Source organism: Halorubrum sp. F4, assembly GCF_027257195.1.
GTDB lineage: Archaea > Halobacteriota > Halobacteria > Halobacteriales > Haloferacaceae > Halorubrum.
This window is the reverse complement of sequence record NZ_JAPDFS010000001.1, coordinates 441,945-495,109: the sequence shown is the minus strand read 5'-3', so window position 1 is coordinate 495,109 and position 53,165 is coordinate 441,945. Positions and strand designations below refer to the sequence as shown.

Sequence of the window (53,165 nt, the reverse complement as noted above, 5' to 3'; positions counted from 1 at the left end):
TGTTCGCCCCCTTCCAGCGGACCGGAGTCGTCGTCGTTCCGCCGATCGACTTCCGTCCGAACGGGATCGCCCGCCTGACGATCATCGGAACCGGCGATCCGCTGCGCGCCGCGCTCGCGGAGCTTCCGGATCGGATCGAGACGACGGTGCTCCGGATCGGCGAGTACGACTGGCGGCAGGACCTCTTCGACCCGGACCTGACCGATCGACAGTTCGACGCGCTCTCGGCCGCCGTCGAGAGCGGATACTACGAGTCCCCGCGGGAGACGACCGTCGAGGCGGTCGCCGACCGGATCGACGCCGCTCCGAGCACCGCCTCGGAACACCTCAGAAAGGCCGAGTCGGCAGTGATGACCGCGTTCATCCGGTTGCGTGAGGTGTCGTGAGCGGTCGGGTGTCGTGAGGACCGAAACGGGAGGGACCCGACGAGTCCGCCGTCGTCAGTGGACCGTGCGGTCGTCGCTCGTGTCGATGTCCTCGATCGGGTCGGCGTTGCCGAAGTCCGGGGCGGGTCCGTCGCCCGGCGCTGCCCACCCGACGGCGTTCCGGAGCACCCGCCGGACGTCGTCGTCGTAGTAGATCGGGTAGGTCTCGTGCCCCGGCCGGAAGTAGAACACCCGACCGTTCCCCCGCCGGTAACAGCACCCGGAGCGGAAGACCTCGCCGCCCGCGAACCAGGAGGTGAACACGAGCGAATCCGGTTGGGGGATATCGAACCGCTCGCCGTACATCTCCGTCTCCTCGAGCTCGACGTACTCGCCGATCCCGTCCGCGATCGGGTGGCCGGGCTCGACCGTCCACAGCCGCTCGCGCTCCGCAGCCTCGCGCCACTTGAGCGAACAACTGGTTCCCATCAGCCGTTTGAACACCTTCGAGTAGTGCGCCGAGTGGAGGACGAGAAGCCCCATGCCGTCGAGGACACGCTCGCGGACACGCTCTACGACGTCGTCTCGGACCTCGTCGTGGGCGGCGTGGCCCCACCACGTGAGCACGTCGGTGTCCTCGAGGACCTCCTCCGAGAGGCCGTGCTCCGGACCCTCGTCGAGGGTGGCGGTTCGCACCTCGTGGCCGGCGGCCTCGAACACCTCGGCGAGGACCGCGTGGATCCCGTCGGGGTAGACCTCGGCGACGTCGTCGCTCTCGCGTTCGTGACGGAACTCGTTCCAGACCGTGACGCGTACCATACGAGCGATCGCGGCCGGACGGACTTGTAGGCTCGTATGTCCGGACAGCCGACGAGGTGACCGTACTCGGTCCCATCGATCGGACTCTCAGTACAGCGAGCCCCACAGATCTCACACCAGAACTCTCCGGGTCCGTCGGCGGTGAAGGAGCCGGAGTAACTGAGGCTCATGCGAAAACACCTCCCGAAACGGAGGTGTTTTTAGTTAAATAGATACCTCTCGGAAGTGATAAGATAGAGTGAAGACCGCTATGGGGCCGGAGGGATTTGAACCCCCGCCGCTCACGGCCCATACGGGCCGTTCGCGGGTTCAACCTCCCTCAACCCTGACGGGTTTCGGTCGGCCCTCCGTCCCCACTCTCCAGTTCTTCAAACTGTCGTGTGAGGCCGTAGGGGAACGGACTGATATCTCCTGTCGGCCTCGGACGACCCAGCCAGCGGACGGGTGAACGGAGACACCGAACAATGAAACCCATCTCCGAACGCGACCCGTCAGAAGAACTCACACCCAGAGCCGCACGCAGGCAGTTCTTGAACGTCAAACAGAAGAACGTTAAGGCGTCCTCCTACCGGGCCTACAAGTACCCCACCAAACACTTCGTCCAATTCTGCGAGAACCAAGGCATCGAATCGGTCGGTGAAATCAACTCCTACGTGATGGAGACGTGGGTACAGAAGCGGGAGTCCGAGGACATATCCCCCGCAACGGCCCACCAGTCGGTCAAACTCGCCCGTGTGTTCATCAAATGGTGCGAGAACGCCGGTCTCATCGAGCCGGGCGTCTACGACCGAACCCGCGTCCCGAACGTAGACGAGTCCGATATGGTTAGTTACGAGACCGTCCCGGCTCACCGAGCCAACCAGATACTCGACTACCTCTCCACCTACGAGTACGCCACCAGACAACACGCGCTGTTCCGGCTGATGTGGGACACCGCCTGCCGGGCCTCCGGGGCTGTCAGTCTCGACCTCGAAGACCTCCACCGGGACGAAGAGGGTGACCCCGCGCTTGACTTCATAGACCGGAAGCAGAAGGGGACTTCCCTCAAAAACAACGAGAAGAGCGAGCGCCGAATCCAATTGACGGAGTCCCTTTACGACCTGCTCCACGAATACATCAACCTCCGTCGGGACGATGTGACCGACGAATACGGAAGGAACCCGCTCTTCACAACGGCCCACGGACGGCTCACCCGCCAGCGGGCCTACAAGAACGTCGTCGCCTACACACGGCCCTGCGTCTACTCAGGGGAGTGTCCCGCCGGGAAAGACATAGAGACCTGCGAGTTCACGAAAAAGAAGCGGGCTATGTCCTGCCCGGAGAATACGTCGCTCCACCCTATCCGGCGTGGCTCCATCACCCACCACATCAATAAGGGCATCCCGAAGGAGATTATATCAGAGCGCGTAGATGTATCTGTCGAGGTATTGGAAAAGCACTACGACGCCCGAACAAAGGAGGACGCCCTCAAGAGAAGGAAAGAATACCGAGACCTACTGTAACCCAGAAGGGGCCTTCCATAACCTATCTGAAAGGTATAAGATAGCAGGTCTCGTGTAGAACAGTATGGCGCTCAAACCTTCCCCGATGCAGGCCGTTCTGGTTCAGGAAGCCGTGGTCGAGACCATCAAGGAGCGCGACCTCGGCAAGCACGAAGAAGAGTTGATGCAGGACTTCTGTAACGATATCGACCTCTACCTCGTTGGCGTCAGCATCTAAAACAGTTCTATTGATTGTCCTCTACAACCGTAATCTCCTGTAAGTGGTACTTGTCCTGATACTGCGTTCCAGCACTATCGTTCATATCTCCCCAGAAGTGTAGAACGTGATTGGTTCCCGGCGCTGGTGTACCGGGGGTGCCCCATCCGAAGCCCTGTGGAGGGCTAATGGTTTTACTCTTATACTTGCGGAAGTCGCTCTTATCATCCAGTTCTAAATCCAGTTCAAATACTGAATCACAATCAAAACACTCCGCTTCAGCGGTCACCTCGTGCTGGGGTTCTCTATTATTGTTGCCTGTGAAATCGCTGAGGTTAGTAAAGTTCCACATTTCGGAGGAGCAGACCGGGCACTCGGGGCCAAGGTCGGTGTTGGTAAACATTACTGTCCACCAGTCCCCACATATAAAAATAAGTTACCCCGATTCAGCCGTTTTCGAGAGATAGAAGCCGTATAGAGGCCCCCGCTCAGAACGCAATCTAAGGCGTCTGAGGGGATTCTGACACCGGGATGTATCGCCTTCGGTGTCACGCTGGAAGCGCACCACGGGCCTCCTGTGGCGTGACAAATCGTGAAGAATAGACTATTTTCTGGTTAGCCGCAGGCAGACCATCCACAGTCCATACAGGTCGGGCAACCCCCGATAATCTGTACGTTCGGTGACCGGCAATCGCGGCACTTGTCAGCGAACCCGCCCATTTACCGTTCCTTCCGACAACCGAGCGCGGCACAGTCCACGGGCTTCGGGCAGTCGTCACACTCGGCGCTGGAGTTCCCGCTGTCACCGGCACCATACCGGCGGCGAAGAATCCGTCGAGCCGCCTTCGGCGCACCGGCACCGAGAGCGAGACCGAGGAAGAGCAGTTCGAGGTCGCCAATCAGGATAACTTCAGGGAGATTCATCGTTGGTGTGCAATCAGGTAGGTGTGGTTGTCGAGCAGTACGGTCGCGTAGGTGACGCCCTTAGACGCCGAGAAGTTCGCCGCCTTGAGGTGACCGGAGGCGTCAGCCATCCAGTCGTCCTCGTAGTGGGCGTAGACTTCCCTGCCGGGAAGGCCGTCGTCGCGCTCGAACAGGGTGATGTGTAGTTGCATCCCCGGCTCGATGCGCCCGGTCGGGTCGGTCGCGTGGGTGAACCGCCACGACCCCTCCGACAGCCGACCGTCTGGAAGGGATTTGTAGCAGGCGATAGGGTTCCGCTCGCCGCCAGCGGCCACCAGTTCCTCTTCGATGGCCTCCTCGTCTTCATCGAGGTGAGCCACGTACTGAGTCAGCGTGGTCGTTCCAACGCCGTACCCACCGAGGGGAACGAGAAACGGGTGGAGCCGGGGATACAGTACCCGGCGAACAGTCTCAATCCAATCGTCGTCACTATCGAGTAGAAATTTTACCATCAGAAAACGGCAGAAGTGGCCTTTTCAGGCCGAGGTGTCGTCCGTCGATGCGTTGTCGGTAGCGGTCTTCTCCTGTTCAGCAAGAAGCGCCGCGCCTACGTCTTCGCCCGAGATAACGTCCCACATAAACGACACCACACGTTCAAGGGCCGCAATTTGAACCTGTGGGTCGGGCACGTCCTTGGCGGTCTCGGACTCATACTGGTCGATTGCCAAGGCGATATCTTCCTTCCGCTGGTCAGTTACCATAGCGCGGTCAACGGAAGTATCCCCCTCGTCGGGAACGCGCTCTTGGATAACGCCGGGCCGTTCAACTGTTTCGTCTTCTCGAACCACGTCAACAGCCGAGTCAACGGGGCCATCATATCCCGGCGGGACGAGGAGAACTGTGCGAGTGTGCATTACTGAATCACCTCAGCGGGGATGTGCTTGAAGATACCATCCGTCCCGGCGTTGCCGGAGTTGGCGTTTCCGTATCCACCGTTGCCGGAGGAACCAACAGAACCACCTGAAACGTTGTAGGAGGGAACATCACCGGGTGTGATTGCAATGACGATACCGCCGCCACCGCCGCCACCACCGCCACCCGGCCCGTCGTTGTTGGCGTTCGCGTTCGCTCCACTTCCACCAGCACCACCAATTGCGTTCGTGTTGATGTTGCTCGGAACAGAGTCCGTGATGAGGATAAGAACACCACCAGCGCCACCACCACCGCCACCGGACTGCCCGGAGTTCTGGGAGACGTTGTTACTGTTACTCGCGTTCCCACCGCTTCCACCGTTCCCACCACGGCCAGCAGAGGAACCACCAGCACCGCCGCCGCCGCCACCACCGCTGTAACGGTTGTTCCCGTTACTGCCGTTTCCACCGTAACCACCACCACCGCCGCCTCCTGTGAGAATCTTCGCCGCAGGGAACGAAGAAACGTGGGCCGCCGGGATAGCCCATTGGTCGAGCCAAATGTTGACCATATCTCTGTCCATCACGGTTACTGAGGAGTTCGAGCCACCCCCACCGTTGCTGTTGTTGGCTCTACCGCCGCCGTTCGAGCCGGTCGTGATGAGGTTGTCTGACTTACCGGGAATTGTCGGTGGAAGCCCGGAGTTCGCGTTCGCGTTGTTACTCGTGGCGTTCGAGCCGTTACTCCCGTTTTCACCATCTGCTCGGATTGCTCCTGAGCCGGTGATGTTCCGGGCCATAATAACACCAGCACCTCCAGCGTCACCGCCGGGGACTCCACCATTACCAGACGACCCAATGCGGTAGTCTACCGTGATTGTGCCGTTGAGAGTGAGCGTATCCGCGACCTGTAAGACACCCCCGCTGGGGATTGTGACCGTCGTGCCGGAGTCGATGGTCAGATTTTCATACTCTCGAACCGCGTTGACGGTCTGATTCGAGGAAATGGTGGCGTTACCGAGTTCTCCGCTTCCGTAGTTAATAGGCATTAGATTAGTTGTTCCTGCTCTGGAGAAGACCGTGCATAAACCGCTTCTGCTGGGCTTCTTTCTCGATTTTCTCTAACTGCTTTCCGTCGAGGGTATCCGAGTCGAGGCCGGAGCCGTGGCCCTGCTCGACGCGCTCTTGTGGGACGTGGCTTGCGGTCTCGTCCCAAATCGTTTCGCCATCGGTGGCTGTCAGGTCTTCACCGAGCGTGAGCGGCCCCGTCATCGTGTCACCAGAACGCTCCACGAGGTCGGTGTAGGCGTTACTGAACCGAGTCTCGATGTAGGCGTTGTGTTCGTCCCACTCTTGGGGACTCTTGCCGGTGTCACCTGCCCGCATCGTCCAGCGACGGTACACGGAGTCGAACGTAGGCTGGTTGTTCTCGGAGTCCCGACCGAGACGAACCCGAACGTCGAGGTTCACGTCGGAGGGAACTGCCGCCGAAAGGTCTCCGTGGTCGTCAATGTCCGCAACCAGAACGTTGCCGCTCTCGTCCAGCACGTCCACGATAACGGTCTCGCCGTTGGTGGTGTGGTCGTAGAGAAGCATATCCCAGTCCACAATCCGGTTGTCCGGTTCGGGCCACGAGATGATGGCCTCACCGTACATCCGCGCACCCTCGAAGACGTTGTCGTAGTAGGTCGTTCGGGGGTCATTCGAGGAGCCGAGGTTGTTGAAGAACTCGATGTTCGTGACCTCCGTAGCGGCGTCCATAAACGGGAACGAGCCGAGCGAGATTCCGTCAACGACCGCTTCGACTATCCCAGCGTCCCAGTCGATGTTCAGCCGGTACTGGTAGGTGACTCCAGCATCCCACGACGCGAAGACCTCTTCTCCGTTCACGGTGACGTTACCAGCACCGTCGGCGTACTCAACGACGGCGACGCGGTTCCCGCTGTTATCGGTCAGCCGGAAGCCGGTGCTGTCGTTGATGTTCCCCGTGTCGCGGCCCAGTTCGATATCGAGGCCCACGTCCTGCCGGATGGGGGCTTCCCGAACGAGCGACCGCGTGATATCGGAGCCGTTAGCGTCGAACGCAAGTCGGCTACCAGACGTGGTGAGGTTCGTAATGCTGTCCCACGACCACTCAGCCACATCCGGGGCAACGCCACTCCCAAACTGGGCTACCGAAACCTCGTCAATCAGTTTGATATTACCACCGACCAACTCCGTACGGGGGACGGTATCGTGAGTGACCGAGAAGCCCTCTTCCGAGAATGTCTCTGTCTCCTGATACCCGATTTCGGGGTGGGCGTCGAACTTCTCTCCGTCGGAGATGTAGAGGACGCCCGTGGAGGTCTTGTACCACGAAACCGCTTCCGTGAGGTTTTCCGGGGTGTCAACCGTGGCGAACTTGAAGCCTCCCAGTTGTTCGGCGTGAAGTCCGTCTACCTTGTCCGCGTTCACCACCGTCCCATCCGCCTCCGGGTCAAGGGTGTTCAGGTGGTCGATGGTGTGCGTTACGTCTTTGATGAGATTGTCGAACAGGAAGTTCGCCCACTCGGCGGGAAGCGGCTCGTCCTTAGCGAAGGCCCAGCCGTCCTTCCACTCAACGCCGGGGTCTCCCCACGACTTTAGAAGTGTCTCGTATGCCATTTATTGAATCAGTCCTCCGAAGGTGCCGCCGGAGTCGGCGGGGTCGCCATTTTCATCGAGCGTTCCGAATCCCCTACTGGGGTCAGTCTGCCCACTCTCGTACTCTTCAACAGACACAGGCCGGAAAGAGCCGTTATACTGAATCTCGACGTTCTTCCCGGCGGGATTCAGTTTATCGGCTATCAGCGGCAGGTCAGCGGGGTCGAGAACAGAGTCTTCGACCCGGTGTGAGGGAACGAGGAAAGCGACAGTCGAGGGTTCGTCGTAGAGGTATCTCCAGTCCTGATACCAGAGTTCGTCTACGTCCCCCCTCAGGATGCTGGAGAGCAATATAAAGATATCGCTGATAGTGCCCTCTGCGGTGAGGGCCTGAAACTCCATCAGAACCCGCGCACGGTACTTCTCAAGGCTCTCTCCATCGCGGCGGGAAGCCCCGACCACGTCGGCAATCCGATTTATGGAAGAGGCCTTCTCCGCATCCTGAAGCGTCATCGCCTTATCGACGGTCTCGATATCGGCGTCGAGCCGGTCGATGGCCTCGGCGGCGGCCCACAGCAGGTCATAGTTCCCCGAGGACTCGTCCTTCGGCATAAACGCCGGAAGGGCCGTTGTCAATTCCTCGATAGTGAGATACTCGTTAGACATAGTTTAGAGGGGGTTCCGCGTGATGGTCAGCGAGCCGTCGAGGGCGTCAGCCGTGGCGACCTCCTGTCCACTAATCTCGACGTTGTCGGTTCCGGTCGGATTCTCTGTGAGACCCAGTTTCAGGTCGGTCACGTCATAGACGCCGGGAACCTGCCGGATGGCGAACTCAATCTCGCCAGCCAGCACGTCGTCGCCACCGCTGAGGTCGCCCGAAGTGAGCGTCCCCGACGACCGCATACCACCGACGTACCGAACGATGGAGTCACGAACGGCGGTGTCACCCTCGTACTCCTCGGTCGTCGTGATGGTCATATCGACGTAGACCTGCCGCTGGGTCGGCTCACTCCACGAGACCGGGTGTGTCTGTCCGTTCGGGAGCGCCGCCGCGCCCGTCTTGGCCGTCCCGGCGATGCCGCCAACGGTGCCGTCTCCGGCAGCCTTGAGTTCGAGAATCTGGTCAGCGATATCCTGCTCGTCGCCGCCCTCCACGACCAACTCAAAGGCGTTCGAGTCGCGGCCCTCAGCGTCGGTCTCCGGGGTGTCGTTGATGAAGATGGAGACGGACTTGACGCCGGAAACCCGCTTGAGGCCACGGATGAGCGCGGGGGCCGACGCCCGGCTCCCCTCGCCCAGTTCCGTCTTCGCCCGCTCGCGGAGTTCCGGGTCGGTCTCTCGGTTCTTGCCACCGTCGGTCTCGGAGGGGTTCGAGACGCCGTGGATGCCGGTCACGGGCGTTTTCAGACGAGAGATGGTGTTCGGCCCGAGGTTCGAGTCCGAGCCGCCTTCGAGCGCCTGTATGTTCACGTCAACCGTGGTCTGTCCGGCGGGAAGCGTCGCCTGAACGGTCGTCTCGAACTCAATGGGTTCGTAGCCGCCGGTCTGAACGACCGTCTCGACCGGGATGGTGTAGTCCGTGCTGGCCGCGCTCTCGCGGTGGAAGCGGGCCTGTCCGGTCGCTCGCTGGGCGGGCTTCCTGCTGACACCGACCTGCTCCACGACCTTATCCAGAGCCGCCCCGCTGGCGTTCGCAATCTGGGAGGCGTCGAGGATGCCCGCGAGGTCAATCTGGGCTTCCGCGAGGCGTTCAGCAATCGGGTCGTAGTAAAAGCGGATGGCCGCATACTGACTGTCGTTGAGGTCTTCCCCGAACCGGGTCTTGGCGTCGGCCATCATCGCTTCGAGGATGACCTCTTTGGTGTCGGGGTCGAACGAGCCTTCGTCGTTGATTGTCATTTATTCAGAGAGAGTAGTGAGGAAATCCTCGCCGGTCGCGTAGATTACCCGAATCTCGACCGTGTTCGGTGCGTCCGGGTCAGGGGAGATGATGATGTTTTGTACCGAGTCGATGCCGTCGTCTTCTTCGGCCACACGGCGAGCCTCAAGCCGGAGGAGCGCCGAGATGTTCAGGTCGGCGTTCTCACCGATGAGTTCGGTGTAGTACGACGTGAGCCGGATTGCGAGCCGTTGCTCGAACTCTGCCCGGCCTTCGACCATCGGTAGGTCGTTGCGGTGGTCGAGTGAGATATCGAAATTAGAATCGAGTCCAATGTCCATTGTATGCTAATGCGTTTCCATTATATTCCTAAACCAGACTATACGTGATGCTTATGTGCGTGGCTACCGAAGGTAGGGCGGAAGAACGGTCATAGCGACTATACAAACGACCAATTCGGTTTTACCCAAACCTGCGGGAACCTCGACTCCCCAGACAGGACTCTCTCTACTCTGTTTGGGTCGTTAGTTGGAGTGAACCGAGTCGTTCCCACCGGACGAGGTGTAGTCAACGGAGCCACCCGAACCGGGGTCGGTAGCGGCTCCCGAGACAGCGAGGTAAGCGGCTTTCCCATCTACGGAAACGGTGGAAGAGACGCTTTCTTGCTGAATAGAGTGAGACGAGTAGGCGATACAGGCCCCCTCGTCGTCAACGTCGTGTCCGTGAGAACCGAACTCAAGGCTCGCGTCCTGCTCGACGCCGATGGGGGTGCCGTTCACCTTCACCGTCGAGTCACCGTCCAGAACACCGCTTACGGTCGCGGAACACGCGCCGGGGTGTCCCCCGGCTTCAACGGACGCTCCGATTAGTGCGAGCGGTTCCATCTATTCCTCCGAGGGCTTTGGCCCGGTTTTGAAGTCCACGTCCTCGTGGTGCCAGTTGAAGACGCCGCCGCCTTCGGTCACGATTCCGTAGCCGTCGCCGTCAACTAACTCGAAGCCACCCGAGCCGGTCACACTCAACGTTCCGTCACAAGACAACTCGACGTTCACGGTGCCGTCCTCCTGTTTCGAGAAGTGGAGTTCGGTTCCCTCGTTGAACTTGAAGCAGAAGTCCCCTTCTGAGAGGTCAGTTGGGAACTCGACCGGCGGCGTGTTAACGGGGGAGTGGGCCACCCGCTCGCCGCCGACTTCGGAGACTTGTACCGTATCGCCCTCTTCGGGGACTGAGTAAGCCTCCTTCTGGAACGTCAGGAACGGCATCTTTCGCGGCTCCCGGTTCGGCCCGGTCACTACGTCCACGAGGACGCGACCGCTGGCCTCACCGATGAACACAGAAGATACTCGTCCAAATTTTGTCATACGTTATCACCGTCGTTCCGCACGCCGTCGCCGTACCCGGCGCGGTCTTGCTTGTAGGCCTTGAGCGTCTTGTAGCCCACATCGTCGCTGGCGTTGTAGTAGACCGCCATCGTCTGGATGTTCCGGGGAATCGAGCCGACCTCGACCGTCACACTCCAGCCGCGCCGGGGCGAGAACTTGTGCTGGATGCTCGAAACGATGAAGGAACCGCCGTCGGCGGCTTGGTTACAATGGCCCTCGACGTAGTCAGCGACCATAATTATGTCACCGACTGTCATCGCGGCCAACTTCTCCTTCTGCTCTGAAGCCATCCCGTTGAAGATGATACTGCCGTTCCGGTAGTCCACGGACGCCGAAATGAGCATATTCCGGGCCGCGTCCTCAATCGAGTCCAAGTCCCAGATTTTCAGCGGCTCGTCGGTCGTGATGACCTTCCCGCCTGCTACGTCACCGTTCTCGTCTTCCACCCACGCTTCGGCCATCGGGTAGAGTTCGTCCGAGGGGTCACCGCCGTTCCAGACGTTCCCATCGAAGTTACCTCCGAACCAAAGGGTCTCGCCGTTCACCTTAACGACCGAGACCGGGTGAGCGCCCTTCACGACGTTATACTCCTTCATACAGTACGCCTTGTCGGTCGGAAGACCGCTTACGGCGTGCCGGTTGCTGGGCTTCATCGCCGGGAGGCCCAACCAGAGAATCCCCTCGTTGTCTACCCACGAGGTGAAGCCGAACTCGTTTTCGACCATCTTGAGGGCCTGATTCGGGGAGATATCATCGAACTCCAGCCCCTTGTACGTGTTATGGGGCATCCCCTGTGTCTTCCCGGCTCGACCGAGGAAGTCCGCCGCGAGACCGAGGGCGTCGTTGACTGCGCCCTTCCAGCCGCTTCGGGCCGCGTCGGCCCCGGAGCCGTGGATGGCTTCGACTATGTCCTCTTCGGCGTCCTGCTTCTCCTGTTCGAGAAGGGAGTTGTTCACGGCGCGGATGCCGGTCAAGACGTTGTGGGGGTCGTCGCGGTTCTCGAAGATGAAGTCGGTAACGTCCTCGACTTTCACCTCCTCGAAGTGTTCCGTGATGACACCGCGTTCGAGAATCTTCCGAGCGTCATACAGCCGGAACCGCCCGTTGTCCCGGTGAATCTCTAAGGACTCTTCCGGGTACAGGTAGCGGTTCTGAACCGTGTCCGCAATCCGAACCTCGACCGGCTCAGCGTCCTTGGCCTTCTGGGCCATCAACTTCCCGGCCTCTTCCGAGACCGTCACCCGAGCGTGGCTGTAACGGGTCTTCTCCGACTCCGTAGAGAGGTCGAAGGCCTCGAACGCCAGCCCAGACTCAAGAAAGTGGATTTCGGCCCCGCCTTGTGAGCAGGTCATTAGTGGTCGTGTCCGTCGCTGATAACTCCATCCTCGTTATCGGGCTTCTGCGCTTCATTAGCGCCCGTCGAGAGGACGTTCAGGCTATACTTGTAGAGAGATTCGCGGTTCTGGGGGTCGAACGCCCGTGGGCCTTCAAAATCCCCGTCCATAACACGAATCTCACCGCTCCACCCCGGCGCGATAACGCGCATCGGGAAGTTAGTATCGAGGAGGTTTCCGAACGAATCGAGTTCCGACTCTCGAACCAACCCAGAGATGTGTACCTCCCGGTTCTTCGAGCCGAGGTCGGACACGTCCTCGGTGCCACAGAAGTTATCCTCCCGGTTGAGGTTGCGTTCTTTCGACACCGAGATTCGCGTCGGAACGTAGGTCGGCGCGAACGTGACACCAGAGCCGTAAACGAAGAAGGTGTCTTGTCCGTTTGAAACCGGCCTGCCGCCGCCGCCACCGCTCCCAAACGAATACGGATTGACGTACATTTACTTCTGGGTCTCCTCGTCCACGATTTTCTCCTCGCGGTAGAGCGACGGGAACTCGTCTGCGAGTTTCTGGTACTCGGAGTTGCCGACGTTCCCGTAGATGTTGATTTGCGTTCCGCCTCCACCGCCGCCAGCCCCCATACCGTAGGGACTGCCGCCGCCGACAGAGGGAGCCGAGCCGGTCGAGCCGACATTACTGATGCCCCGAACCGCGCCTTCAGCGAGGAGGGAGCCGCCCACAAGGAGCAGGCCCAGCCCCGTCGAGGCGAGGAAGGCACGCCACGCCAACTTCGCGCCGTTGACAGCGGTGACCCACGCCCAGATTGCCTTGATGGACGCGAACACGCCCGCGATGAGCGCCTTCGCCCACGAGACGAACTGGAGGCCGATGAACCACGTCCACGCCCGCCCGGCGGCCACGATAGCCACACGGAGCAGGTAGTATGTCGCAATCAGCCGGAGCAGGCCGAGGATGAACTCGTTGTTCAGGAACCCGCTGAACCACGCGAAGAGGTCGAAGACCGGCCTGAACACCGTGATGATGAACGAGGCCGCCTTCGAGACGTTGTAGAGGACAACGATGAGGTCGATGAAGATTGTCGTCAGGTCGCTGAACGCGCCCCAGTTATCGTCAACCTCCTTGATAGACCACCGGAAGAGGTCGATAAAGGCGTCTCCAAGAGCGCCGCCCACGAGCAGAGTAACCCGTTCGATGGGTTCCTGAAGTTCCACGATGGCGTCAACCAGTTCGGAGACCCAGTTCGCCGCGCCGTAGAGGGAGCGGAAGATGGTGTCCTCGAACGCGGTCAGGCCCTTCATCGAGTCCGCGATGGGGCCAAGCGCCGTCGGGATGTGGTCAAGGAATCGCTCGGTAATCGGATTGAAGGACTGAGCAACCGGCTGGAAGACCCCATAGAGGTCTTCCTTGAGTTGCTTGGCGCGGATGCCGAGGTTCTTCATCGACTCCTCAAGAGAGTCGCCGTACCCGAGCAGGCCGACGCCGATGAGACCGGCTCCGGCAACCGCGAGACCACCGATGGCCGCCGCCGCGCCGAGAGCCGCCCCGGCGAGGGCAATCACCATCGGGATGATGAGCGCAATGAGGTTCATCCAGCGGTACATCGTCGGGCGCATTGCGGCCAACTTCTGACCGATGCCCCCGACCATATCCATTTCAGGAATCTTACCGAGGCCGTCCTTGGCGAGACCGCCGAAGAACTTGCCCTCGCGCTTGGCCGCCCACCCGAACCGGCGGGCACGCCGACCGACGTTCCGACCGAGGTTGCCGACCATATTCCGGCGGCGAGACCACTTCATACTCTTATCGAGTTGTGAGCGCGTCAGGCCGGGCCGGTCGGGCATCGGGCCGTGGGGAACGTCAGGCCCGGTGCCGGTCGCCACGTTCGTCCCACGCTGGATGCGCCGCATAAACTCGGTCTCGGGCGTCGTCAGGTCGAGGGGCCGACCGTCACCGCCGAAGATGTGGCCTTCCCGCCCAATCGTGAAGTCGTCGTACCACGAGGGGTCGCCGCTAAGGGAGAGCCGCTTGAGTTGACCGTCGATTAGGTCGTTGACGGCTCGGGTGACTTCGATTCGGCCTCCACGTCGGCGGGAACCCCCGCCGCCTTCGTCGCCGCCCCCACCACCGCCACCACCGCCACCGCCGGGAGCGTCGCCCCCTTTGGTGAGGTACGTGATGGTCGCGGTCTCGTTCTTGGCGAGGGCCTTCTTGATGGCCGCCGCTTCCTTTTCGCCGCTGACCTCGATATCGAGGACGGTTTTTAGGTTCTCTTCGAGGGCTTCGAGGAGCGCCTTCGTCTTCTCGATATCTCCGTCGTCGTCAATGTCGAGTTTGACCGACAGCCGCTTTCCGTCAATTCGGTCGAGTTGCTTTTCGAGTTTCTTGAGGTCGTCAGAGAATTGGTCAAGAATCTCGACAGCAACCTCTACCGGGTCTGAACTTGCCATTTAGAACTGTCAGTCGTCTTTGTGTTCGTTCGTGTAGACTACCGTTTCACCGCGACCGCCGCCGTGCGGAGCCTTCATCTGATTCACCGGGCCGGTGTTGACCTGCCCAGCGCCTTCCTGCTCCTGCGCTTCCGAGTGCTGGCGCTCCATTTCTTTCAGGAGAACCATCCGCTGGAAGGGGGTCAGGTCGGCCTGTGTTCGAGCGAGTGGGATGCCGAGTTCGCTACTCAGCGCCACGACGCCGCTGGCCGCCCCGGCTTCCACGAAACTTGGTCGCGTCGCGCACATCACCCGCAATTTCGAGCGCCTTCCCGCCGAGTTCGACCGAGTAGCCACCGACCATCATCGAGACCATCTTCTCGGCCTCGTCGCGGTCGTGTTCGATGAAGTCGCCGTCCCCGTCGTAGGAACCGACGAGAGCGTTCACCGCCGCCTTCTGCATAGCGACGACGAACTCGGCGTCCATCTGGGAAATGTCGATGGAGTCTTCACCGGCCTCTTCGGCCTCCTCCTTGGCGGCCTCGACGGCGTCGATGGCCTCTTCCTCGTCCATATCGAGGTGGGCCTTCAGGAACGCCGCAATCGGCAGGAACTCCTCGTCCTTCATCGGGCGGAGAACAGCAGTAACGTCCTCACCGAACATCTCGAAGTCGTAGTCTTCGCGGTAGGAGTCACCGCGAACGCACATCTCGAACAACTTGCTAACGGGCTTGTCAGATTCGCTCATAGGTAGTCTTGTAAATTAGAAGGGGTGTTCTGGGGTCGATTCAGGCCGAGGCTTCCGTATCCCCGTCCTCGGCAACGTCCGTCGGGTCGGTGTCCTTCTCACCACCGATGGACTTGCTCATAGCGATGAACTCGTAGGAGGTCTCAACCGTCTCACCGGAGTTGACCTCGTAGCCCTCGCTCGTCACGAGGATATCGTAGAAGGCCGTCTCCCCACCGTCGAGGTGGGTGATAGTGATAGAGCCGAGAACACGCGGGATACCGTTTTCATCGAAGAAGGCGGCGTCCAAGTCCTGCCGGTTGCCCTTGCAGGACATAGAGCCTTCATACGAGACCTGATTGATGGCGTAGCCATCGGGGAGGGTCTGACCCGACCCATAGATAGTCTCGATATCGACGTTCTTCGTGACGGACAGCGATTCAACAACGACTTCGGGGAAGTCCTCGCCAACCGACACGGTAATGTCGGCGGCGCTTTCCTTGCGAGAAACCATTTTAAGAGAGTGAGAGAGTAGTCAGCGAGCGAGAGCCGCAGAAGGGGGCTTAAGCGACTGCCCCAGCCGTGACCGTCGCGTTGATGTTGCGGAGCGGGTCGATGGTGTCCACGCCCACGTCCACGGACGCCGTCATCGCGTCCACCGGCTGGACGGTGACGACGAAGGCGGTGATGGCGTTCATATCCATCAGACCGCCGAGACGGGAGACAATCGAAGAGCGAAGAGCGTTCCGGGCCGCCTGCGTGTGTAGTTCACCGATGAACTTCTCGGAGACCTCGTTGGTAATCTCCGTCACGTAGTCCACGATGAGCCGGTGAAGCACCTGCCGCATCGCGTCTTCGTCCATATTGTCGTCCGCCACGCAGGTCAGGTCTTCAACGATGCGAGCGCCACGAGAGTCGTTTGCAACGGGAACAACTTTCTTCAGGATAAGCGACTCCTGCTCGTCCTTCGCCAGCGTCTCCGAGAGCGCGTTCTGCGTCGAGAGCCGCTTGAACATCGGGCTGTTGTTGATGCCCAGCGCGGCCCGAAGGCCGAGGTAGGCCCCGATGATGGACTGCCCCTCCGTGTTCCGGCTCGGGTAGAGCAACTGGATGCGCGAGGAGTCGTGGGGGTTGTCGTAGGCGCTCGGGTCGGGGATGTGAGTGGCCGCACCAGCGACCGCGACCGCGAAGTAGCCACTCTGCTCCATCCGCAGAGTCGCGTCGTGGGCCTCGTCAGCGACGCCCTCCGACAGCACGCCGATGAAGTCGATGACCTCCGACCGCTCCTCCTCGACCGTCGAGATTGCCGAGGTGTAGTCGTAGTGGGAGTACGTCGCGTTCCCGCTGGTCGGGGCCACGTCGTGTGCGTAGTCCCCGGTAACGGGGTTGTACGCGGTCTGTCCCGCGTCCAGCGAGACCGAGGACGGGTCGGAGAAGACCACGACGGTCTCCTGTGCCGAGCCGTCAACCTCGAAGGTCACCTCGTCGGCGTCCTCCGAGACCGGGGTGTTGGTGAGGGTGCCGGTCTCCGAACCAACATCCTCGTCAACGACCTCCGTGCCCTCAGCGGCGACAGCGTAGACGGGGTACGCGCCCTCGGTGAGCGCGTCCACGCAGTTGTCAGCCAGCGGGGAGCCGGAGCCGAAAAGTTCGCGGGCCTTCACGGGCGTCCGCACCGCATACACCGTGTTGACCGAAGCAGTACCGCTCGTCAGGTCTGCCTGCCCGACCAGACTAATCTGGGCGGAAGCACCAACGTTGATACCCGCGCTGGTAGCCGATTCCACCGAAGTCGAGACTCCGGGCAGGGTAGAATTGCCAATCTGAACCATTGTAGAGTAGAGAGAAGTCTATTTGAGAGGGGAGCAGAGCGCCCAGAAGGGGGCTACTCCGCGTCGATGTTGCGCTGGGTAGTCCCCAGCGCGTCCGCCGCCTGCGTCACCCGCTTGACGTACTTGAACCGAACCACCTTCCCGCCCTCGTACCAGTCCGGCTCGACCACGGGGTTCGAGCGCGGCTCGCTCCCACCGACCCGCCACTCGGCGGTGTCGTCGTGGAAAGCCGAACTGTCGTACTCATACGGCAGGAAGGCGTCGTCTATCTGGTCGAGGTACACATCTCGGTCGCCCTCGTCGTAGACGCGGACAACGCAATCGGCGGTGAACTCGAAATACTGGTGGAACTCCCGTCCGGTCGCGGTGCCGGTCTGGGAGTCGCGGGTGAAATCAGCAAACGGGTTCGCGCCGTTTTCGTCAGGGAGACGTTCAGAGCGCCAGCGGACAACCACATAAGGCGGCTTCGCGTCGCCGTCGCCACCAGCAGTACGGACGCCCACTTCGGCGGGAAGCGCCGAGTCGAGGGCGGCCAAGAATTGCTGGATGGCCTCTTGTTCGTTCACAGTCGTCTGAGTTCTTTAGAGATAGAATCCGCCGTCTCGTCGTCGGCATTGCGTTCCGCCCACCGCTGGGCGTGTTCCATATAGTGAATCCCCTCCAGTCCCTCTCGCTTGATTTTGTCCTGTAACCAGAACGCGAGATAGACGTGGGTTGGATGCCACTTGTCGAGGTCAACACTCATCGAGAAACGGGGAAGGGGGGTTACTCGTCAATCAGTTCGTAGGAGTCCGCAAGACCCGCCGAGACGACCTCGGAGCCGACCCTGTCGAGGGCCACTTCCGGGTCTTCGATATCGGCGGCCTCCTCACCCCAGACGGGGTAGGCGAGGCCGTCTTCGGACTCCCAGCCGCCAACCGGGCCGACGTTGCCCTCCAGTTCGGGGCGCTCCGCGAGAGCATCACGAAGGGCCTCCGCTCTGGGGGCATCCATATCCACCGAGAACGACGACTCAAAGTGATTCGCCGTCCCGATGGTGTCACCGGCTTCGTCGTAGAGGTAGAGTTTCCACGTCATACGTCGTACCCGAGTTCTTCGAGTTTGTCCGCTACGTCCCCTTGCGGCTCAAAATGCTTAAGCCACTCTTCGAGGAGCCACGGATAGTGTTCATCGAGGACTTCGAGCCGGTTGAGGTAGTCGTAGTCCGTCGGGTCTTCGGCCATCATCATCTGGGAGAACGTAGCGATGGTCTCGTGGGAGTAGTACGCTGAGTAGTCCCGTTCGAGGAACCGTAAGTGGCGCTCGCTGGGCTTGTTGCCGTTGTTCCAGTATTCGTCCTGTCCCCAGATAGACTGCTTCCACCACGCCCGGTTAACGGTTTCAACCAGACGGTCGAGCGTTCCTGCTTCATCAGACTCCCAGCCGGGGTCGTCCATACCGGGAAGTAGCAGGCCGAGGGCGTTGTTGTACGAATACTGGTTCCAGCGCGTGAACCCGAGAGCAGGCCCGTTCTCGTCGGCCTTGCGGAACATCATATGCTTCGCGTGGCTGACCGGGCCGTTCTCCAGTTCCGTGCCGTCGTCGGCCCATCGAACCTCCGTGATACCCGCGTGGGTCTTCTGGGGAAGTCCCTGTGAGTCCGCGCCCATCTCGTAGCGGTGAGCGTGGACGACCGCGTGGGAGAACTCGTGGTTGATGGTGTCCTCGTAGGGGCCGAGCAGGTACTTATCCAAGTTCTCCTGCGTGTCCCGGCTCTGCTGTTTCAGGATTTTCCGGCGACGGTCGTTCTCGTCGTCGTAATCCTGCTTCTTGAGGACGTTGAAGTTCCAGATGCCGTTGTTCCGGGGACTGATAGCCCCCATACGGAACGCGGGGCCGCTCGGCTGGGTCGCCGGTTCGACCTTGTTCAGCATATGGAGCGTCCGTTTCAGGGCGACCGTGTTCTTGAATCGGGGGAACAGCGTCCCGAACAAGTGGTCTTTCACGAAGTCGAGCCGGGCCGCGTCGAGCGTAGCCCGAGACGTAATCTGGGCGTCCCAGTAGTCTTCGAGCGTCTGCATCTGCTCGGCCCGTGTCAGGTCACCCCAGCGTTGCCCGGCGACGAGTCGGTACTCGCGTCGGTTGTCGAGGTGAACCCGAGTGCCGCCGCTGTAATCAGCAAAATCGACCTCGATGTTCTGGGGATTGAAGTCCCGAACGTAGGCCTTCAGGTACTCCGCGTTGTTTACGTCCCACAAGGCCACTTCTTGGCCGTAGTAGACCAAGTCCAAATCCCACGGCTCGTCGTCGGGAATCTGGAACCACGAGCCGGGAACCCAACTCGGGAGGGTCGCGGCGTCGAAGTCGGTGACAAGTTCCCGCTGAATAAAGTGCGGAAGCCCGTCGTATTGGACTTCGGTGTAGGTGTCGTCCGGGTTAGGGTCGGTGACAACGCCCTCGTAGGCGTCTCCGTCGAACTCCCACCGGAGGGTATCGCCCTTCGTCAACCCAGAGAGGTCGGGGTCGTCGGGGTCGAGGTCGTCCGGGGCGTACTCAACGAACTCGGCGTCCGCGAACCGCCGTCCGAGTGTGTCCTCGAAGCCGCCGTCGCGGAGGGAGTCAACCTCGCCGTACTCCCACAAGCGCCCTTGTCGGGCGTAGTAGGAGTCGCCGGGTTTGATATCCTCGACACCTCGCCGCGTGGTGCCACCAGAGGCCCCAGATTGTGCCGAGACAGCGTCCTCACTCGTCTGGGTACGATTACCCTCGGGGAGTGTGAATCGCTGTCTGGAGCCGCTGGTGGCCCCCGTGTCGCTCCCGTCGCGCTCGGGTGACCAGAGCCGGTCGGTGTCGAAGTTCTCCCCGCCACCAATCCCCCACGGGTCGAAGGATGAATCGGTCGGGAAGTGTTCTCGAACCCACGGCAGGAGGTTCCGAATCGGCGGCCCCCGAGCGCCGAACGCGCCGGGGTCAACGCCGTATTCCATCGGGCCAGCGGCCTCGTCGTCGTTGTAGACCCGGAGAGAGTCGCCCTTCCGGGCCGTTTTGAAGCCGCCGACGAGGTCGCCTTCCCAGATACCGTAGGAGTCCGACGCTTCCTTGCGTCGAATCTCCGCCTCAGCCTCTTCTTGAATCCGCTTGGCAAGCCGTTTAGTGGCCTTCCGAACACCGCGTTCTATCGACTTCTTGATATCCTTGGGGACACCATTATCGTCAACGCTGATTTGGAAGCCTATCTTGCCCATAAGGAGAGAGGAGAGGGGTTATTCAACCACGGTCGTCGTCGCCTCGAAGTGAGACGGATACGGGGTGAGGGCGTCCACTTCGTACACCCGACCGTCGGGGAACGAAACGCGGAAGCCCTCTTCTACCGCCGTGTCGTCGCGGAAAACGAGGAGCGGCGACTCGGTGCGGTAGCGGCCCCCAGAGACTCGGGCCTGTGAGGGGGCAGAACTCCGGGTGTAGGTGCGGACGACCTTCTCGGTCGCCACTCCCGACCACGATTCCGACCCGTCCTTCTTGCCGTAGCCGTTCACGGTGCCATCGCCGGGTTCCTGAATCGTGCAGGAAGCCCCGAGCCTGTGGATGGCGAGCCGGGCTTGTCGGCGCTGGGCGGGGAGAATCATCAGTTATCGAATTGGTAGGTGCGGTCAGCCCGCTCGATTTGGACGTGGCCGATAAGGCCCGTTCCACGTAGAGCGTCGAGCCGCCGGGAGAGGCTGTTCAACCAGAACCCGGCCTGCTCGTCCATCGCCTGATGGCGGACTTGCAGTTCGGAAATCGAGAAGTTCGGGGCGTCAATCTCTCCGGTCTTGGCCTTCAGAAAGAGGCACGTCAACCAGAAGAGCGCCCGTTCGGCGTCGAGGTTCCCGCCGTAGAAGTCGAGGTTGTCGTCCCCGGTCTCAGCGGCGAGTTCCGACTTGGCTATCTCGATAAGCGAAAGGAGGTCGCCGTCAGCGATGAGGCCCGCGTCGTAGTCAGTTAGAACACGGACTTCCGCCATCAGAGTCTCGTCGTTAACGGCCATCTATGACCCGTTCAGGCGAGGTTGTCGATGGTGAACTTGACAGCCGAGAGCGGGTCGGCCATCTTCGCGCCGAAGCGCATCGAGCCGTAGGCACCGAGCAGAGCGGCGGGGTCACCGAAGGAGCCACCGGAACCGCCGATGGGAGCGCCCGTGTTGTCCGTCAGTTCGACGGGGCGGACGTAGTTCGTCTTGATGGGCTGGCCCTCGGAGATAACGAACACGTCCATCTCCTCGTCGCCGTTGAGCCACGCCGTCTGGACGAAGCGAACGCCGTCCTCGACCAGCGTGGTCTCGGGGAGCGCACCCTCACGAAGCCCCTCGGCCTCGGGGATGTGGTAGTTCATACCGTCCTTGCGCTCACCGACCATCTCGCCAGCGACCTCGTGAGAGACGAGGGCGACCTGCGGGCGGTAGCCGTGTTCGCGGAGGTCTTTGTTGGCCGCCCGGATGTGCTGGGCGACCGTGTGCGCCGACGTGTCACCGAACAGCGATGCGGTGTCCTCGTGGACGTGGTCGTGGGTGTTCGTGAACGTCTGCCCGGCGTAGGGCTGGGGCGTGTACCAGAGTTCGGTGCCGTCCGCGACACCGTTCTTCAGAACCTCGAAGAGAACCTCGAACTCCTTGGTGTCCGCGCCCTTGACGAGTTCCTGAAACTCCGCTCGGAGAATCTCGGAGGGGTTGTCCTCAATGAACTCGCGGGAGTAGCCGAGGGAACGCTCGTAGGACTTGACCGAGAAGGCCATCTGCTCGCTCGACAGGGTGCCGGTGCGAGCGTGTTCCATCTCGGCGGCTTCCTGCCACGTCATATCACCCGTGCGGGTGAGGAACGTGCGGCTGGAAACCTCCTGAGTGAAGTTCGCAAGGAACGAGCGCGGGGCCTCCTTGTAGGTCTCGATGAGTTCGAGACCGTAGCCGAGAAGGTCGGAGAGGGGAACGTCGTCCTTGGTGGTCAGTTCGCGCTTGCGGGAGGGGTTAACCATTGTAGAATACCTCGAAAGTGTAGAGAGATTGAGAGACTGCGCGGGCCGGATTAGGCAACCGTGTAGTCGTAGTTGATGTTCAGGAACAGCGCGTTGCCGTCCTCGATAGCGACACCGACGACCTGCCGGAGTTCGCCGGAAGCGTCCGCAGGCTCGTCCTGCGTGTAGCCGCCGCCGACCGCGAGGAAGACCGGCTCACCGGGGGTGAAGCCCCAGTCCTCGTCCGCGTTCTCCACGATAACGCCGTGGTTGATGAACGCGATGCGGTCGCGGCCAACGAGACTGCGCTCGCTCTCGACAACCGAGCGAACGGTGTCGGGAGCGGTCGCATAGTTCGAGAGGTCGTCAGTAGGCGCGGCGGCGATACCGACAGCGGAGACCGCAGAAGCGGAGTCCGCGTCGGCCTTGACAACGTCGCCGTCCGCGTTGAGGCCAACGAGGTCGGCCTCTTCGACAACGGCCTGCGCGAGACCGCCATCGCGGTTGATGGGCTGTTCTGCACCAGTAGCAATACGTGCGTGAACCATTGGTAGAGAGAGTGAGAGTTAGAAGTCTGCTTACAGTCCGAGCAGGCGGGAAACGTCGTCCTCAGCCTGCTCCGAGAAGGCGCTCTTGTCGGCGTCGCTGGGGACGCGGCCCTTCTCCGGGCGCTCCGAGAAGCGGGTCTCCTCGTCGGCCTCGGCCTCCTCTTCGGGGGCCTCCGGCTCGCTGAACTCGGCCTCCTCGGCCTCGCCAGCCATCTCGATGGTCTCCGCGAGCGAGAACCGCTCGACGATTACCTCCGCTTCGAGGTGGGTGTAGTCAGCGGCTTTCTCAGCGAAGTAGGTCTGGGCCGTCTCAAGGTCGCCCTCAAGGGCCTCGACCTGCTCGCTGTATTCCGCGAGGTCGTCCTCAAGGCCCGCGTAGGCCTCGACGTTCTCGCCGTGCTTCTCCATAAATTCGTCAAGGGTGGAGCGAAGTTCGCCTGCGTCCATCTCCTCGATATCCTTGGTGAGTGAGAACTCGTGCATAGTAGTGTAGAGAGATTATTCGATTCGGTAGGGCCGAGCAAGCAGACAACTCTCTCCCCAGTCGGGCTTAGCGGGGGTCATAAAGTCGTCTACTGACTGGCTGAATTGCGGTGACAGGCCGCCGTTGTCGTAGCCTGCCGGGAACGGCGTCAGGGAGAACTCCTGAAGCCGAGCGTCCTTGAACTGGGGCGACTCGTCGGGGTCGTTCGACTTCTCGACCTTGATGGAACGGAAGTCGAACCCAACGGAGCCGTCCGAGATTGCGGGTGGGTCGTGGGTGAAGTCCTTGATGGTGTCCGTGCGGATTTGGCTCCCCGTGTTCGGGATGTGAGCCATCACCTTCAGGAACCCATCGCTGAACTTGATGTTCGAGGGGTCAATCCAGCCGACGTTCGCCCGCTGTGAGCGGGAGTGGTCGAACTGGAGCGGAAGGCGGTCTCCGTACTGGTGGGAGGCCACACGCCGCAGGAACGCCTCGGTCACTTCGATGCCCTTGCGCTCGCCCGGCTCCATCGCCGCAAAGATAACGTCGATTGAGCCGTCGTCGTGTTCTCGGACGCCGTATTCGTTGAAGCCGTCTTCGTCGCGGACGATGACCTCGGGGGCGCTGAACGAGATGTTCAGCCCGAACCCGGCTTCGTCGTCCGGCTGGGCGTCTTGTGCGGTACTCATTTTAGGTGAAATAGTGCGTTGAATTTCCCGATGACGGCGGCGAGAAGGGAGGAAAGGCCGAACGTGATTCCCGCGAGAACGGTCGTGTTCCGGGTTACCCGAGTGTCGAGGTCTTCGATTGCCTCGGCGTTCTCGGATTGCCGGTTGTCGATTCGTTCTACGCGAGCGTCCATCCGTTCCGTCCGCTCATCGAGCCGCCACAGGATTTCGTCACGCTCGCGGTCGTCCATAATACATCAGTCGTTCGAGATATCCTCCTGTGGGCGGGAGTTCCCGCCGGAAGAATCACGTTCGGGGTTCTGTCGAGTCTTGACTTCTTCGCCGCTCGACCGCGTACCACCGCCTGTATCAGAGGGACGCCCGCCGTCGGGATTCTGAACGTCGTCGCCCTTACCAGCCAACTCTTGGATGATACGGATGTGTTCGTCCAGTTCCCCGTCTTGGGGCATTTCCGTTTCAGGGTCGATGCCTACGCGCTTGGCGGCGGCTTCACGAGAGAGTAGACCATTGTTGACCAGTTTGATTGCCATATCGGCGTCCAGCCGCTCCTCCTCGCTGGAGTGCTGGCCGAACTCGAACTCCGGGGGCAGGACTCCCGCCTCACCCGGCTCGCTGTCACCAGCGAGGATGGAGACGAAAATCTGGTGCCGAACGGCGTCCCGAATCTTCGACCTGTACCGCTGGATGCGGCGGTCGAACTTCGGCATCAGGGCGACGGCCTCGTTCCGGCCACCTTCGGAATCAATATTCCCGAGGAAGGCGGGAAGGCCGAGCGCCGTGTAGATGCGCTTCAGGAGATGCTGGAAGGTGCCTTCCAGTTTCATCGCCCCTTGGTCGGACGAGGTCGAAGTGACCCCGACAACCGAGTGGTCAACGTCGTGGCCGACCGCCAACATCGACTCCGGCTCGATATCCTGAATCGTGTTGAGCCAAGTGTCGATTTGCGTCTGCGTCCACGGGCGCTCTTCGCTCCCGAGTTGCCACAGAATCGGAGGGTAGGCCTTCGTGGCGATGAAGCGGGCCATATCAATCTCCATATCGCGGAGCATATCGGCCTGCTCTTCACACGCCTCGATGAGCGAGCGCCCGAAGTCCTCGCCGGGGTGCCGGTGGAACCGGAGTACGGCGAGGTCATACGGCTCGAACTCGATTTCATCGCCGTCCTCTGTCTCAAGGACGTACCCGGTCTCCTTCCCGAACTCGTCGGTCTGGATAGAGACCATCTCCGTCGGGAGGACTTTCGGACGGAACACGTCGTTCTCGACAACGAGTTCCATAAAGGCCGTCCCGTCGATGAGAGCGTGCTTCACCCACATATCGTAGGCGTCCTCCCACGTCGGGGACATTGCGAACAGAAGTCGTAGGTCGGACACCTCGCCGTCGTCGTCGGTTTGGCCTTCGTCCACGCCGATGACGTTGAAAGGCTCGATGTTCCAACCAGACCCGATGAGATAGTCCACGAACGTCTCGACGCCCTCCTTGATGTGAGGGTCAGTATCCGCCACGAGGCGGTATTCCTGAATCTTCTCCGTCGGCGGCTCGCTCGGCCTTGGTTCGCTTCCCGACCCCTGCCGTTGCTTGATGACGGCCTTGGAGGAGTCGAGTGCGAACGTGGCCTGCTCGCGGCTTACGCCGTCGAGTTCGCCAGCCATCGCTCGGCGGAGAATTTCGTCTTTAACGTTTCCCATCGGTTAGTAGATAGATTAGCGTCTGTGTCTTGCTGTGTAGGAGCGCCGCGAACCGTATCCGCCTCTGCTCCTATTGATACTGGCTGACCCGAACGCCGCGTCTGCGTGGCGCTGGGCCGCCTCTCTCGATACGTCGCGCTTCTCGGGGGTCTGCGGGGTCTCCGTCACCCCCATCTCGCTGAAGGAGTCGTCGGGACTGCGCTGGTCGGCCTGTCGCCCCGGCTGGACTGCGTAACCCGGCGGGAAAGCGGCTAACACAGCGGCCATCGCCGTGTCGTCCTTCCCCGTCTCGGAGTTGTCCTTGCCGGAGAACTTCGGCACCGACCAGTCCTCCTTCTTGATTTTCACGACGGACTCAAGTTCGTCGCGGAAGCGGTCGTCGGGAATCAAGGAGACCTGCCCGTTCCGTAGGGCATTGTTGAAGTCTCCCATCATCTCCTCGACGCGCCGCTTGTCTGAGAAGTTGAAGCCGAGAACGGCCCTTCCCAACTTCTCGGTAATCTGCCGGTCGAAGGTCTCGCCCGGCCCCGTCTTGTCGAGAACGACGAGGTCGGCGTCGAGCGCCCGGAAGAGGTGGGCGATTCGAGTGGCGACCTGACGGGCGTTCCCCCGGTCGGGGGAGCCGAACCCGTGCTGGGCCAGCACCTCGTCGGTCACGACCTCCATATAGCGGTGAATCCGCCGGGAGCCGTCGTGGTCGAACACCTGAACAACGGTGTCGTCCTTCGAGATGCCAATGTCCACGCCGATAACGCGGAAGTCCGCGCTCGGGAGTTCCAGACCCGTCAGCACGTTCTCGCCGCGTTCCATCGCCTCCGCAATCGCCTCCTCGGAGAAGAAGCGGTACTCGTCAACGATGGGCCGACAGAGGTATTCCTGCCCGAACCCGAGCGGGTCGGACGCCCGCTCGTCCTCTATCATCTCGATGTTCATATCCGGGCGAACCGGCTGAACATCCTGCTCGTAGAGGGGGCGGTTTATGTCAATCTCGTCGGCGTTGTAGAACGACGGTTGCTTGATGGCGATGACGCCAACACGCTTGCCGTCTTCGTCGTACCCACTCTCGGTTCCCCGATTGTGGGTAGTCATAAACAGGTCGTTCTTGACGTTCGGCGTCGAGACCTGCACCATCTTCCGGTTCTTCCCCAGAGAGAGGAAAGCCCCGAACGCACGCTTGACCTTATTCTGGTCTTCGATGAAGGCCATCTCGTCAAGGAGAACAGCCCGTGCGGACTTGTCACCACGAGAGGCGTCCGGGTCACCGGAGTAGGCCTTGTAGCCCGAGCCGTTCCAGAGTTCGATTTCGCCCTTGTTGACGAAATTCGTCGGAATATCGACCTTCGCGTTGTCAATCAGGTTCTCGATATCCTCGATGCGGTTCTCGGCCTGCTCGTACTTCCGTGAAACCACGGGGTAGAACGAGTTAGGAACGAGAATCCCCTCTACCAGAAAGCAGAGGCCGTAGATGAACGAGTACCCGATACGCCGACCCTTGTAGTTGTTAATCGTGTCGGCGTTGCCGTAGAAGTAGGCCATAACGGCCTTCCGCTGTGTCTCGAACAGTTCGAGGTCTCGAACCTCGCCCGTGTCCATATCACGGATACGGAAGATATCCTCCATCAGACGGTCAGGGCGACCGTCCCAGCGTTCCTCCACAACCTCCGGCTCGACGCCGAGTTGTTCAGCAAAGGCTGTGAGGATATCTCCGTCTTCTTCCATAGATTATTCCCAAGACGACAGTTTACAGACGATATCGAGGTCAGCGAGAAGCCAGCAGGTGTCTTCGGTGTAGCCGTTTCCCTGCCAACCGACGAACAGCCGTTCTCGGTCGAACTCCTCGTGGGTCTCGATGATGACCTCTTCCGGCTTGTCAAGCCCCTCACCGGGGCCTGCGTGGGAAGAAGCCGCCATCAGCGTACTCGCAACCGTTGGTTCCCATTATGGGGAACCGCCGAGGTCGGGAGAGCGCATAACTGCGGGAACGCGCTCACGCAAACCGGCCTCCGACCGCGCCCTCCTTCTCGACCAGCATCACGTCGCCTTCCTCGTGAGGGAACGGGAACTGGTCTTCTGGGAGAGCCAACGTGTCAGCGGGGACACCGTGTTCGGGCTTGAGTTGATACCGGACGCCGGAGACCGCTACGTAGACCGGGCCGCCGACCGCGTATTCGAGGTCGGCGTAGAGGTCTTGTGCGACGATGGCGTTCCTGCCGTCGTAGGGTCGAACGTGAACCTCCGGGGCAATCAGGTATCCCGCGCTAAACAGTTGTAGGTACGTCATTTTCCTATTCCGCAGAATCCGACGGAGGCCCGAACTCGTCCGGGTCGTAGGCCTTGTCGGACTGGGTGATGAGCGAGGCACCGACCTCCGCAAACGACTTGATGAGGTCGCTGGCCTCGTCCGTCTTCTCGGCCTTGAGCCGGGCCTTCCGACTAATACCGAGATTGTCCTCCATCCGCATAATCAACTTCCGCTGGCGTTGCATCATATCGGCGAGGTAGTGGGGTACGTCCTCGTAGTGGACGCTCCCATCCGGGCCAAAGATTTTCTTCGACCCCTTCTCGCCTTCCTTGAAAATCCAACCCTCGGCTCGCTCTGCTCGGATAATCTCAAGAGCAAGCGCGTGGAACTCGTACTCCGCGTTCGGGTCGGTGGCGGTGTCTACTCCATAAGCCTCGGGCCACTCCTCTGTGACCCACTCGTAGAGTTCGACCTGCCACTCGTTCCCCTCGCGGGTCATCGTGTCGAGTAGCGCCTTGCGTGTTGCCTTCATACCGTGTTTGAGATTAGCGTATTTGTCGAGCGATTCGGGGTTACCGTGCCCGGCTCCGCCGTGGAACTTGCACCGCTTCGTCTCGTAGTCGAGATTGTGAGAGGCGCAGTAACGGTCGGGGCCGTCGTAGTCGTCGGGTTGATGCGGTATCTTAGCGAGACAGTAGCAGTCCTCGAAGTCGTAGATTCGAGAGCGCGGCTTCCCGCTGAACTCGGCCCGCATCTGGGCGAGTTCCGCTTCGGTCTTGCCGCTGACTGACTGTTTCGCCATATTAGGGTACTGAAAGGGAGAGTAGATTTGGGCAGTAGAAGATGCCCGTAGTAGACCAACCAGAAGTGACCACTCCGGTTTAGTCCAATCCAGCGGGAACGCCGACTCCCTGATTAGGAGTCTCTGTTCCCTGAATTGGGTAGAAGGGTAGAACCGAGACCAACTGGCCCCTATGAGCGGTCACCGGATAAGACTGAAACAGAAGAACCAGACCCAACTGAGTCCTGCTGAAGCCAGTTTGTCTCACTCCTAATAATATACACCCTTTTATATAGGGGGTCGTGCCTTTATAAGTGACCTCTCGGAGAGGCTGTCAGTTCACTCGGTAGTAGCACCCAGAGTACCAGAAAATATTACCACTTCCCCGGAAATCTACCTTTTTGCCCGCGCTGGAGAGCAACGGGGGAGATTACAGGCGACTACCCCGTAGTAGGCAAGCGGGCGGTCGCCGTGTCTCTCCCGTTACGATTAATCGGTACGCCGTCTGCTATTATAGCCGTTGTGTGAGAACAGAGAAGCATACTTCTGGGCGCTCCACGGAACGCTTTTAGTACCCCGACACCTTCTCTCAGCACGGGCACTCCGCTGGTTACGGAGGCCCACATTTGGGTCTGGTTGGCCCCCAAGGTCAACTCAGACGGCGACCGGGGGCGCGTCGCAGGGCTGGTTACCCAACGCCCCCACTTTCCATACTCAGATATCCATTAGATTCAGGAAGTTCCCGACTTCGAGGGACTGGACGTACTTCTTCGGCACCTCGTCAATGTCCCCAGAGAAGTCATCGAGGAAGTAGTGGTACACCGCGAGACTCCTCGACGGCTCGCCGTCCTCATCGACGTACACTATCTCCTCCTCGAAGTCGTAGATTTTGACCTCCTTCCCGTTGTGAGTGACCACGTCGCCCCGAGCAAGTATGTCATCGCCCTCTTCTCGGTCAGCAATGTCGTACTCCGGCGGATGCTCTCTCATTAGGTCTCCTTGGCGAATAGAACCTATCCTCCGATAAAATCTGTGTACCCTCACCGAGCCGAGAGCGGCAGGAACGCGCTTCCTACTTCCTGACTCTTTTATGTTGCCTGCCCTGAACTTCTCATAATGGATAGTGCATCTACTGACTCAATAATTTACGAGGCCATAGAGGAGGTCTCCGAGCGCGAGGACACCGACCCAACCGAACTCAACCCACCGATACAAGAGGTCATTGACGTTGACGCGCTGGAAAACCTATTACAGAATCCGAAGCCCGGCTCTTCCATCCGAGTGTCGTTCGTCTATCAAGGCTACGAGGTCACGCTCACCACGCACGGAATCTCTGAGATTGTTGCTCTCGACTAATCACCGGCTCGCCCCGTTCCCGCCGAGTTGGGCGATTGACACTCCTTATACAGCAAGTCCTTATATCACCTAAAGCGTAGGAGAGTCCGGCGACTTCTGAAAAGGGGCCTTTCCCCGTGGTAGGCAAGCGGACAAGGCCCCTTTGACGGTCGCCGTCAAGCGACCAACCGGATTTGAGTCGCTGATTCTATAAACTCGTTGCTGTGAGCCGAGCAGAGGCCCTTCGCGCACGGAGAATTTCAGGAAATTATTTTCAAGACCGTTCATATACCCAAAATCTGGATATTTTCGAGGCAACTAACGTATTAAATCGGATTCTGCCCAGCAAGTGGTGTAATAACCCCCGTAGGGGCCTTTCAAGGGCTTATGCGGCCTTTCAAGGCCCTTTCAAGGCCCTTCCCGGCGGTCTCCCGACCCAGCAACCCTGCTTACTACCCAGTAGTAACACCCAGTTAGGCCCCTTCTCGGGCGTCGATACACTCAAATAAGATGACCCAGATATTACTATGCGTAATGCCCTACGGGGGCCGTTCGGCGGCCTACCCTAAAACGCCGACAGAAGCCGCGAGGGGTTAGTATTCGGGGGTTTCAGGCTACGGCGCGGGAGGGACGTACACGATTGTTCACGGAGACCCTTTCACGGTGACCCTTCAAAGGCCTTTCACGGCGGTTTCAAGCCCTATGCGGCGGGAATAGCGCCCCCGCATCACCCTCCGCCCATCCTGTCAGCCTACCCAACACAACGACTCTTTATATCTATATCCGTTCTAAGGCCCCTTCTCGGCGGTCTCAAGCCCCCTACGGCTATGTCACGGTTCTTTATGGTATGCTATAACACGATTTAGTGTCAACTATCTGGAGACGGGGGGCTTGGCCTACTCAAACCCCCACAGACAGCGTTTCCAGAGTCCACGACAAGTTTATATACTCCCCAGTCTTACGGTAGGATGCCGATGAAGGCCCCTCGGGGTTGGAGGATTTTCAACTTGCTTGCCCCCGCCGGTCGGGTAGGCCGGGGGCAAGAGTGTGGGTATGCTGGTAAGGCACCGGGCAAGTGTGGTAAACGCTCCCGAAGCCCCCGAGAAAAGGAGTATCGGTCGGCTTAGCCCCCTTAAAGGCGCGTAAGCGTCTGACTGACGGCTTGAGACCGTCTAAGGGTAGTGTGTGCGGTCGTATTAGCGGCCAAACTCGGCGGAAACGTCAATCACCGGAAAAATACAATATAGCGCAACCCCAGCATATCCAGTCTCCCTCGGGAGACAAAGACGGCAAGGCGGTTAACCAGCCTTGCTTTAAGCCCCCATACGCACGTAAAAGTGGGTAACGCCGAAAACCGGCTTAAGAAGCCCGGTATTCCCCCTTAGCACCCTTCCCGCCGGGGATTGTGCTAAGTTCCATACGTCGTGTGGCTACGGCGGGGTTTACCTATGAGACCGTAAACCGGGATTAGGACGTTTAACTAACCGGAAAACGGTAAAACACCATTATCATACGACCCAGCGGCGATTAGGCTAATCTATCCGTAGTACCTCGCGCAAGCCCCCTTCTGGGGGTTAATCCCGACTATTCCGGGCTTTTCTAAGCCCGTGGTAAGTCGGCGGGATATGCGACGGGAGAAGGGACTTATCCAGCCTATCCTTCGGGATTAAGTCGTACTAAAACCCCCGAAGCGGGGGTTAATGGACTTGATTTTGGTGGCTTGAAACCGCGAAAACGGACAAAACCGCCGACGAAACCAACTTACCCAAAAGCCCCCTTCGGGGGAAAAGAAAATGGTCGAAACAAGGCCCTAAAGGCCTTGTCGCGGGGAAATAGCCTACCTCGCCTTTGACGATGACCTTGGCTCCGTCCCTTGAGGGACGTGAAACAAACCAACCAGACCCAAACAAATGTTTGAACTCCCGACCCAGACCGACAGCACCGCTAACAACCAGACCGACAGCGACAGCAACGACGAAACCACCTTCGGTGGGGAAAGAATCGAAGAGTATGAAGACTACTGGAAGGCCATCTCGATGGTTCGACTTCTTAAGAAGTCGTGTAAGGCCCTCGGCGTCGCAAAAGTGAAGGACTCCGGTAAGTCGCCGTGGGCCGACCACTACGGCCACTTCGCGGCGATTGCCTACGGCACCGACGACGAGCCGGGGCTTAAGGAGACCTGCCAAGACCTACCGGGGAACCTTCCCGAATACAAGGACGAGTTCGAGACCCCCGAAGGGGACTTCGACGTGATTACCGCCGAGACCGCCGAGGACTTCGGCCTTCCCGCCGACGACTTCGGGGACGACGAAGACCCCATCTTCGTCCCTGTCGAATACGAAGCCCCCGAAGAGGTGTGGTACGAAGTGAGCGCCGATGAAACGACCGTTACTGAAGTCCTCGAAGGTATCTCGGGGATTGGCGAAGCCCGAGCCGCCGAGGCTTACAAGGCGCTGAAGGAGGCCGGTCTCCTGAAGGACGACGACAACTGAAGCAACCAACCAAACCCAAATGTTCACCGATTACGACCCTGACGAAACCGACGCCGTAGCACTTGACGACCGAAACGCCGACGTTGAGCCGGACTTCGAGATGGACGAACGGCTGGCCTTCCATAATGGCTGGGGGCTTTCCGACCCCGCCGACCTCTGACCGAAACGGATAAGACCTCTTACGGGGTTTAGATGGCGGCTTGCCGAGAAGGCGGCGGGCTTCTCGCCGGGTTCAATTCCCGGCTCGGCTCTTGGCCTTTAGGCCAAAACCAACCAGACCCAACGATGAGTGACTACGACGACGGCGACGACCGGGAATCGTACCAGACCTACGGCGGGGCCGCTGACCCTTCCCCCGACGACTTGTTTATCACCCACAACCGAAACCGCGAGGCGTTCGCTGAAGAGCGCGAGCGGCGTCAGGACGGCGAAGTGATGAACGACCTCTTCGAGTAAAATGTGCCACTTCACCGAAGACTGCGACGCCGAAGACGCCTACTGGGAAGACGAACCTATCCAATTGGGGATGGCTTCGCTCGGAGCGTTCGGCTGTGAAGCCTGCGGATATTCGGACTGCCTGTAAACCAACCCACCAACCAGACCCAAAATGAACCTTAGCCTTGCGAAGTGCGACTGCTGTGACGTTAACGAATACTCGACCTCGGTTCGGGGCGCTGATACCTACCGACAATTCGAGTTCGAGGACGACTTCGAGAATCTGTGTAACGACTGCGCCGAAGAGCAGAACACGCTAACAGCGGACACGATGGAGGATGCCGAACTAATCGCCGCCATCGTCTCGGATTCAATCGGCTACGCCGGGCCGTACCACGCCGCCCGCCACGTCTCCGATTACCGGGAAGGCCGAGAGGCCATCGAGGCCGAAGGCCGCCGATACGGATGCTGGTGTGAACGCGGCTCGGCCTGCTTCAAGAACGACCTCGACGCCCTGATTGAGTCGGCGGTTCGGCATTGGGGCTTCAAATCCGACGAGGAACGCGAGCGCCTTCTCGCCAAGGTCGAACGCTGGCAGGAGATTGAAAGCGACGACCGGCTCGCCGGTATGGCCCTGAGCCTCGCCGCCCCGGTCGGGGGTATCTAAAATGAACCCCGAGCAACACCGAGAGTTCCTTCGAGGATTGAACGACGACTACCTGATGAAGCACATCCGGGCTTACGTCAAGGGCGGGATGGACGCCGAAGCGGGACGTGCGATGGCGGAGCGAGACCGACGACGAGATTGAAAATGAAATACGAATTACTTGTGACGGCTGAGACGTGGGACGAAGCGGTAATCGGCTTCAACGAAGCCTTTGACGACGACGAGAACTACACGGAGGCTTACAGCCTTCACCAATACGACGACGACACTTGGGGAGTGTTCTTCACGGCGGAGAACCCGATTGATACTGACTCCGAGCCGCTGGTATTGGAGGTCGAAGACGAACTCTCCCCACGGCGTGTCGTCTAACCGCCGATACAGTTATCATCTCATACCAAGTTAGAAGGGGGGATACCCCAACACAGCAGGAACGCCGACTCTCCTAACCAGAGTAACCGACCAGACCCAAATGAACCCAGAGATTCAACTAACTCAGAGTGGAACCGCTCTTCTGACTGACGGCGAAGCGTGGCTTGAGACGGACGGATTCGTGTGGCTTGAAGACCACATATGACGCCGATTAACGTTGTCGTCCTTCACGACCGCGAGGAGGTCGAGGTCGAGGGCGTTGAAACGTGGTGGTATGACGAACTGGATTTAATTCTCCGGTTCCCGAGCGGCGAGACCAAAACGTACAGCGGGGCGAACGTAATCGGACGGTTCTAATGAATTACAGAGACGCACTTCAAATCGTAATCGGAGAGGCATCGAGACTGAACGACGAAGGGGCCTTATCGGACTTCGACTTCGAGATGGTGAAAGGCGACGTTGATACGATTGACGACGCGATAGCAACGGCTCGAAGAGCGAGCCGGGGAACGGCCACGGGGGAAGATTCGGGGGGCTTGAGAGCGGAACGCGACAGCCAGTAACCAACTCGCGCCCGATTAAGGCGCGGCCCTGATTGGCGGCTCCGGGGTTCGATTCCCCGGCGGGGCTTCCGATGACGGCGTAACCAGCCCGAGGAACACGGAGACCAGACCCAAATGGGAGCAAACAACCACCTTACGGTGACGCCGACCAACCACCGGCTCACCGAACGACAGGTCGCTGAAACGATTGGACGAGAATACGACGAGATGGAAGTCTACGGTGAGACCTCCGAGGAACTACTCGAAGCCGTCCGGCTTCTGCTCAAGATGAACGACTACCTCTTCGACGCCATCGAGGCTCACGGTGTTCACGTCGAGTTCACCGAGGAAGACCCCTACGAGACCTACGAGGAGATGTGTTCGGATATAGTCGTTAACGACCGACTCAAAATCTTCTCCGGCGGCACCCACCCGAGCCACATTAGCCGGGATGACAACCTCAAGAGCCGAGCGGTTCACGACTACTGGGGCCACTACAAGAACGACTGCGACTTCTCCTTCTGGGGGGAGTTCCAGAAGTGGCACGCGATGAAGGCGTGGTATCCCGAGCCGGTTCACCGCCTCACATTTCAGGAAGTCGTCGGCCAAACGGGGCTGGCCTACTATTTGGAAGGGGGCTTCTCGAACCCGGAGTTCGAGCAAAAGACGTTCCTCGCTCCGACTCGGTGGGCCAACCTCTGTTACCGGAACTACCCCGGAGACCTTCAGTAACCAACCAACCCAGATGAACCTCGAAGATACCCTTCCAGACGACGTGAAACGCGAACTTAAACAGGCGGGCGAAAAAGAGGCGCGACGGAAGCGCCGAGAGAAAACGAAGTACGGCCACCTGATGGGAGACGACCGATGAAGTTGACCCTCGCTGTCGGACGTATCTCCCTTCGGGAGTGGCGGCCCCGGCTCATCAAGGACAGGCGGGAAACTACGGTCTCCCTGCTGTTCCCGACCGGCCATTACGCCGAGGCGACTCTCCGACGCTGAAGCCGAAACGCCCCTTCTGGGGGCGTCGTTCCCGAGTGGAACTCGGGGGCCTGACGACGGCAACCAAGCGTCAGCAACCAACCAGACCCAAATGACGTTCCGACTACCTGATACCGACGACGATGAACAGTTCGAGCGGCCCGGAGACGGCCTATCTCCAAATGAACTCAAGGGGGTGATTCGGGCCTACGCCGAGACCGTGGACATAGACGTACCGCTTGACGAGGTCGAGATTCAAGTCTCAAAGCGACTCAAGCGGGCGGCGGGGAAAGCGGGGAAGAAGAACGGTGACCTCTTTATGAGGTTCGCGTGGAAGGCGTACCAGTCGTGGGGCTGGGGCGACGACTTCGAGGGGACGATTCGCCACGAACTCGTCCACATCTGGGAGTACGAAACCCACGGAAAAGGGAGTCACGGCCCGACGTTCAAGCGGAAGGCCCGAGAACTCGCCGCGCCCCGGCATTGCCCGACGTTCGCTGACGACGAAGCCCGATGGTTCCTCGTCTGCGAGGCCTGCGGCAAGAAGACGCCCCGATTCAAGCGGTCGAAAATCGTGGAGAACCCCGGCCCGTACCGCTCGGGCTGTTGCCGAGCGCGGATTCGTGTTGAGGACGCATAATGAGCGTCATCTCTCACAAAGAGTGGGACGACTACGCCGACGCTTACTCCCACGACTTCACGCTTGAGGCCGTCCCCCGAAAGCCGGGGGAGTACCAACCGACCGACCACTTCGTAAACGAGCGCCGTTCCCGCCGCATCGGAGGCGATGTGATACGGGGCTGTATCGAAGAGGGCGAGGTCTACGAAGCCGAGGGTGACAACCGATACAAGTTCCATTGGTCGCACCCGACGACGCTCCAGACCTACATCCTGATTGTCGAACTAAACCGCTGGGCGTTCCTCGACCCGAGGGACAAGCACGACGCTATCACCGTGTACCGATTCCAGCACTAACCAACCAGACCCAAAATGAGCGAAAACAACCACACCGACAGCGACGACTTTAGCGAACTGATTGACGACACGGACGAGTTCTACACGCAGAGGGTGGAGGAACTGATGGAGTCCGACGGTCTCACGAAGGCCGAAGCCCGGCGGGCGGCGCTTTACTCGATGAAGGACGGAAGCCCCCTTCCGTACAAGGTGGTCGAACAACTGCTCCCGCCGGAGGATTGGCACGTTCGAGACCCCGCGAACATCACCTCTGGTGAGTGTGCTATCTGCGACGACACCGTGTTTATGGCCGAGGCCGACGAGGGCTGTCACTTCTGCGGCGACGGCTCCTACGACGGCGTGAACGACTGGGGCGAACCCACCCACGTCGAGCCGGTCGAAGACCCCGGAACAGCCCGCTGGAACATCGACCCCGACGACGACCGCTGGTTCATCTGCGGCGGTTGCTACGAGGGGATGGACTACCACGGAAGTACCCTTGTGGTGGTGATGCCGGACGGTCGCCGCTGGAAGGTCACTTACGACGGGTCGGTGGTCTTCGACCACGGAGAATACAACCGCGACTACGAATGGCTTGAGACCGGCGCGGTCTACGACCTCGTTGAAGGCATTGTGCTGGGCGAGAAGCGCGTTCCCGTCGATGGCTGGCGCTCCTACTCCGACGGCCCCAGCAACGTCGAGGTCGAGGCGTGGGACGAGTTCACGACTATCGGCGGCGGATGGCACTCCACGATGGAGAAGTCCGAGTTCAGCGAGCGCATTAACGACCTCACAAGCGGCGAGGCGTTACCGCCGTTCCCGATGGCCGTCCGGTTCGGGACGACGAGCAACGTCTTCTCGATGATGGTGGACGTGTACGCCCCGGCGGACTGCGTCGATGACGCGGCGGCGTTTATGGGCCACAAGAAGCACTCGGGGATGGCTGGCGGCATCTCCTACAAGGCCGACTAAGACCCCTTCCCCGTACCGTTGCCGATGACCCCCTTCGGGGGACGGGCAGGCACGATTGAACCAACCAGACCCAACTATGGCACGACTCAACATTGAAGAAATCGGAGAGGCGTTCGCAAACGGCAACTACGACCACCACAACAGCACGATGAACGTTCGTTCCGCGACGGGCAAGAACGACAGCGGCCTGCTCTACTCCTACGGAGCCGTTATCGCGGCTCGATTCGCGGACGGTCACATCGTCTTCTATGACGGCTGGTACGGATACTCGGTGACGACCTCCGGCCACATCACGAAACTGAAGGCCGCCGTCGAGGCCGCCGGGGCCGAGTACGACGAAAGTACCGGGAAGTTCGGGGAGGAACCCGAGGCGGTGACCGCCTAATGGTGGCTCAAGAGATGGCCTGCCCGGAGTGTCGGGGCCAGCAAGTCCGACTCGACGGCGGCTGTCCTGTCTGTCTCCAATGCGGTTGGAGCAAGTGTTAGTGTGGGGACGAAGCCCGACACGGGACACCACGGCGGGAATAGCCTGTTCGGGGTAATGCGGCTCGTCGTTGAAGACCGCGACGGGAACGTTCTCGTGGCGGGATTCATCTCCGACTCGGAGTTGACCTACGACCCGAACCCCGACTTCACCGTGACTATCGACCCAGAGTAGCAGAGAGGGGAGACAATAGAGGGGAGAGTCCTATTCGGTATTCCCCTATTCGGCTTCCCCAATCCAGCAGGAACCCCGACTCTCCTGTTGGGACTACCAGACCCAGAGTACCAAGATATGACATTACAGTTAGACCCAGAGAAGTACCGTATAGAGACCCAGACGGCTATCGTTGGAGAGATTGTGACCGTCCCGTACCATTCAGTCGGTATCAGTATCCACCCGCTGACTCCGTTCGAGCAGTCCGTGACGGTCTCCTACCTTGTCCCGAACGACGCCGATGAAAGACCCAGCGGAGCCGGTGGAGGAAACGAGTTCACCATCGAGGAGCGAATCTTCGGTCTCGGTGACCACTCCGACGTGGAAATTCCCTACTACGCTACCGGAACCACCGTGTTCAGCCCCGTAGACGACGAATCGACGTTCGTTTACTACCTCGGCTGACCCCGCCGTAGTTTGAAATATCTATGAAAGGGCGGGCGGCATCGAGCGGCAATCAACCAACCAGACCCAACAATGAACGACACCCCAATCCCCGAGATTGAACTGACCAACGACCACATCGACTTCCTATTTCGTGCCGGAGCCAGCCCGAAACTCATCGAGGTCATCCAGAAGACCCTTGATGAACTCCCCAGCACGGTCACCCGGAACAGCGCCCGGAATGAGGTACAGAAGTACGTCAAGTGGGGCAACCTCGACGGCTCGGTTTCCCCGGAAGAGTTCAGCCATATCGGCGGTCACTTCTTCACGGCGCTGTGGGACGGCGACCTCTACGAAGCCTTCTGTCGGGCTGACCTAAACAACCGCAAGATTCTCCTCGACGTGTTCGGGGAACGCCGCATCAACGCTGACCGTCCGAAGCACCGCCCCACGGTGTTCCGGCTCGCCGGAGCGGTATGAGCGAAACCGAACAATCGACGCTCTGCTCATCCGAAGAGACGCGCCCTTCCCGCCCGGAGGGGGCCTGCGTCCTCTGGGACGAGTGCGGGAATATGACTCCCGGCGGAGCGGAGTCGAACAACAAGATGTGCGACGAGTGCCTCGACGCGGCCCGCGCTCGGGGCCGAGGCATCTAACCACCCAACCAGACCCATTATGGCAAACGACGAACACCAGCACGCAGAAGTAACGGTTCGAGTATCGCTTCCCGTCAACGCGGAGTCCGACGACGACCGACGGATGAACCTAATCGCGGATGCCGTTCACGACGCCGTCGGCTCCGGTATGGCCGAGAATCACGGTGTAATCGAGACGGAACTCCTGTTTACGGAGACCCCGGCGGAAGCCGCCGAGCGGGAAATGGCCGAGGCCGAGGGCCGGGCGCTGGCGAAGGCCGAGCGTCGGTACGAACGGCACCTCGAAGAGCGAGCCGGGCGGCATCTCCGATGAAGCACGAAGACCACGTCCCGCCGACGGGGAAGAAGGGGTGGCACGAGATAGCGAACTACTCGGACTTCATCAAGTGGCAGTATTCGGACACTCCCTACCGGGTTGTCGTCCACTTGAACGACCGGGGGCACTTCGAGGCGCTGTTCACGTCGTGGTATCCCGGCCCGTCCTTCCGAATCCGGGGGAACTGCGGGGGCGGACACAAGGGCCGTATGCTCGCCGTAGCCGCCGCGAAGGATTGGATGGGCGAGAACAAGTACGGGTGCGCTCCCCCGAAGGAGATGGCCGTAGAGGCCGGTCAGATAGCGGCGTACTAACCAACCAGACCCAACTATGAAGAAAGACCTACCGGAGACCGTCGAAGTGCCGACTGAAGACATTATCGAGTGGGCGTTTGAGAACGTCAACGAACACGGGGAGTTTGACTTCCCGACTATGGACGGCGTCGATTCCGACCAGTTCTTCGACGGCATCCACCCGTCGAACGCGACCGACATAGAGATTCACGACAACGGTGTATTCGTCTACGGGCGATTCTCTGTTCACGAGGCAGTCGGTCGTATCCCCGCCGGGCCGAACCGGGGCTACGGCCCCATCAACCCGCCTGAGACCATCACCGAGAAGCGAGAGATGGCCTTCGACCTGTTCTGCCCGTGGAGTCTCTACGACGTGGCGGCGGTTCACGTCGAGTGGTACTGAACGGCGACGAGTAACGCCCCTTCCCGAGTCTGAAATATGTATGAAAGCGGCGAGAAGCGAAGCAACCGACCAGACCCAACAATGTCTATCGAAACCCAGACCCAGAGCAACAGCATCGAGACCGAGACCATCGACAACCCCGAGCGCGGATGCGGCTATCTCAAGGAGGGCAAGGCGTACCTCCGGTCGGACGTAGGAGCAGGCGGTGAACTCCCGGCGTTCGTGGAGTTCGCCCAGCCCATCCCCTTCAAGGAGAACCGGAAGCGGTCTTACAAGGAGTTCCCCGGCCTCCAGTTCGAGTTGGCCGTCACCGGCCCCGGTGGCCTGACCGAGACCGTGCCGGAAGGCGAGGCTTCCCGCCACGTCGAGCGCCTGCTCGCTGACCGCCCGACTGGAACCCACGCTGGGGAGATGGTCGAGTTTGAGAGTCACGACCTGCTCCTCTCCGTCGGGAAATCCCATTACCCGACCGCCGAGGAGTTCGTTAACGAGGCCCGCGTTCACGGCGTCTCGAAGGCCATCTCCGTGACCAGCGGGAACGCCCCGCCGGAGATTAACCCCGGACGAACGCGCCTGTTCCTCATCCACCCGAACGCGGTGGAGACGACGAAGGAGGTCGAGACGACCTTCTCGGAGTACGACCCCGAGACCGACACCCTACTCACCGTCGGCGGCGAGCCGGTCAAAGACGAGGCGAAGACCGCCGAGTTGTGCGACGGCGACGTGGAGGTGACGCTTGAACGCCGCCTTCGGACGGCGGGCATCTTCGGCTACACGTACCTCACTCGGGTCGTCTACACGGAGGACGCCGACGGTGAGATTCCGAAGTACGTCCAAGACTACGAGGCGACCGGCGACCTCGACGTGGTCAAGCCGGACACTCCGACGCCGTACAGCGAGCAAGAGGCCTTCAACGAGGATGGCGAACTCATCGAAGAGTACCACGACCACCTTGACTCCGACGCCATCGTGGGGGAACTGGAGGGCGCAGAAGACGAGATTCGGGACTTCGCGGAGACCTACACCCCGGACGGAGAAGGGGGCTTCGAGGCCGGGCCGCTCGCTGTCGAAGAAATGGAGCGGGCTGACTTCGGAGACCTCGCCGGTCGGGGCTGGGTCGAGGCCGAAAGCCCCCTGATGGCCGACGACGCCCTCGAAGGAGCCGACGACGGGGCGCTCGCGGTCGTTGACGGGGAAGCGGTCTTCCCGAGTAACAACCTCAACGTCGAGCAGAAGGGGGGTTACACCAAGGGCGTCTCGGTCGTCGGCCCGTACCGGGTCGAGTCCCGGCTCCTGAACACGGGCGGTCGCCGCGTAAAAGTCGAGAAGACCCGGTAGAGCGGAGCAATTAAGCCCTCTGCGAGCGTGAGAGACGACTATTAGCCTACGGTGAGGGCGACTAACCAGACTATGCCGAACTACGCCTGTCAACACGACGGGGACGGCTTCTACTCCGAGACGGAGACCCACTACGGCTCTTATGATGTGTGGGTTTGCGCCGAGTGCGGCCACGAAGTCCCCATAGATTTACGGAGTCCCGAGCGGCTTAAACGAATAAATGCTGAATCAGAACGATTCTGAGGGGGAAATCAGAGAATCTTCCCAATATTTTAACTGGCTTCTTTGGTTCATTGCCGGTCTAATTCTGGTGAGTCCGGTGGTTCTGTTTTTTGCTTCACCGCATCTCCCGATTGAGTTCCTGAATTTAGTGACAATATTGGACGTAGTAGTTTCTCTGCTACTTTCGTTGGTGTTGGTTTATGTCTATATGTCGCTCAAAGGGGTTCAGGATACACAAACGGACATTTTGGATGAACAGGAATCGCTTATGCGACTCCAACATCTACCAAGGATTGAAATTGCGGCGTGGGACGTAGACGAGAATGTTTTGAAATTCACGTTGGCAAATGTTGGAGAGGGGGCCGCAACGGGTATCGGTGCAGGAATACGAGTTATCCCCCAGAATATTGATTATTCTCAAGGATTTCAAGTAAGCACAAAAAGTCTATATCAAGCCGACCACCATAGCCGGAAAAACTTTCTTAACGCAAATGAGACAAAGGAGTTCGTCGGCCCAGCATTTGCGAAAACTATCGTAGATAACGTACAACATTGGAAATTCACCAGAGTCGTTAACTATCTCATCAATAAAGGAGAACACGAGATTGAGTTTATTATCACTCTAAGATACTTTGACCCAATTAGAAAGAACACCGATATTGAGATAACAAGTCGGACAACAGAAATTCAGAGAGATATGACGTTTGAGCAGGCAATGGAAGGTTCGAGGGCAACAAATACGGTTCCAATGCACATCCCTTACCAGCAGGAAATTGAAAAGTATAACAATTCAGATTATTTTGGGATATATTTTGACCCCAAGGAACAGGGAGGTCAAAAGTCAGAATAGGTCGGTCGCGGCGTGGATATACCACTTATCAAGCAACCGTAGCGTCTCCTGTTTTCCACCCTCGCGGTCTTCGGCCCACTTGAAGTCGAGCGTGCCGTATTTGAACGGCCACTTCTTCACGGTGCCGACAACGGCGTTCGGGTGTATCTTCGAGTAGTACCGGCCCTTGTAGGCGTCAGTCATCGTCGCTTCGATTACGACGGCGAAGTTGTCGGCCTGCTGGGCGCGGTCTATCTCGGCCTCGAACCTGTTTCGGTCGGTGCCAACTGACCGGGCGAGGTCATCGAGGCTCTTGCGTTCGACAGCGAACTCCGGGTAGAACTCCTCTTTCCCGGTGTTCGGATTCACGTCGTAGTAGCCGAGGCCCTTCACGGCGTAGTCGCCGTAGTTGAGGAGAGCGGTCTCGGTCTCCATCGCGGGGAAGTTGTACGGCTTCTTCTCCCGCTCGTCAACGAGGATAATCATTAGAGATGCACCCGATTCAGAACCTTCCCGAAGCAACTGTGGAGCAGATGTTCAGAGTAGTCGAGGTCGGACAGGAGGGCCACAAACAGCCCGTCGTTGGTGTTTTCGTCACGAGACGGGTGGTACATCCTTCCGTCCTCGCGGGCGACCACAGCGGCCACCATTACAGCACAGAGGGTTGCGTCAATCGACCCCGGAGACGAGAGTTCCGAGAGGTCGAGTTCGGAGAACGCTTGGCGTCCTCGGGAGTGTTGGTAGTTCGTCAGTTCGAGTTGCGATGCGATGGCGTCGAAGAGGGCGAGGTTGTCTTGCTCACGGAGCAGTTCGTTGTCGCCCCACTTGCCGTTCCGAACTCCGGTGTTGTACGCGGCGAGCCGCGAGTAGTGGTCGGAGACGGAGCCGGAGCCGTCGAGTCTGTTCTTGGTGTCGTAGTTAGCAGAAGCGTCGTAGCCGTAGAACTTCGTAGCGTTAGGAGTGTCTGGTTCGGTCAGAGGCTCTGCGAGGTCTTCGTCGTATGGCATTTGCTGTCACATTTGGGTCTGGTGGAGGGCAGGGCGGGCCGGAGCCGGTGTGCTAACAGTTTCACATACCGACGTGTATCGGCTATACTCGGACTAATCGGAGTCCTAACCGGGGTTCCCCAATGCGGCAGGAACGTAGGACTCCCTGATAGGGGTAGTCTGGTTAGGACTATCCCAATAGGAGAATACCGAATAGGACTCTCCCCTCTATTGTCTCCCCTCTCTGGGCAGACCGAGGAAGAGTATCGAAATCGGGTGACCGCACCCTGTTTCCCCCATCAAAATGACAGAGACAGTATTAAGCGTGTCGGTGGCAGAGAGTGGTATAGAGATGGCCGAAAACGACTGGAGGGGGCCGTATGCGGCAGGTGCCTTAGACTGGGGCGGCAACTTACAGGCCTCCCTCCGCAAGAAGGGGTCTTCCAAACACGGCTTCGAGGTCTCCTTCGAGGTGAAGTTCGAGAAGGCCAGCCCGGAAGCGGCGGGCCTGCTGGACGAGTTCTGCGAAGACCTCGGCCTCGACCCCAAGGCAAGCGTCTTCGACCGGGACGATGGCTCGGAGCGTTACCGTGTTCGGCTCACCCGCCGCGACGACGTTCGGGGCTTTCTGGAGGCAGTCGGCCCGTTCGTGGTAGCCCGCCACGAGCAGGTCGAGATACTGCTGGAAGACGTGTTCCCCCTTCTGGACGAGGGCCGCCACCGGACGGCGGAGGGGATGGTTGAACTCGCGTCGATGCTCGACAGCGTCCAAGAAGCGGGCTTCCAGCGTGGCGGCGGACACAAGAAGTACGACGCCGAGACCGTGGCCGACGAACTCGGCGTGGACTGGTAAGGCCCCTTCTTGACCCGTCTGACCGGCAACGTTATATAGAGATATACAGTTGAGAGGGGGGCTAAGAGCGGTAGAGTCCCTCTCGACGCTTTAGAGTTCCTCAACCGATACGGTTATAGTACCTCACCAAGTTAGGATGGGGGCTAAAGGCGGTACTCGGTGGGGTACAACCACACAGCCCTTTCTGGAGACGTAGTGATAGCGGCCCATCACGGGGCACGGGTGACGATGAGAAACGTCACCGGATAAGAAAAGATGCCCAGACGCAGGTTCAAATCCTGTCGTCTCCACTCGGGGATACGCCTCCCCCGACAGAACAACCTCTCTCTACTCTGATTGGCCTCTATGAGCGGCCACGGTAACCGGAGTTCCCCGGTTAGGACGGGGAGCGTTCCTGCTGGGTTCGACTCCCGGCTCCGGCCTTTGGGGTGACCCAAGAAACTCAGATAGTCAGTACCCCACCGAGAGCAGTACCGCCCGACAGAAGACAACCAGACGCAACCAGACCCAAAATGTACGACTACAACTCCTACGAGCAGGACAGCGGCAACAACAACAGCGGCTCCGACAACTCCGGCGGCTCCAACGAACCGGACAAGAATCTGACCATCACCCCCTACGCCCCCATCGAGGGCGAGATGACCCGCGTGTTCGGTAACGCGAACTCGTGGGGTCAGTCCCTCGGTATTGCGATGGAGAACGTCGAACTGGTAGACGGGTGCCTCTACCACGACCCCGAGAAAGGCAAGTTCAAGGTCTTCTCGTGGCGCGACGTGGTTGGCATCGACCCGAACGACCCCGAGGCACCCGAGGTCTCGGCGGACGACGCCAACCAGTTCCTCGTGAAAAACTACGGCGGCACCGAGAAGCGGTACGAACTCGTGGAGGCCGTCGTGATGGCGAACGACGACGACCCCGCTGACCTCGGCAACGTCATTATGTGGTACGGCGGCTCCGACCGCTTCGGCCCCAAGTCGGCGTCCAAGACGCTGGCGAAGATTCTGACCACCCACGGTCGGGACGCCGTCGTGGACGACAGCGATATCCACAACTGGCTCGCTGACACCAGCGGCGACAACATCCTGCGTGGCGACCTTCAGGGCCGCCGCGTCGGTTTCTTCGAGGTGAAGAAGCAGTCGAACCAGAGCGACCGCAAGTACCACCACCCCATCGTCAAGGACGTGGAGACCGGCGCTGACGTGACCGTGGCGAACAACACGGCGAGCGAACAGGGCACCCTCGACGGCGGGAACGCCCCCGCCGAAGACGGCGACGCCGAGCCGGAGGCCGTGGCCGACGGCGGCGCGGCGGCGGCACAGGAAGTCCCGGCGGCCATCGAGGACTTCATCTCGACGTGTCAGACCCTCGGGTACGACGACGAGGAGAAGGCCGAGGCCCTGCTGGGTGACCTCGTTGAAGACGCCGGGAACGACCTGACCGAGAATCTGGTCGAAGACTTCGGTGGGCGGGAAGCCGTCGTCGCTCGCGTCTTCCAGTAGGCGCGTAACACTCGCTGACGCGGCCCTCCTTCACTTAGAACAAGCAACCAGACCCTAATGAAAATCGACACCCTCGAAGTTACCTACGACCGCAAAGTTCAGTTAGACCAGTTCGAGCCGATTACGTTCGGTGCGACCGCGACCGTGACCCTCGAAGACGGAGACGACCCCGACGAGGTGTACGCCGAGGTGGCCGGTGACGTTCAGGACGCCGTCGAGCGCGAACTTGCCCGGCGCGTCGCCACCAAGAAGCGCGAAGAGCGCGACGAATAGGACACCGCTCGTTTTCCGCCGCATAGGAGTATGAAATAGCGCAATGAAATAGCGGCGGCGCTGTCCCGAGAGAGAACCGAGGCGTAACCAAACCAACCAGACCCAAATGAGCGTAGAAGCACAACTGTACGACACGACGAACGGCATCGACTGGGACGTTCCCGAACTCCACACCATCCTTCAGGTCACCCGAGACCTCGGCGTGGTCGGAGAGGAAGACACCTGCCTCACCGTCGCCACGGCGTCAATCAACGGTGGTCTCGAAAGCGGGGGCGGCCTCTTCGTCCTGTATAGCCCCGCTCGCGGTGGTAAGGACTTCACCCTTCGGAAGACGCTGGAGGCCATCTACGGCCCCGGTATGGTCTACGAACACCCCACCGACGAGTCCGAGACGGCCCGGTACTACTCTGCGAAGGAGGCGAACAAGTACCCCATCCACATCGTCGGTGACCTTGCCCGCGTCGGGGAAGGCACCGAGAAGATGCTCAAGGACTGGGGCGAGGGCAACGACTCGATTCGGAAGGTCACGGACATTACGAAGTCCGAGGACGACGACGACCGCACCCAGACGATGACGCTGGAGTGTCCCCGGATTGTGTTCGCAACGATGGCGACCGACAACCGCAACGCCGACTTTAACGACTTCCCAGAGTTGCTGAAGCGGGCGTTTATGCAGTCCGTGGACACCACGAAGGAGCAGACCGAGCGCGTCATTATGCGGAAGGCCCGCGAACACTCCGGGCAGGTCACGCTCAACGTTGACCCCGTCGAGCGCGCCAAGATTCGGGAGTATTTCGAGGCTATCCCGGTGTCGCTGTTCACGGACAACGTGAACAACAAGGTGATGAAGCCGGGGATGGAGGAAATCGCCCGACAGACCATCGAGGATGGCGCGATGATGCCCACCGAGTTCAACGAAGCCCGCTTCGACTTCGACCGGCTCGCCTCGATGATGGGCAATATGGGCCTGCTCCACCACGCCGACCGGATGACCGTTGACACCGGAAGGGGCCTTCTCCTCCTCTCGACGCCAGTAGACTACTGGTACACGATGCAGGTGATGGGGAACAATATGGTTATGTCGGCGCTGAACCTGACCGACGAAGACCAAGCCATCCTCCGGCTCCTTCACGACCTCGACTACGCCCCTGCTCGGAAGGATATCCAGCAGGAACTTCGTCGCCTCGGTCACAACATCCGAGACAGCGACGTGAAGCGTAGCCTTGACTCGATGCGGGAGTCCGGGTACATCACCGAACACAGCGGAAGCCCCCTTACGTACTCGCTGTCGGACTTCGCCTCCGTGACGGACGTGAGTGTGAGCCTCAACTACGCGGAAATCGTTGAGGCCGCCGCCGAAGAGGTGCGGAACATCTCGGGCATCGAGCCGGAGGTCGCGGACGAGTACGTGCGGCGGTACTGCGAGGGTTCCGGCACCATCGCTGTCCACCCGTTCACGGGAGAGGCCGTCGATATCACCGAAGACGACAGCCTCGGGGAGATGACCGAGCAGGCCAGCGAGGCCCGCAGGGCCGCCTTCAACGGCGAGGAGGTGGACGACGAGATGGCGTCCATCTTCGAGGAAGAGCCACTCCACGCCCAGCAGGCGAAGGAGCAGGAAGCCCAGCAGTCCCTCGGTGGGACGCTTGAGTAGATGGTGAGATGAAGACAGAGACAGAACTCGTAGCCGACGGATTCCGGTACTGGGCGGACTCGTGGCCGCGTCGAGCGACCAAGTACCAGCGGTGGGCTACCACTCCAGAGGAAGCCGCTGAACTCGTCCTCGACGCCGAAGACGACCCCCAGAACTGGCCGTTCATCTCGGTGTATTCGTTCCCAGACGGACACACTAAGGACGGGAACATCCCGCGAATCGACCGGCTGTTCATCGACCTCGACGTTCCTGACACGGGTGATTACCGAGGGAGCGACCGGGGCGACCCGACGGCGGCGTGGATTCGTGATATGAGCAAACTCCTCGTGCGGGCGCGTAAGGTCGCTCGGTTCCTGCTCAAGACCCAAAGCCCGGAGTCGTGGCAGGTCGTTTTGAGCGGCCACAAGGGCATCCACATCGACTTGGTGTTCCCGCCGATTAGCACGTCGAACGGGGACTTCTCCCAGTTCATCAACGGCCTGAACGCCTACTCGGGGGCACTCAAGGAATACATCGTTGAGGCGACCGGGCTGGACGACCTCGATGAGTATATTGACGTGGACTCGTCCGACCTCGGGAGGATGCGCCGGGTGCCGAACACGAAGCACCTCGGGGCGAGCAAGGCCTTCGGGGAAGACCGCTTCTGCGTCCCGGTGACGCTCGAAGAGTTGGCGACCCTGCGACCGGCTGATTACATCGAGTTGACCCGCTCGCGGCGGGAACTCGACGCCCGGTTCAAGCCGACGCCGAACGAGAAGGCCGCCGAGGTGTTGACCCAGCGGATTCGGAACGCCTCGTCGTCCTCCCGGTCGGTCGGCGGTGCGACCTACGACCGGAGCCGGGTGAAGCGGTACGAGGAAAACGCGAACGACAACATCACCGTGGACGACCTCGACTTCGTCCTCTCGGACAGGCCGTGTATTATGGCCTTCCGTGACCGGGATGATGCGTTCGCTCACCGCTCCCAGTCTCATATGATGGAGATGTACGTTATCACGCATATGATGGACAAGAACGTACCCATCGACACGATGGTAGAGTTCTTTAGGGGTCTTCCAGAGTTCGAGGAAGACTACACGAGGGAGCGTATCGAGACATACATCTCACTCGACTATTCCCCAATGAAGTGCGAAACCGTATGGCAGAAGGCTCCTATCTTCTGTTTACAGGATTCGTGCGGCATCTGGGTTAGCGAAAACGCCCGACGGGAACGGGCCTGAACGATACAGTTAAGATAGAGTACCCGGTTATGATGGGGGCTAAGAGGTAGCCTTTCTGAACCGCGAGACAACCGACCAACCACCCGATTCCTCACAGACAACCGATTGAGGCGTTCCGAAGTCCAAGCCTTCCAGCAACGAAGACATATAGACACCTCTCTCTGCCGTTCTGCCGTCGCTCTCACCGCCGAAATCACCCGAGAGCGAGGAATCTCTGCCGACCCAAATGAATTATCTCGACCAGTTGACCACCAACCAGCGAATTGCCGCAGAAACCATCGGTGAAGACGGGGCTACCGCCGCAGAAGTGGCGGACGCTCTGGGCTACAAGTCCACTTCCGGGGCCTACGACATTATCAGTCGGCTTCGGCAGGCGGGCGTCCGAATCCCCGAGCCGGAAGAAGGGGTCTACCGCATCGACGGCTACGCGCCGACGGCGGACGGCTCCGACGAGACCCCCGGCTCGGTTGAGGTTCTGCGGACACCCACGACCACGAAACAGTCGGTGAGCCGGACGGCGACCGACTTCCTCGCGGAACTCGAATACGACCTGAAGAGCCGCCTTCAGCAGTACGCCCCCGCCCGAGCGGACGGCGGGCTTCTCGCTGAAGAGGGCCACGAGGATATAGTGTTCTTCCGCACCGACGACCACTTCGGGCAGACTGAGCGCAACGAGTACGGTGAGGAGACCTTCAACTCCGATATCGCAGAAGACCGAGTATGGCAGTACGTCGAAGAAGGCCTCCGAGAGAAGGAGCGTCGGGAAGCGGCGGGCGTCGAGTTCGACACCGCCCACCTTCTGCTCGGCGGCGACATAATCACGAACGAGACTATCTACGCGACTCAGCCCCACTCGATTGACCTCCACCTTCGGGGGCAGATTGAGCGGGCCTCGACGGTCTACACGGAGGTCATCAAGCGGCTGGCCGAAGAGTTCCTGACCGTCCAAGTGGTGACCCAGCACGGGAACCACGGCGAACTCCGCACGGGTGGACAGACTTCGGCGGCCAACGCCGATGATATCGTTTACTCGATGCTCGACCTCGCCATTCGGCAGTCCGGCATTGACAACGTGACGTTCATCCAGAACGACGCGACCTACTTCACGAACTTCGAGATGCGCGGCCACCGGGGCCACATCCGGCACGGTCACGAGAAGGGGTGCCTCGCTCACATCGGCACCTCGTCTCCGAAGGCCCGCTGGGGTTCGTGGCTTATCGACAATCAGTTCGACGTGGCCTACCGGGGTCACTTCCACGAGATGAAGGTCGAGCCGGTCGCGGGTCGTCCCGTCATTATGGGCGGTACGCTCCAGAATCAGGGCGATTACACCGAAGGTCTCGGGATTGCGTCGTCCCGGCCAGCGGGTATCCTCCACGGCGTCAGCGACGACGAGCCGATGGCGTGGATGAAGCCCGTCTACTTCCGGTAACGTTCGAGTTACCTGATAGACAGGACGTAGCAGAGTATTAAATTCACCGACACGTTAATATCTGCTTACTTCCCTAAAGATTACTGCCTACTACGGGGACGACGCTCCCTCCTGAAAGCCGAAATGACCCGCCCGATTAGAGGCGTGGCTATCTCCCGCTCTCTACCAGCGTCACAGAGTAACAACCTCACCTAAATGTCCGCTCACAACGAAGGCGTCCGCGCAGATAAATTCGAGATTACCGATATCCGCTCCCGACTTGTATTCGACTATCACACGGCCTCGTGGCAATGTGACCGCGAACTGGAAGACCATATGAAACCCGCACACGGGGACGACGGCGAGGTGGCCGTGGTCTGTCCGCTGTGTGATATAGACGAGTGTGAGTGGGAGATGTACCCCGGCCTGTACGGCCCGAACACGCTTCTAAAAGAGGTGTTTCACTACACGATGGGATGCCCGGAGTGCGGTTCTCCGGGGTGGCACGACAGTCGGGGAGAAGTTGTTTGTGAGGACGACGAGTGCGGTGTCGTCATTAGCGGCGACGCGCCGATGATGCTCCCAGAAGACCACTTCGACGGGCGATGCGGCGGTGATGGGGGAACCGGGATTCCCGCCATTATGGAAGCCCAGCCCGCAGAACCCGACGTACAATAAGACGACCTTATTCAACGGAAACCCGGTGTTTCCTCTCTCCTACCAGACCCAAATGAGTCAAGAAGTTGAGCCTCCGGTCTCGGACGACCTGTTCGATACCGAGACCGAGGCAGACCCCGAAGTTGAACAGATGCTCCAGCAGGCCAAGACCTTCCACGACCAGATAGACGCGATGAAGTCGTGGAGCCATCAGGCCTTCGCTGAGGTGACCGCCCGCGCCGCCGTCCTTGAGATGGGCGACGGCGACGAGGAAGACGTTGCGGAACTCCGTGACGTGGCCCGCCACCTGCTGACGGTGGCCGACCGAATTGAGGGCGGCGACGCGAGCCGCGTGAGGCAACCGTGAGATATGAGTGGAAACACGTCCGGCCCGACGAGGATGGCGGCTTCGATGTGGCTGGTCGTGTCGTTCACGTTGCTGTTACTTCGTCTGACCCTACAAGGGGTGCGTATCTGCTGGTGCAGACTGAAGACAGGCGAAATATCCCCTCGGAGTTTGCAGAGGGTTCCGAAGGAGTAGACCTCTACGCGGCGGGAAGCGACGAGCCTGTTGCGACCATCGAAGAAGACCCGACGTGCGCCGGAAAGGGCGGGGAGTGTTCCCGCCGCGTCGAGAACCCCGGCGACCGTTGCTGGCAACACCCGGAGGACGAGTGATGCGAGCGAAGCATTACTGCGCCGACTGCGGCTGGCACTTCCGGGTTGACCCCGCCGTTCACGCCGACCTCGAACACGACGGCGGCCTCTTCCGGGGCGTCGTGAACGGGAACTTCCGCGACTACGAACGCCGTCAACGGTTCCGCGTATGAACATCCTCGCTGTCGCTTTCGTTGCGGCCCTCCTGACTGGGCTTGTCCTCGGTGGCCTCTTCGGCTACCTCGGACTCCCCAGCCCGGCACCCGGTACGCTCGCAGGCGTTCTTGCCGTCTCCGGCTCCGTCTGTGGAATCTACCTCGGATACCTGCTGACGACTACCTACCTATGAACCCCGAACACCGACTCGCAAACGCACAGCCCGCTCACCAGCCCCACGACGACGAAGACGCTCCCCACCGGCTCGCCGGGGCGCTTCCCGTTGAGGCACCCGAAGGCCCCCGCGACGAGCGGGGTGACCCCATCTTCGACTAATGACTATCATCGCGGTAGACTTTGACGAGACCCTGACCCGTGACTCCGGCGACCCCTACAAAGTGGGGGGCGAACAGCCGGACGAGGAGATGGTCGAGTACGTCCGGCGGCTCAAGGAAGACGAGCAGTACGATATCGTCGTCTGGACGGCCCGCCCGTGGAAGCACGCGGGCCACATCGCGGGCCTGCTGACGATGTGGGGCGTCCCCTACAACGGCCTGAAGTGCGAGAAGGGTGGCGCTCACGTCTATCTGGACGACAAAGCGGTGAACCACAACCGAGAGGGATGGGAAGACCGCGTAACGGCCCTTGTAGACTATGACAACCACGACCCAAGCCAACGAGTCCTCGAAGAGTACGAAGAGGGACGAGACGTACAGGCGTGAATTTCACTTGATGACCGACGACGGCGCTGTTGGCTACCGAGACGTGGCCGACGCCGCCGAAGTCACCGAGGGGCGCGTCCAACTGGTCTTCCTCAACGGGGAGACCGAGATGGCGGACGGCCAAATCTTCGCCGTCTGGGAAGACGAGTGGAAGATGTGGCTCGACACCGGACGAGGCATCATCAATGCGGAGCCGGTCACCGGCCCCATCCTCACGCTCCCCTACACGAAGACGAACGACCTCATCAAGTTCGACTACGACGGCTACGAACAGCGAAAGGCCGGTCGCATCAAGCGACTGAAGCGAGCCGACCTGTGAACACCCCTTACCAACCAGACCCAAATGGCAGTCAAGAACAACCGCAACGTGGAACAGGCAGGAGAACTCGCGTCCGAGGTCGGCGGCGTCATCGCTGACCGAAACGGCACCCACGGAGACCCCATCGAGAATCACGACCACATCGCTGACCTGTGGAACTCGTATCTGGGCGGCGTCCTCGTAAGGCCCCTTCGAGGCGACGAGGTGGCCGATATGATGATTCTGCTGAAACTCAGCCGGAAGCACGTCGGCGGGATGGACACCGACCACTACCGGGACGCCATCGGGTACGCGGCCATCGCGTCCCTCTACGTCCCCCAAGACGCCGACAACTCGGCAGAGGCCCGAGAGTGACCTTCTCACTCCCCGACGCCGAGGCGGACTCGGAGACGATTCGGAAGAGCAGGGAAGCCATCGAGGCCTTTGAGCGCGACCGCAAGGAGCGGGAACGCCGACGCCTCGAACTGTCCCGTGAACTGAACGACCCCACGCTGGGGCCGGGGATGTGGCCGTGAGCGACCCCGAGGTTCCCGCCGCGACCGACGCCGAAATCGACTCGGTGCCGGGCCTGCGAA

The 53,165-nt window shown here is 60.2% G+C and carries 75 protein-coding genes, 1 tRNA gene and 1 other RNA gene (2 of these 77 cut by a window edge); 41 read left to right on the top strand and 36 right to left on the bottom strand.

The window, feature by feature from the left end; genetic code table 11:
- Positions 1-386, top strand: the 3' portion of a protein-coding gene (locus OKW78_RS02560) for a helix-turn-helix domain-containing protein (protein WP_281193740.1). The gene continues 202 nt to the left of window position 1, outside the view; the window shows 386 of its 588 coding nt (coding positions 203-588); the start codon falls outside the window, past its left edge; its stop codon occupies positions 384-386.
- A 54-nt stretch (positions 387-440) separates the two neighbouring features.
- Here the strand turns inward: OKW78_RS02560 and OKW78_RS02555 are convergent, their stop codons facing one another.
- Positions 441-1,184 (bottom strand): ThuA domain-containing protein, encoded by a 744-nt coding sequence (locus tag OKW78_RS02555; protein ID WP_281193739.1) that lies wholly within the window; start codon positions 1,182-1,184, stop codon positions 441-443.
- 464 nt (positions 1,185-1,648) lie between these two features.
- Here OKW78_RS02555 and OKW78_RS02550 point away from each other — a divergent pair, with 464 nt between their 5' ends.
- Positions 1,649-2,686: a site-specific integrase gene (locus tag OKW78_RS02550; RefSeq protein ID WP_281193738.1), complete on the top strand. Its 1,038-nt coding sequence runs from the start codon at positions 1,649-1,651 to the stop codon at positions 2,684-2,686.
- Positions 2,687-2,750: 64 nt separating this feature from the next.
- Positions 2,751-2,903 (top strand): hypothetical protein, encoded by a 153-nt coding sequence (locus tag OKW78_RS02545; RefSeq protein ID WP_200531644.1) that lies wholly within the window; start codon positions 2,751-2,753, stop codon positions 2,901-2,903.
- 7 nt (positions 2,904-2,910) lie between these two features.
- Here the strand turns inward: OKW78_RS02545 and OKW78_RS02540 are convergent, their stop codons facing one another.
- The 33 genes from OKW78_RS02540 to OKW78_RS02380 form a co-directional block, all read right to left on the bottom strand.
- Positions 2,911-3,285 carry a hypothetical protein gene (locus tag OKW78_RS02540; RefSeq protein WP_281193737.1) on the bottom strand — a complete coding sequence of 125 codons (375 nt, stop codon included), beginning with the start codon at positions 3,283-3,285 and terminating at the stop codon, positions 2,911-2,913.
- A gap of 517 nt (positions 3,286-3,802) precedes the next feature.
- Positions 3,803-4,165, bottom strand: a complete 363-nt coding sequence (locus OKW78_RS02535; protein ID WP_281193736.1) for a hypothetical protein — start codon at positions 4,163-4,165, stop codon at positions 3,803-3,805.
- 156 nt (positions 4,166-4,321) lie between these two features.
- A complete protein-coding gene (locus tag OKW78_RS02530; protein WP_281193735.1) occupies positions 4,322-4,699 on the bottom strand; it encodes a hypothetical protein in 378 nt (125 codons plus the stop codon).
- Positions 4,699-5,745: a hypothetical protein gene (locus tag OKW78_RS02525; protein ID WP_281193734.1), complete on the bottom strand. Its 1,047-nt coding sequence runs from the start codon at positions 5,743-5,745 to the stop codon at positions 4,699-4,701. The genes OKW78_RS02530 and OKW78_RS02525 overlap by 1 nt, the downstream gene beginning before the upstream one ends.
- 4 nt (positions 5,746-5,749) lie before the next feature.
- Complete coding sequence (locus OKW78_RS02520; RefSeq protein ID WP_281193733.1) at positions 5,750-7,339, bottom strand: hypothetical protein; 1,590 nt, start codon at positions 7,337-7,339, stop codon at positions 5,750-5,752.
- The gene (locus tag OKW78_RS02515; protein ID WP_281193732.1) at positions 7,340-7,984 is read right to left on the bottom strand and encodes a hypothetical protein; all 645 of its coding nucleotides are present in this window, start codon (positions 7,982-7,984) and stop codon (positions 7,340-7,342) included.
- Between the two features lie 3 nt (positions 7,985-7,987).
- A complete protein-coding gene (locus OKW78_RS02510; protein ID WP_281193731.1) occupies positions 7,988-9,217 on the bottom strand; it encodes a baseplate J/gp47 family protein in 1,230 nt (409 codons plus the stop codon).
- Positions 9,218-9,538: a hypothetical protein gene (locus tag OKW78_RS02505; protein WP_281193730.1), complete on the bottom strand. Its 321-nt coding sequence runs from the start codon at positions 9,536-9,538 to the stop codon at positions 9,218-9,220.
- Positions 9,539-9,721: 183 nt separating this feature from the next.
- Complete coding sequence (locus OKW78_RS02500) at positions 9,722-10,081, bottom strand: hypothetical protein (RefSeq protein ID WP_200531634.1); 360 nt, start codon at positions 10,079-10,081, stop codon at positions 9,722-9,724.
- Positions 10,082-10,531: a hypothetical protein gene (locus OKW78_RS02495; RefSeq protein ID WP_200531633.1), complete on the bottom strand. Its 450-nt coding sequence runs from the start codon at positions 10,529-10,531 to the stop codon at positions 10,082-10,084.
- Positions 10,532-10,554: 23 nt separating this feature from the next.
- Positions 10,555-11,931 (bottom strand): hypothetical protein, encoded by a 1,377-nt coding sequence (locus OKW78_RS02490; protein WP_200531632.1) that lies wholly within the window; start codon positions 11,929-11,931, stop codon positions 10,555-10,557.
- Positions 11,931-12,413, bottom strand: coding sequence for a hypothetical protein (locus tag OKW78_RS02485; protein ID WP_200531631.1), 483 nt, complete (start codon positions 12,411-12,413; stop codon positions 11,931-11,933). The genes OKW78_RS02490 and OKW78_RS02485 overlap by 1 nt, the downstream gene beginning before the upstream one ends.
- Positions 12,414-14,381 carry a hypothetical protein gene (locus tag OKW78_RS02480; RefSeq protein ID WP_281193729.1) on the bottom strand — a complete coding sequence of 656 codons (1,968 nt, stop codon included), beginning with the start codon at positions 14,379-14,381 and terminating at the stop codon, positions 12,414-12,416.
- Positions 14,382-14,390: 9 nt separating this feature from the next.
- Positions 14,391-14,618, bottom strand: coding sequence for a hypothetical protein (locus OKW78_RS02475; RefSeq protein ID WP_200531629.1), 228 nt, complete (start codon positions 14,616-14,618; stop codon positions 14,391-14,393).
- Entirely contained in the window at positions 14,605-15,108 is a 504-nt protein-coding gene (locus OKW78_RS02470) for a hypothetical protein (RefSeq protein WP_281193728.1), read from the bottom strand. The genes OKW78_RS02475 and OKW78_RS02470 overlap by 14 nt, the downstream gene beginning before the upstream one ends.
- A gap of 40 nt (positions 15,109-15,148) precedes the next feature.
- Complete coding sequence (locus OKW78_RS02465) at positions 15,149-15,601, bottom strand: hypothetical protein (RefSeq protein WP_281193727.1); 453 nt, start codon at positions 15,599-15,601, stop codon at positions 15,149-15,151.
- A gap of 49 nt (positions 15,602-15,650) precedes the next feature.
- The gene (locus tag OKW78_RS02460) at positions 15,651-16,874 is read right to left on the bottom strand and encodes a hypothetical protein (RefSeq protein WP_281193726.1); all 1,224 of its coding nucleotides are present in this window, start codon (positions 16,872-16,874) and stop codon (positions 15,651-15,653) included.
- Between the two features lie 98 nt (positions 16,875-16,972).
- On the bottom strand, positions 16,973-17,455 hold the full coding sequence (locus OKW78_RS02455) for a hypothetical protein (protein WP_281193725.1): 483 nt from the start codon (positions 17,453-17,455) through the stop codon (positions 16,973-16,975).
- A gap of 229 nt (positions 17,456-17,684) precedes the next feature.
- Positions 17,685-17,996: a hypothetical protein gene (locus tag OKW78_RS02450; RefSeq protein ID WP_281193724.1), complete on the bottom strand. Its 312-nt coding sequence runs from the start codon at positions 17,994-17,996 to the stop codon at positions 17,685-17,687.
- The gene (locus tag OKW78_RS02445; RefSeq protein ID WP_200531623.1) at positions 17,993-20,143 is read right to left on the bottom strand and encodes a hypothetical protein; all 2,151 of its coding nucleotides are present in this window, start codon (positions 20,141-20,143) and stop codon (positions 17,993-17,995) included. The genes OKW78_RS02450 and OKW78_RS02445 overlap by 4 nt, the downstream gene beginning before the upstream one ends.
- A gap of 18 nt (positions 20,144-20,161) precedes the next feature.
- Positions 20,162-20,524 (bottom strand): hypothetical protein, encoded by a 363-nt coding sequence (locus tag OKW78_RS02440; RefSeq protein ID WP_200531622.1) that lies wholly within the window; start codon positions 20,522-20,524, stop codon positions 20,162-20,164.
- Entirely contained in the window at positions 20,524-20,925 is a 402-nt protein-coding gene (locus OKW78_RS02435; protein WP_279529451.1) for a hypothetical protein, read from the bottom strand. The genes OKW78_RS02440 and OKW78_RS02435 overlap by 1 nt, the downstream gene beginning before the upstream one ends.
- A gap of 11 nt (positions 20,926-20,936) precedes the next feature.
- A complete protein-coding gene (locus OKW78_RS02430) occupies positions 20,937-21,905 on the bottom strand; it encodes a hypothetical protein (RefSeq protein WP_281193723.1) in 969 nt (322 codons plus the stop codon).
- A 50-nt stretch (positions 21,906-21,955) separates the two neighbouring features.
- Positions 21,956-22,432: a hypothetical protein gene (locus OKW78_RS02425; protein ID WP_200531619.1), complete on the bottom strand. Its 477-nt coding sequence runs from the start codon at positions 22,430-22,432 to the stop codon at positions 21,956-21,958.
- A gap of 30 nt (positions 22,433-22,462) precedes the next feature.
- Positions 22,463-22,915 (bottom strand): hypothetical protein, encoded by a 453-nt coding sequence (locus OKW78_RS02420; RefSeq protein ID WP_200531618.1) that lies wholly within the window; start codon positions 22,913-22,915, stop codon positions 22,463-22,465.
- 15 nt (positions 22,916-22,930) lie between these two features.
- Positions 22,931-23,587, bottom strand: a complete 657-nt coding sequence (locus OKW78_RS02415; RefSeq protein WP_200531617.1) for a hypothetical protein — start codon at positions 23,585-23,587, stop codon at positions 22,931-22,933.
- On the bottom strand, positions 23,584-23,817 hold the full coding sequence (locus OKW78_RS02410; protein WP_200531616.1) for a hypothetical protein: 234 nt from the start codon (positions 23,815-23,817) through the stop codon (positions 23,584-23,586). Before OKW78_RS02410 ends, OKW78_RS02415 begins: the two co-directional genes overlap by 4 nt.
- 6 nt (positions 23,818-23,823) lie before the next feature.
- The gene (locus OKW78_RS02405; RefSeq protein ID WP_281193722.1) at positions 23,824-25,239 is read right to left on the bottom strand and encodes a hypothetical protein; all 1,416 of its coding nucleotides are present in this window, start codon (positions 25,237-25,239) and stop codon (positions 23,824-23,826) included.
- 51 nt (positions 25,240-25,290) lie between these two features.
- Positions 25,291-26,994, bottom strand: coding sequence for a hypothetical protein (locus tag OKW78_RS02400; RefSeq protein ID WP_281193721.1), 1,704 nt, complete (start codon positions 26,992-26,994; stop codon positions 25,291-25,293).
- Positions 26,995-26,997: 3 nt separating this feature from the next.
- Positions 26,998-27,186: a hypothetical protein gene (locus OKW78_RS02395; protein ID WP_281193720.1), complete on the bottom strand. Its 189-nt coding sequence runs from the start codon at positions 27,184-27,186 to the stop codon at positions 26,998-27,000.
- 76 nt (positions 27,187-27,262) lie between these two features.
- Positions 27,263-27,556, bottom strand: a complete 294-nt coding sequence (locus tag OKW78_RS02390; RefSeq protein WP_281193719.1) for a hypothetical protein — start codon at positions 27,554-27,556, stop codon at positions 27,263-27,265.
- A 4-nt stretch (positions 27,557-27,560) separates the two neighbouring features.
- Positions 27,561-28,319, bottom strand: coding sequence for a hypothetical protein (locus OKW78_RS02385; protein ID WP_281193718.1), 759 nt, complete (start codon positions 28,317-28,319; stop codon positions 27,561-27,563).
- Between the two features lie 693 nt (positions 28,320-29,012).
- Entirely contained in the window at positions 29,013-29,288 is a 276-nt protein-coding gene (locus tag OKW78_RS02380) for a hypothetical protein (protein ID WP_281193717.1), read from the bottom strand.
- A gap of 126 nt (positions 29,289-29,414) precedes the next feature.
- Here OKW78_RS02380 and OKW78_RS02375 point away from each other — a divergent pair, with 126 nt between their 5' ends.
- The 20 genes from OKW78_RS02375 (at position 29,415) to OKW78_RS02280 (ending at position 42,204) form a co-directional block, all read left to right on the top strand.
- Positions 29,415-29,654, top strand: a complete 240-nt coding sequence (locus OKW78_RS02375; protein ID WP_281193716.1) for a HalOD1 output domain-containing protein — start codon at positions 29,415-29,417, stop codon at positions 29,652-29,654.
- A gap of 1,889 nt (positions 29,655-31,543) precedes the next feature.
- Complete coding sequence (locus OKW78_RS02370; protein WP_200531609.1) at positions 31,544-32,125, top strand: hypothetical protein; 582 nt, start codon at positions 31,544-31,546, stop codon at positions 32,123-32,125.
- A gap of 19 nt (positions 32,126-32,144) precedes the next feature.
- Positions 32,145-32,285: a hypothetical protein gene (locus OKW78_RS02365; protein ID WP_200531608.1), complete on the top strand. Its 141-nt coding sequence runs from the start codon at positions 32,145-32,147 to the stop codon at positions 32,283-32,285.
- A 125-nt stretch (positions 32,286-32,410) separates the two neighbouring features.
- On the top strand, positions 32,411-32,581 hold the full coding sequence (locus tag OKW78_RS02360) for a hypothetical protein (RefSeq protein WP_281193715.1): 171 nt from the start codon (positions 32,411-32,413) through the stop codon (positions 32,579-32,581).
- A 151-nt stretch (positions 32,582-32,732) separates the two neighbouring features.
- Positions 32,733-33,227, top strand: a complete 495-nt coding sequence (locus tag OKW78_RS02355; protein WP_200531606.1) for a hypothetical protein — start codon at positions 32,733-32,735, stop codon at positions 33,225-33,227.
- 144 nt (positions 33,228-33,371) lie between these two features.
- Positions 33,372-33,596 carry a hypothetical protein gene (locus OKW78_RS02350; protein ID WP_200531604.1) on the top strand — a complete coding sequence of 75 codons (225 nt, stop codon included), beginning with the start codon at positions 33,372-33,374 and terminating at the stop codon, positions 33,594-33,596.
- 677 nt (positions 33,597-34,273) lie between these two features.
- Positions 34,274-34,870, top strand: a complete 597-nt coding sequence (locus OKW78_RS02345; RefSeq protein WP_281193714.1) for a hypothetical protein — start codon at positions 34,274-34,276, stop codon at positions 34,868-34,870.
- 270 nt (positions 34,871-35,140) lie between these two features.
- Positions 35,141-35,209, top strand: an RNA gene (locus OKW78_RS02340) — hammerhead ribozyme type II.
- A gap of 22 nt (positions 35,210-35,231) precedes the next feature.
- Entirely contained in the window at positions 35,232-35,759 is a 528-nt protein-coding gene (locus tag OKW78_RS02335; protein WP_281193713.1) for a SprT-like domain-containing protein, read from the top strand.
- Positions 35,759-36,094, top strand: a complete 336-nt coding sequence (locus OKW78_RS02330; RefSeq protein ID WP_200531599.1) for a hypothetical protein — start codon at positions 35,759-35,761, stop codon at positions 36,092-36,094. The genes OKW78_RS02335 and OKW78_RS02330 overlap by 1 nt, the downstream gene beginning before the upstream one ends.
- A gap of 15 nt (positions 36,095-36,109) precedes the next feature.
- Entirely contained in the window at positions 36,110-37,045 is a 936-nt protein-coding gene (locus OKW78_RS02325) for a hypothetical protein (protein WP_281193712.1), read from the top strand.
- 76 nt (positions 37,046-37,121) lie between these two features.
- Entirely contained in the window at positions 37,122-37,430 is a 309-nt protein-coding gene (locus tag OKW78_RS02320) for a hypothetical protein (RefSeq protein ID WP_200531597.1), read from the top strand.
- A 102-nt stretch (positions 37,431-37,532) separates the two neighbouring features.
- Complete coding sequence (locus OKW78_RS02315; RefSeq protein ID WP_200531596.1) at positions 37,533-37,703, top strand: hypothetical protein; 171 nt, start codon at positions 37,533-37,535, stop codon at positions 37,701-37,703.
- Between the two features lie 117 nt (positions 37,704-37,820).
- On the top strand, positions 37,821-38,147 hold the full coding sequence (locus OKW78_RS02310; protein WP_281193711.1) for a hypothetical protein: 327 nt from the start codon (positions 37,821-37,823) through the stop codon (positions 38,145-38,147).
- 72 nt (positions 38,148-38,219) lie between these two features.
- Entirely contained in the window at positions 38,220-38,606 is a 387-nt protein-coding gene (locus OKW78_RS02305) for a hypothetical protein (RefSeq protein ID WP_200531594.1), read from the top strand.
- Between the two features lie 195 nt (positions 38,607-38,801).
- Complete coding sequence (locus OKW78_RS02300) at positions 38,802-39,095, top strand: hypothetical protein (protein ID WP_200531593.1); 294 nt, start codon at positions 38,802-38,804, stop codon at positions 39,093-39,095.
- On the top strand, positions 39,092-39,412 hold the full coding sequence (locus OKW78_RS02295; RefSeq protein ID WP_200531592.1) for a hypothetical protein: 321 nt from the start codon (positions 39,092-39,094) through the stop codon (positions 39,410-39,412). Before OKW78_RS02300 ends, OKW78_RS02295 begins: the two co-directional genes overlap by 4 nt.
- A gap of 16 nt (positions 39,413-39,428) precedes the next feature.
- Positions 39,429-39,794, top strand: a complete 366-nt coding sequence (locus OKW78_RS02290) for a hypothetical protein (protein WP_281193710.1) — start codon at positions 39,429-39,431, stop codon at positions 39,792-39,794.
- A gap of 36 nt (positions 39,795-39,830) precedes the next feature.
- Positions 39,831-41,132 carry a hypothetical protein gene (locus OKW78_RS02285; RefSeq protein ID WP_281193709.1) on the top strand — a complete coding sequence of 434 codons (1,302 nt, stop codon included), beginning with the start codon at positions 39,831-39,833 and terminating at the stop codon, positions 41,130-41,132.
- 220 nt (positions 41,133-41,352) lie between these two features.
- Entirely contained in the window at positions 41,353-42,204 is an 852-nt protein-coding gene (locus tag OKW78_RS02280; RefSeq protein WP_281193708.1) for a hypothetical protein, read from the top strand.
- On the opposite strand, the gene OKW78_RS02275 is transcribed toward OKW78_RS02280, so the two are convergent.
- A complete protein-coding gene (locus OKW78_RS02275; RefSeq protein WP_200531588.1) occupies positions 42,196-42,669 on the bottom strand; it encodes an ERCC4 domain-containing protein in 474 nt (157 codons plus the stop codon). The two genes, OKW78_RS02280 and OKW78_RS02275, sit on opposite strands and share 9 nt — an antisense overlap.
- The gene (locus tag OKW78_RS02270) at positions 42,669-43,190 is read right to left on the bottom strand and encodes a hypothetical protein (RefSeq protein WP_281193707.1); all 522 of its coding nucleotides are present in this window, start codon (positions 43,188-43,190) and stop codon (positions 42,669-42,671) included. The genes OKW78_RS02275 and OKW78_RS02270 overlap by 1 nt, the downstream gene beginning before the upstream one ends.
- Positions 43,191-43,521: 331 nt before the next feature.
- Between OKW78_RS02270 and OKW78_RS02265 the strand changes: the two genes are divergently transcribed.
- The 18 genes from OKW78_RS02265 to OKW78_RS02180 form a co-directional block, all read left to right on the top strand.
- Positions 43,522-44,022: a hypothetical protein gene (locus OKW78_RS02265; RefSeq protein ID WP_200531586.1), complete on the top strand. Its 501-nt coding sequence runs from the start codon at positions 43,522-43,524 to the stop codon at positions 44,020-44,022.
- A 186-nt stretch (positions 44,023-44,208) separates the two neighbouring features.
- Positions 44,209-44,312 (top strand) — tRNA-Thr (locus OKW78_RS02260).
- A gap of 222 nt (positions 44,313-44,534) precedes the next feature.
- Positions 44,535-45,521 (top strand): hypothetical protein, encoded by a 987-nt coding sequence (locus tag OKW78_RS02255; RefSeq protein WP_200531585.1) that lies wholly within the window; start codon positions 44,535-44,537, stop codon positions 45,519-45,521.
- 57 nt (positions 45,522-45,578) lie between these two features.
- The gene (locus OKW78_RS02250) at positions 45,579-45,794 is read left to right on the top strand and encodes a hypothetical protein (RefSeq protein ID WP_200531584.1); all 216 of its coding nucleotides are present in this window, start codon (positions 45,579-45,581) and stop codon (positions 45,792-45,794) included.
- A 106-nt stretch (positions 45,795-45,900) separates the two neighbouring features.
- A complete protein-coding gene (locus OKW78_RS02245) occupies positions 45,901-47,448 on the top strand; it encodes a hypothetical protein (RefSeq protein ID WP_281193706.1) in 1,548 nt (515 codons plus the stop codon).
- Between the two features lie 8 nt (positions 47,449-47,456).
- Complete coding sequence (locus OKW78_RS02240; RefSeq protein WP_281193705.1) at positions 47,457-48,668, top strand: hypothetical protein; 1,212 nt, start codon at positions 47,457-47,459, stop codon at positions 48,666-48,668.
- Positions 48,669-48,894: 226 nt separating this feature from the next.
- The gene (locus OKW78_RS02235) at positions 48,895-50,100 is read left to right on the top strand and encodes a hypothetical protein (protein ID WP_281193704.1); all 1,206 of its coding nucleotides are present in this window, start codon (positions 48,895-48,897) and stop codon (positions 50,098-50,100) included.
- A 195-nt stretch (positions 50,101-50,295) separates the two neighbouring features.
- Positions 50,296-50,757, top strand: a complete 462-nt coding sequence (locus OKW78_RS02230) for a hypothetical protein (protein WP_200531580.1) — start codon at positions 50,296-50,298, stop codon at positions 50,755-50,757.
- Between the two features lie 52 nt (positions 50,758-50,809).
- A complete protein-coding gene (locus OKW78_RS02225; protein WP_281193703.1) occupies positions 50,810-51,103 on the top strand; it encodes a hypothetical protein in 294 nt (97 codons plus the stop codon).
- The gene (locus OKW78_RS02220) at positions 51,100-51,414 is read left to right on the top strand and encodes a hypothetical protein (RefSeq protein ID WP_200531578.1); all 315 of its coding nucleotides are present in this window, start codon (positions 51,100-51,102) and stop codon (positions 51,412-51,414) included. Before OKW78_RS02225 ends, OKW78_RS02220 begins: the two co-directional genes overlap by 4 nt.
- Positions 51,414-51,566 (top strand): hypothetical protein, encoded by a 153-nt coding sequence (locus OKW78_RS02215; RefSeq protein WP_200531577.1) that lies wholly within the window; start codon positions 51,414-51,416, stop codon positions 51,564-51,566. Before OKW78_RS02220 ends, OKW78_RS02215 begins: the two co-directional genes overlap by 1 nt.
- On the top strand, positions 51,563-51,742 hold the full coding sequence (locus OKW78_RS02210) for a XapX domain-containing protein (RefSeq protein WP_200531576.1): 180 nt from the start codon (positions 51,563-51,565) through the stop codon (positions 51,740-51,742). The genes OKW78_RS02215 and OKW78_RS02210 overlap by 4 nt, the downstream gene beginning before the upstream one ends.
- Positions 51,739-51,885 (top strand): hypothetical protein, encoded by a 147-nt coding sequence (locus OKW78_RS02205; RefSeq protein WP_281193702.1) that lies wholly within the window; start codon positions 51,739-51,741, stop codon positions 51,883-51,885. Before OKW78_RS02210 ends, OKW78_RS02205 begins: the two co-directional genes overlap by 4 nt.
- A complete protein-coding gene (locus tag OKW78_RS02200; RefSeq protein WP_200531575.1) occupies positions 51,885-52,271 on the top strand; it encodes a hypothetical protein in 387 nt (128 codons plus the stop codon). Before OKW78_RS02205 ends, OKW78_RS02200 begins: the two co-directional genes overlap by 1 nt.
- Before the next feature lie 10 nt (positions 52,272-52,281).
- The gene (locus tag OKW78_RS02195; RefSeq protein WP_200531574.1) at positions 52,282-52,590 is read left to right on the top strand and encodes a hypothetical protein; all 309 of its coding nucleotides are present in this window, start codon (positions 52,282-52,284) and stop codon (positions 52,588-52,590) included.
- A gap of 24 nt (positions 52,591-52,614) precedes the next feature.
- Complete coding sequence (locus tag OKW78_RS02190) at positions 52,615-52,944, top strand: DUF6378 domain-containing protein (RefSeq protein ID WP_281193701.1); 330 nt, start codon at positions 52,615-52,617, stop codon at positions 52,942-52,944.
- Positions 52,941-53,105, top strand: coding sequence for a hypothetical protein (locus tag OKW78_RS02185; RefSeq protein ID WP_281193700.1), 165 nt, complete (start codon positions 52,941-52,943; stop codon positions 53,103-53,105). The genes OKW78_RS02190 and OKW78_RS02185 overlap by 4 nt, the downstream gene beginning before the upstream one ends.
- Positions 53,102-53,165: the beginning of a hypothetical protein gene (locus OKW78_RS02180; RefSeq protein WP_200531571.1), read on the top strand. It continues 188 nt past the right edge of the window; 64 of the gene's 252 nt are visible here — the first part of the coding sequence; its start codon is at positions 53,102-53,104; its stop codon lies off the right edge, out of view. Before OKW78_RS02185 ends, OKW78_RS02180 begins: the two co-directional genes overlap by 4 nt.

Bases quoted from the DNA above. Each gene is read 5' to 3' on its own strand.
- OKW78_RS02355 (WP_200531606.1), top strand. From the start codon at position 32,733: ATGAACCTTAGCCTTGCGAAGTGCGACTGCTGTGACGTTAACGAATAC.
- OKW78_RS02470 (WP_281193728.1), bottom strand. From the start codon at position 15,108: ATGAGCGAATCTGACAAGCCCGTTAGCAAGTTGTTCGAGATGTGCGTT.
- OKW78_RS02420 (WP_200531618.1), bottom strand. From the start codon at position 22,915: ATGCACGAGTTCTCACTCACCAAGGATATCGAGGAGATGGACGCAGGC.
- OKW78_RS02235 (WP_281193704.1), top strand. From the start codon at position 48,895: ATGAATTATCTCGACCAGTTGACCACCAACCAGCGAATTGCCGCAGAA.
- OKW78_RS02190 (WP_281193701.1), top strand. From the start codon at position 52,615: ATGGCAGTCAAGAACAACCGCAACGTGGAACAGGCAGGAGAACTCGCG.
- OKW78_RS02310 (WP_281193711.1), top strand. From the start codon at position 37,821: ATGACATTACAGTTAGACCCAGAGAAGTACCGTATAGAGACCCAGACG.
- OKW78_RS02520 (WP_281193733.1), bottom strand. From the start codon at position 7,339: ATGGCATACGAGACACTTCTAAAGTCGTGGGGAGACCCCGGCGTTGAG.
- OKW78_RS02440 (WP_200531622.1), bottom strand. From the start codon at position 20,524: ATGATTCTCCCCGCCCAGCGCCGACAAGCCCGGCTCGCCATCCACAGG.
- OKW78_RS02210 (WP_200531576.1), top strand. From the start codon at position 51,563: ATGAACATCCTCGCTGTCGCTTTCGTTGCGGCCCTCCTGACTGGGCTT.
- OKW78_RS02480 (WP_281193729.1), bottom strand. From the start codon at position 14,381: ATGGCAAGTTCAGACCCGGTAGAGGTTGCTGTCGAGATTCTTGACCAA.
- OKW78_RS02255 (WP_200531585.1), top strand. From the start codon at position 44,535: ATGTACGACTACAACTCCTACGAGCAGGACAGCGGCAACAACAACAGC.
- OKW78_RS02215 (WP_200531577.1), top strand. From the start codon at position 51,414: ATGCGAGCGAAGCATTACTGCGCCGACTGCGGCTGGCACTTCCGGGTT.
- OKW78_RS02400 (WP_281193721.1), bottom strand. From the start codon at position 26,994: ATGGAAGAAGACGGAGATATCCTCACAGCCTTTGCTGAACAACTCGGC.
- OKW78_RS02450 (WP_281193724.1), bottom strand. From the start codon at position 17,996: ATGACGTGGAAACTCTACCTCTACGACGAAGCCGGTGACACCATCGGG.
- OKW78_RS02330 (WP_200531599.1), top strand. From the start codon at position 35,759: ATGAGCGTCATCTCTCACAAAGAGTGGGACGACTACGCCGACGCTTAC.
- OKW78_RS02230 (WP_200531580.1), top strand. From the start codon at position 50,296: ATGTCCGCTCACAACGAAGGCGTCCGCGCAGATAAATTCGAGATTACC.
- OKW78_RS02300 (WP_200531593.1), top strand. From the start codon at position 38,802: ATGGCAAACGACGAACACCAGCACGCAGAAGTAACGGTTCGAGTATCG.
- OKW78_RS02425 (WP_200531619.1), bottom strand. From the start codon at position 22,432: ATGGTTCACGCACGTATTGCTACTGGTGCAGAACAGCCCATCAACCGC.
- OKW78_RS02270 (WP_281193707.1), bottom strand. From the start codon at position 43,190: ATGCCATACGACGAAGACCTCGCAGAGCCTCTGACCGAACCAGACACT.
- OKW78_RS02515 (WP_281193732.1), bottom strand. From the start codon at position 7,984: ATGTCTAACGAGTATCTCACTATCGAGGAATTGACAACGGCCCTTCCG.
- OKW78_RS02320 (WP_200531597.1), top strand. From the start codon at position 37,122: ATGGCACGACTCAACATTGAAGAAATCGGAGAGGCGTTCGCAAACGGC.
- OKW78_RS02360 (WP_281193715.1), top strand. From the start codon at position 32,411: ATGAGTGACTACGACGACGGCGACGACCGGGAATCGTACCAGACCTAC.
- OKW78_RS02350 (WP_200531604.1), top strand. From the start codon at position 33,372: ATGAAATACGAATTACTTGTGACGGCTGAGACGTGGGACGAAGCGGTA.
- OKW78_RS02375 (WP_281193716.1), top strand. From the start codon at position 29,415: ATGGATAGTGCATCTACTGACTCAATAATTTACGAGGCCATAGAGGAG.
- OKW78_RS02240 (WP_281193705.1), top strand. From the start codon at position 47,457: ATGAAGACAGAGACAGAACTCGTAGCCGACGGATTCCGGTACTGGGCG.
- OKW78_RS02430 (WP_281193723.1), bottom strand. From the start codon at position 21,905: ATGGTTAACCCCTCCCGCAAGCGCGAACTGACCACCAAGGACGACGTT.
- OKW78_RS02305 (WP_200531594.1), top strand. From the start codon at position 38,220: ATGAACGACACCCCAATCCCCGAGATTGAACTGACCAACGACCACATC.
- OKW78_RS02325 (WP_281193712.1), top strand. From the start codon at position 36,110: ATGAGCGAAAACAACCACACCGACAGCGACGACTTTAGCGAACTGATT.
- OKW78_RS02345 (WP_281193714.1), top strand. From the start codon at position 34,274: ATGGGAGCAAACAACCACCTTACGGTGACGCCGACCAACCACCGGCTC.
- OKW78_RS02395 (WP_281193720.1), bottom strand. From the start codon at position 27,186: ATGGCGGCTTCTTCCCACGCAGGCCCCGGTGAGGGGCTTGACAAGCCG.
- OKW78_RS02465 (WP_281193727.1), bottom strand. From the start codon at position 15,601: ATGGTTTCTCGCAAGGAAAGCGCCGCCGACATTACCGTGTCGGTTGGC.
- OKW78_RS02250 (WP_200531584.1), top strand. From the start codon at position 45,579: ATGAAAATCGACACCCTCGAAGTTACCTACGACCGCAAAGTTCAGTTA.
- OKW78_RS02545 (WP_200531644.1), top strand. From the start codon at position 2,751: ATGGCGCTCAAACCTTCCCCGATGCAGGCCGTTCTGGTTCAGGAAGCC.
- OKW78_RS02370 (WP_200531609.1), top strand. From the start codon at position 31,544: ATGTTTGAACTCCCGACCCAGACCGACAGCACCGCTAACAACCAGACC.
- OKW78_RS02195 (WP_200531574.1), top strand. From the start codon at position 52,282: ATGACCGACGACGGCGCTGTTGGCTACCGAGACGTGGCCGACGCCGCC.
- OKW78_RS02485 (WP_200531631.1), bottom strand. From the start codon at position 12,413: ATGTACGTCAATCCGTATTCGTTTGGGAGCGGTGGCGGCGGCGGCAGG.
- OKW78_RS02390 (WP_281193719.1), bottom strand. From the start codon at position 27,556: ATGACGTACCTACAACTGTTTAGCGCGGGATACCTGATTGCCCCGGAG.
- OKW78_RS02445 (WP_200531623.1), bottom strand. From the start codon at position 20,143: ATGGGCAAGATAGGCTTCCAAATCAGCGTTGACGATAATGGTGTCCCC.
- OKW78_RS02415 (WP_200531617.1), bottom strand. From the start codon at position 23,587: ATGAGTACCGCACAAGACGCCCAGCCGGACGACGAAGCCGGGTTCGGG.
- OKW78_RS02365 (WP_200531608.1), top strand. From the start codon at position 32,145: ATGTTCACCGATTACGACCCTGACGAAACCGACGCCGTAGCACTTGAC.
- OKW78_RS02205 (WP_281193702.1), top strand. From the start codon at position 51,739: ATGAACCCCGAACACCGACTCGCAAACGCACAGCCCGCTCACCAGCCC.
- OKW78_RS02225 (WP_281193703.1), top strand. From the start codon at position 50,810: ATGAGTCAAGAAGTTGAGCCTCCGGTCTCGGACGACCTGTTCGATACC.
- OKW78_RS02505 (WP_281193730.1), bottom strand. From the start codon at position 9,538: ATGGACATTGGACTCGATTCTAATTTCGATATCTCACTCGACCACCGC.
- OKW78_RS02510 (WP_281193731.1), bottom strand. From the start codon at position 9,217: ATGACAATCAACGACGAAGGCTCGTTCGACCCCGACACCAAAGAGGTC.
- OKW78_RS02410 (WP_200531616.1), bottom strand. From the start codon at position 23,817: ATGGACGACCGCGAGCGTGACGAAATCCTGTGGCGGCTCGATGAGCGG.
- OKW78_RS02245 (WP_281193706.1), top strand. From the start codon at position 45,901: ATGAGCGTAGAAGCACAACTGTACGACACGACGAACGGCATCGACTGG.
- OKW78_RS02490 (WP_200531632.1), bottom strand. From the start codon at position 11,931: ATGACCTGCTCACAAGGCGGGGCCGAAATCCACTTTCTTGAGTCTGGG.
- OKW78_RS02405 (WP_281193722.1), bottom strand. From the start codon at position 25,239: ATGGCTGGCGAACTCGACGGCGTAAGCCGCGAGCAGGCCACGTTCGCA.
- OKW78_RS02500 (WP_200531634.1), bottom strand. From the start codon at position 10,081: ATGGAACCGCTCGCACTAATCGGAGCGTCCGTTGAAGCCGGGGGACAC.
- OKW78_RS02290 (WP_281193710.1), top strand. From the start codon at position 39,429: ATGAAGAAAGACCTACCGGAGACCGTCGAAGTGCCGACTGAAGACATT.
- OKW78_RS02530 (WP_281193735.1), bottom strand. From the start codon at position 4,699: ATGCACACTCGCACAGTTCTCCTCGTCCCGCCGGGATATGATGGCCCC.
- OKW78_RS02275 (WP_200531588.1), bottom strand. From the start codon at position 42,669: ATGATTATCCTCGTTGACGAGCGGGAGAAGAAGCCGTACAACTTCCCC.
- OKW78_RS02525 (WP_281193734.1), bottom strand. From the start codon at position 5,745: ATGCCTATTAACTACGGAAGCGGAGAACTCGGTAACGCCACCATTTCC.
- OKW78_RS02335 (WP_281193713.1), top strand. From the start codon at position 35,232: ATGACGTTCCGACTACCTGATACCGACGACGATGAACAGTTCGAGCGG.
- OKW78_RS02295 (WP_200531592.1), top strand. From the start codon at position 39,092: ATGAAGCACGAAGACCACGTCCCGCCGACGGGGAAGAAGGGGTGGCAC.
- OKW78_RS02200 (WP_200531575.1), top strand. From the start codon at position 51,885: ATGACTATCATCGCGGTAGACTTTGACGAGACCCTGACCCGTGACTCC.
- OKW78_RS02280 (WP_281193708.1), top strand. From the start codon at position 41,353: ATGCTGAATCAGAACGATTCTGAGGGGGAAATCAGAGAATCTTCCCAA.
- OKW78_RS02385 (WP_281193718.1), bottom strand. From the start codon at position 28,319: ATGGCGAAACAGTCAGTCAGCGGCAAGACCGAAGCGGAACTCGCCCAG.
- OKW78_RS02555 (WP_281193739.1), bottom strand. From the start codon at position 1,184: ATGGTACGCGTCACGGTCTGGAACGAGTTCCGTCACGAACGCGAGAGC.
- OKW78_RS02285 (WP_281193709.1), top strand. From the start codon at position 39,831: ATGTATGAAAGCGGCGAGAAGCGAAGCAACCGACCAGACCCAACAATG.
- OKW78_RS02540 (WP_281193737.1), bottom strand. From the start codon at position 3,285: ATGTTTACCAACACCGACCTTGGCCCCGAGTGCCCGGTCTGCTCCTCC.
- OKW78_RS02380 (WP_281193717.1), bottom strand. From the start codon at position 29,288: ATGAGAGAGCATCCGCCGGAGTACGACATTGCTGACCGAGAAGAGGGC.
- OKW78_RS02435 (WP_279529451.1), bottom strand. From the start codon at position 20,925: ATGGCCGTTAACGACGAGACTCTGATGGCGGAAGTCCGTGTTCTAACT.
- OKW78_RS02550 (WP_281193738.1), top strand. From the start codon at position 1,649: ATGAAACCCATCTCCGAACGCGACCCGTCAGAAGAACTCACACCCAGA.
- OKW78_RS02265 (WP_200531586.1), top strand. From the start codon at position 43,522: ATGGCCGAAAACGACTGGAGGGGGCCGTATGCGGCAGGTGCCTTAGAC.